This window comes from Pseudomonas sp. RHF3.3-3, assembly GCF_048069595.1.
GTDB classification, from domain to species: Bacteria; Pseudomonadota; Gammaproteobacteria; order Pseudomonadales; family Pseudomonadaceae; genus Aquipseudomonas; species Aquipseudomonas fuscovaginae_B.
In genome coordinates this window covers 5,660,190-5,715,000 of the sequence record NZ_CP182250.1, presented here as the reverse complement: position 1 = coordinate 5,715,000, position 54,811 = coordinate 5,660,190, and the positions used below count along the sequence as shown (strand labels likewise).

General features: G+C 62.6%; 43 protein-coding genes, 2 rRNA genes and 1 pseudogene (2 of these 46 only partly in view). 30 read left to right on the top strand and 16 right to left on the bottom strand.

Translation table 11 applies throughout. The features are described from left to right. The 6 genes from ACMGT0_RS24980 to ACMGT0_RS24955 all read left to right on the top strand — a co-directional run. A 23S ribosomal RNA gene (locus ACMGT0_RS24980) occupies window positions 1-1,474 on the top strand (it extends 1,417 nt beyond the left edge of the window). 149 nt (window positions 1,475-1,623) lie between these two features. Then, window positions 1,624-1,739: ribosomal RNA gene (rrf, locus tag ACMGT0_RS24975) — 5S ribosomal RNA — on the top strand. A gap of 486 nt (window positions 1,740-2,225) precedes the next feature. Beyond that, complete coding sequence (locus tag ACMGT0_RS24970; RefSeq protein ID WP_054057110.1) at window positions 2,226-3,830, top strand: tetratricopeptide repeat-containing response regulator; 1,605 nt, start codon at window positions 2,226-2,228, stop codon at window positions 3,828-3,830. Next, window positions 3,827-4,519: a sensor histidine kinase gene (locus tag ACMGT0_RS24965; RefSeq protein ID WP_054057111.1), complete on the top strand. Its 693-nt coding sequence runs from the start codon at window positions 3,827-3,829 to the stop codon at window positions 4,517-4,519. The genes ACMGT0_RS24970 and ACMGT0_RS24965 overlap by 4 nt, the downstream gene beginning before the upstream one ends. A gap of 201 nt (window positions 4,520-4,720) precedes the next feature. Beyond that, on the top strand, window positions 4,721-5,962 hold the full coding sequence (locus tag ACMGT0_RS24960) for a glutamine synthetase family protein (protein WP_416773548.1): 1,242 nt from the start codon (window positions 4,721-4,723) through the stop codon (window positions 5,960-5,962). A gap of 70 nt (window positions 5,963-6,032) precedes the next feature. Further along, entirely contained in the window at window positions 6,033-7,400 is a 1,368-nt protein-coding gene (locus tag ACMGT0_RS24955) for an MFS transporter (RefSeq protein ID WP_416770233.1), read from the top strand. A gap of 70 nt (window positions 7,401-7,470) precedes the next feature. On the opposite strand, the gene ACMGT0_RS24950 is transcribed toward ACMGT0_RS24955, so the two are convergent. The 4 genes from ACMGT0_RS24950 to flgA all read right to left on the bottom strand — a co-directional run bounded on the left by ACMGT0_RS24950 (window position 7,471) and on the right by flgA (window position 10,078). Further along, entirely contained in the window at window positions 7,471-8,214 is a 744-nt protein-coding gene (locus ACMGT0_RS24950) for a flagellar brake protein (RefSeq protein ID WP_054057114.1), read from the bottom strand. A gap of 96 nt (window positions 8,215-8,310) precedes the next feature. Continuing rightward, entirely contained in the window at window positions 8,311-8,778 is a 468-nt protein-coding gene (locus tag ACMGT0_RS24945) for a flagella synthesis protein FlgN (RefSeq protein WP_054057115.1), read from the bottom strand. Between the two features lie 48 nt (window positions 8,779-8,826). After that, entirely contained in the window at window positions 8,827-9,147 is a 321-nt protein-coding gene (flgM, locus tag ACMGT0_RS24940; RefSeq protein WP_054057116.1) for a flagellar biosynthesis anti-sigma factor FlgM, read from the bottom strand. A 169-nt stretch (window positions 9,148-9,316) separates the two neighbouring features. After that, window positions 9,317-10,078, bottom strand: coding sequence for a flagellar basal body P-ring formation chaperone FlgA (flgA, locus tag ACMGT0_RS24935; protein ID WP_054057117.1), 762 nt, complete (start codon window positions 10,076-10,078; stop codon window positions 9,317-9,319). A gap of 80 nt (window positions 10,079-10,158) precedes the next feature. Here flgA and ACMGT0_RS24930 point away from each other — a divergent pair, with 80 nt between their 5' ends. From ACMGT0_RS24930 to ACMGT0_RS24890, 9 genes and pseudogenes are all read left to right on the top strand, one after another. Further along, window positions 10,159-11,085, top strand: a complete 927-nt coding sequence (locus ACMGT0_RS24930; protein ID WP_054057118.1) for a chemotaxis protein CheV — start codon at window positions 10,159-10,161, stop codon at window positions 11,083-11,085. A gap of 52 nt (window positions 11,086-11,137) precedes the next feature. Further along, the gene (gene cheR, locus ACMGT0_RS24925) at window positions 11,138-11,965 is read left to right on the top strand and encodes a protein-glutamate O-methyltransferase CheR (RefSeq protein ID WP_054057119.1); all 828 of its coding nucleotides are present in this window, start codon (window positions 11,138-11,140) and stop codon (window positions 11,963-11,965) included. Between the two features lie 239 nt (window positions 11,966-12,204). Then, window positions 12,205-12,612 (top strand): flagellar basal body rod protein FlgB, encoded by a 408-nt coding sequence (flgB, locus tag ACMGT0_RS24920; protein ID WP_054057120.1) that lies wholly within the window; start codon window positions 12,205-12,207, stop codon window positions 12,610-12,612. Between the two features lie 3 nt (window positions 12,613-12,615). Next, the gene (gene flgC / locus ACMGT0_RS24915; RefSeq protein ID WP_054057121.1) at window positions 12,616-13,059 is read left to right on the top strand and encodes a flagellar basal body rod protein FlgC; all 444 of its coding nucleotides are present in this window, start codon (window positions 12,616-12,618) and stop codon (window positions 13,057-13,059) included. Between the two features lie 15 nt (window positions 13,060-13,074). Next, on the top strand, window positions 13,075-13,815 hold the full coding sequence (locus ACMGT0_RS24910; RefSeq protein WP_054057122.1) for a flagellar hook assembly protein FlgD: 741 nt from the start codon (window positions 13,075-13,077) through the stop codon (window positions 13,813-13,815). Between the two features lie 32 nt (window positions 13,816-13,847). Further along, window positions 13,848-15,176, top strand: coding sequence for a flagellar hook protein FlgE (gene flgE / locus ACMGT0_RS24905; RefSeq protein ID WP_416770228.1), 1,329 nt, complete (start codon window positions 13,848-13,850; stop codon window positions 15,174-15,176). Between the two features lie 242 nt (window positions 15,177-15,418). Further along, a complete protein-coding gene (locus ACMGT0_RS24900; protein ID WP_273826388.1) occupies window positions 15,419-17,158 on the top strand; it encodes a type I secretion system permease/ATPase in 1,740 nt (579 codons plus the stop codon). After that, window positions 17,155-18,468, top strand: coding sequence for an HlyD family type I secretion periplasmic adaptor subunit (locus ACMGT0_RS24895; RefSeq protein ID WP_416770225.1), 1,314 nt, complete (start codon window positions 17,155-17,157; stop codon window positions 18,466-18,468). Before ACMGT0_RS24900 ends, ACMGT0_RS24895 begins: the two co-directional genes overlap by 4 nt. A 55-nt stretch (window positions 18,469-18,523) precedes the next feature. Then, window positions 18,524-23,971, top strand: a pseudogene (locus tag ACMGT0_RS24890) (beta strand repeat-containing protein); the annotation flags it as partial. Window positions 23,972-24,163: 192 nt separating this feature from the next. Here the strand turns inward: ACMGT0_RS24890 and ACMGT0_RS24885 are convergent. After that, complete coding sequence (locus ACMGT0_RS24885; RefSeq protein ID WP_416770223.1) at window positions 24,164-27,073, bottom strand: ribonucleoside-diphosphate reductase subunit alpha; 2,910 nt, start codon at window positions 27,071-27,073, stop codon at window positions 24,164-24,166. 737 nt (window positions 27,074-27,810) lie between these two features. On the opposite strand from ACMGT0_RS24885, the gene ACMGT0_RS24880 reads away from it, so the two are divergent. Further along, window positions 27,811-28,533, top strand: a complete 723-nt coding sequence (locus tag ACMGT0_RS24880) for a response regulator (RefSeq protein WP_054057127.1) — start codon at window positions 27,811-27,813, stop codon at window positions 28,531-28,533. Beyond that, a complete protein-coding gene (locus ACMGT0_RS24875; protein WP_273825927.1) occupies window positions 28,530-30,140 on the top strand; it encodes an ATP-binding protein in 1,611 nt (536 codons plus the stop codon). The genes ACMGT0_RS24880 and ACMGT0_RS24875 overlap by 4 nt, the downstream gene beginning before the upstream one ends. A gap of 15 nt (window positions 30,141-30,155) precedes the next feature. On the opposite strand, the gene ACMGT0_RS24870 is transcribed toward ACMGT0_RS24875, so the two are convergent. Continuing rightward, a complete protein-coding gene (locus ACMGT0_RS24870; RefSeq protein ID WP_416770221.1) occupies window positions 30,156-30,881 on the bottom strand; it encodes a 4'-phosphopantetheinyl transferase family protein in 726 nt (241 codons plus the stop codon). Between the two features lie 212 nt (window positions 30,882-31,093). Between ACMGT0_RS24870 and ACMGT0_RS24865 the strand changes: the two genes are divergently transcribed. Next, window positions 31,094-31,771: a response regulator gene (locus ACMGT0_RS24865; protein ID WP_054057130.1), complete on the top strand. Its 678-nt coding sequence runs from the start codon at window positions 31,094-31,096 to the stop codon at window positions 31,769-31,771. Next, window positions 31,768-33,117: an ATP-binding protein gene (locus ACMGT0_RS24860; protein ID WP_054057131.1), complete on the top strand. Its 1,350-nt coding sequence runs from the start codon at window positions 31,768-31,770 to the stop codon at window positions 33,115-33,117. The genes ACMGT0_RS24865 and ACMGT0_RS24860 overlap by 4 nt, the downstream gene beginning before the upstream one ends. Before the next feature lie 4 nt (window positions 33,118-33,121). On the opposite strand, the gene ACMGT0_RS24855 is transcribed toward ACMGT0_RS24860, so the two are convergent. Next, window positions 33,122-34,120 carry an AraC family transcriptional regulator gene (locus ACMGT0_RS24855; RefSeq protein WP_054057132.1) on the bottom strand — a complete coding sequence of 333 codons (999 nt, stop codon included), beginning with the start codon at window positions 34,118-34,120 and terminating at the stop codon, window positions 33,122-33,124. A gap of 333 nt (window positions 34,121-34,453) precedes the next feature. On the opposite strand from ACMGT0_RS24855, the gene ACMGT0_RS24850 reads away from it, so the two are divergent. Then, a complete protein-coding gene (locus ACMGT0_RS24850; RefSeq protein ID WP_054057133.1) occupies window positions 34,454-35,785 on the top strand; it encodes a dicarboxylate/amino acid:cation symporter in 1,332 nt (443 codons plus the stop codon). 153 nt (window positions 35,786-35,938) lie between these two features. After that, complete coding sequence (locus tag ACMGT0_RS24845; RefSeq protein ID WP_054057134.1) at window positions 35,939-37,156, top strand: CaiB/BaiF CoA transferase family protein; 1,218 nt, start codon at window positions 35,939-35,941, stop codon at window positions 37,154-37,156. Between the two features lie 73 nt (window positions 37,157-37,229). Here ACMGT0_RS24845 and ACMGT0_RS24840 read toward each other — a convergent pair whose 3' ends face one another. Next, the gene (locus ACMGT0_RS24840; RefSeq protein ID WP_054057148.1) at window positions 37,230-37,724 is read right to left on the bottom strand and encodes a SprT family zinc-dependent metalloprotease; all 495 of its coding nucleotides are present in this window, start codon (window positions 37,722-37,724) and stop codon (window positions 37,230-37,232) included. Between the two features lie 131 nt (window positions 37,725-37,855). Then, entirely contained in the window at window positions 37,856-38,458 is a 603-nt protein-coding gene (locus ACMGT0_RS24835) for a Yip1 family protein (RefSeq protein WP_054057135.1), read from the bottom strand. Between the two features lie 400 nt (window positions 38,459-38,858). Between ACMGT0_RS24835 and ttcA the strand changes: the two genes are divergently transcribed. Then, window positions 38,859-39,683, top strand: a complete 825-nt coding sequence (gene ttcA, locus ACMGT0_RS24830; protein ID WP_017902139.1) for a tRNA 2-thiocytidine(32) synthetase TtcA — start codon at window positions 38,859-38,861, stop codon at window positions 39,681-39,683. Window positions 39,684-39,693: 10 nt separating this feature from the next. Continuing rightward, on the top strand, window positions 39,694-40,365 hold the full coding sequence (locus tag ACMGT0_RS24825) for a DNA-3-methyladenine glycosylase I (RefSeq protein ID WP_054057136.1): 672 nt from the start codon (window positions 39,694-39,696) through the stop codon (window positions 40,363-40,365). Window positions 40,366-40,386: 21 nt separating this feature from the next. Here the strand turns inward: ACMGT0_RS24825 and ACMGT0_RS24820 are convergent, their stop codons facing one another. The 3 genes from ACMGT0_RS24820 to arsC are packed head-to-tail and all read right to left on the bottom strand — an operon-like array spanning window position 40,387 to window position 41,760. Then, window positions 40,387-40,812 (bottom strand): DUF2069 domain-containing protein, encoded by a 426-nt coding sequence (locus ACMGT0_RS24820; protein ID WP_054057137.1) that lies wholly within the window; start codon window positions 40,810-40,812, stop codon window positions 40,387-40,389. Beyond that, a complete protein-coding gene (wrbA, locus tag ACMGT0_RS24815; protein WP_054057138.1) occupies window positions 40,805-41,410 on the bottom strand; it encodes an NAD(P)H:quinone oxidoreductase in 606 nt (201 codons plus the stop codon). Before wrbA ends, ACMGT0_RS24820 begins: the two co-directional genes overlap by 8 nt. Continuing rightward, window positions 41,407-41,760 (bottom strand): arsenate reductase (glutaredoxin), encoded by a 354-nt coding sequence (gene arsC, locus ACMGT0_RS24810; RefSeq protein WP_416770217.1) that lies wholly within the window; start codon window positions 41,758-41,760, stop codon window positions 41,407-41,409. The genes wrbA and arsC overlap by 4 nt, the downstream gene beginning before the upstream one ends. A gap of 115 nt (window positions 41,761-41,875) precedes the next feature. Between arsC and ACMGT0_RS24805 the strand changes: the two genes are divergently transcribed. Beyond that, window positions 41,876-42,337, top strand: coding sequence for a TlpA disulfide reductase family protein (locus ACMGT0_RS24805; protein ID WP_416770215.1), 462 nt, complete (start codon window positions 41,876-41,878; stop codon window positions 42,335-42,337). Between the two features lie 60 nt (window positions 42,338-42,397). Here the strand turns inward: ACMGT0_RS24805 and ACMGT0_RS24800 are convergent, their stop codons facing one another. The 4 genes from ACMGT0_RS24800 to ACMGT0_RS24785 all read right to left on the bottom strand — a co-directional run bounded on the left by ACMGT0_RS24800 (window position 42,398) and on the right by ACMGT0_RS24785 (window position 47,143). Beyond that, complete coding sequence (locus ACMGT0_RS24800) at window positions 42,398-42,802, bottom strand: META domain-containing protein (RefSeq protein WP_054057141.1); 405 nt, start codon at window positions 42,800-42,802, stop codon at window positions 42,398-42,400. After that, window positions 42,802-43,236 carry a hypothetical protein gene (locus tag ACMGT0_RS24795; RefSeq protein WP_054057142.1) on the bottom strand — a complete coding sequence of 145 codons (435 nt, stop codon included), beginning with the start codon at window positions 43,234-43,236 and terminating at the stop codon, window positions 42,802-42,804. Before ACMGT0_RS24795 ends, ACMGT0_RS24800 begins: the two co-directional genes overlap by 1 nt. A 97-nt stretch (window positions 43,237-43,333) precedes the next feature. Continuing rightward, window positions 43,334-44,323 (bottom strand): 2-hydroxyacid dehydrogenase, encoded by a 990-nt coding sequence (locus tag ACMGT0_RS24790; protein WP_054063108.1) that lies wholly within the window; start codon window positions 44,321-44,323, stop codon window positions 43,334-43,336. Between the two features lie 66 nt (window positions 44,324-44,389). After that, on the bottom strand, window positions 44,390-47,143 hold the full coding sequence (locus ACMGT0_RS24785) for a response regulator (RefSeq protein WP_273825935.1): 2,754 nt from the start codon (window positions 47,141-47,143) through the stop codon (window positions 44,390-44,392). A gap of 240 nt (window positions 47,144-47,383) precedes the next feature. Here ACMGT0_RS24785 and ACMGT0_RS24780 point away from each other — a divergent pair, with 240 nt between their 5' ends. From ACMGT0_RS24780 to mazG, 6 genes are all read left to right on the top strand, one after another. After that, window positions 47,384-48,112, top strand: coding sequence for a response regulator transcription factor (locus tag ACMGT0_RS24780; RefSeq protein ID WP_416770212.1), 729 nt, complete (start codon window positions 47,384-47,386; stop codon window positions 48,110-48,112). Then, window positions 48,102-49,514: a sensor histidine kinase gene (locus ACMGT0_RS24775; RefSeq protein WP_054057146.1), complete on the top strand. Its 1,413-nt coding sequence runs from the start codon at window positions 48,102-48,104 to the stop codon at window positions 49,512-49,514. Before ACMGT0_RS24780 ends, ACMGT0_RS24775 begins: the two co-directional genes overlap by 11 nt. 81 nt (window positions 49,515-49,595) lie before the next feature. Beyond that, the gene (gene cysM, locus ACMGT0_RS24770; RefSeq protein ID WP_054057147.1) at window positions 49,596-50,498 is read left to right on the top strand and encodes a cysteine synthase CysM; all 903 of its coding nucleotides are present in this window, start codon (window positions 49,596-49,598) and stop codon (window positions 50,496-50,498) included. Continuing rightward, window positions 50,498-51,868, top strand: a complete 1,371-nt coding sequence (gene rlmD, locus ACMGT0_RS24765; RefSeq protein WP_416770210.1) for a 23S rRNA (uracil(1939)-C(5))-methyltransferase RlmD — start codon at window positions 50,498-50,500, stop codon at window positions 51,866-51,868. The genes cysM and rlmD overlap by 1 nt, the downstream gene beginning before the upstream one ends. A 103-nt stretch (window positions 51,869-51,971) precedes the next feature. After that, window positions 51,972-54,212 carry a GTP diphosphokinase gene (gene relA, locus ACMGT0_RS24760; protein WP_416770208.1) on the top strand — a complete coding sequence of 747 codons (2,241 nt, stop codon included), beginning with the start codon at window positions 51,972-51,974 and terminating at the stop codon, window positions 54,210-54,212. A 139-nt stretch (window positions 54,213-54,351) separates the two neighbouring features. Then, a protein-coding gene (mazG, locus tag ACMGT0_RS24755) for a nucleoside triphosphate pyrophosphohydrolase (RefSeq protein ID WP_054063104.1) crosses the window boundary here: on the top strand, window positions 54,352-54,811 show its 5' portion. The gene runs 374 nt beyond the window's last position; 460 of the gene's 834 nt are visible here — the first part of the coding sequence; it begins with the start codon at window positions 54,352-54,354; the stop codon falls past the right edge of the window.

The window sequence follows — 54,811 nt, the reverse complement described above, 5'->3', positions numbered from 1 at the left end:
GAGAAGGCTAGGCCAGCTTGGCGTTGGTTGTCCAAGTTTAAGGTGGTAGGCTGAGATCTTAGGTAAATCCGGGATCTTAAGGCCGAGAGCTGATGACGAGTGTCCTTTAGGACGCGAAGTGGTTGATGCCATGCTTCCAAGAAAAGCTTCTAAGCTTCAGATAACCAGGAACCGTACCCCAAACCGACACAGGTGGTTAGGTAGAGAATACCAAGGCGCTTGAGAGAACTCGGGTGAAGGAACTAGGCAAAATGGCACCGTAACTTCGGGAGAAGGTGCGCCGGTGAGGGTGAAGGACTTGCTCCGTAAGCCCATGCCGGTCGAAGATACCAGGCCGCTGCGACTGTTTATTAAAAACACAGCACTCTGCAAACACGAAAGTGGACGTATAGGGTGTGACGCCTGCCCGGTGCCGGAAGGTTAATTGATGGGGTTAGCGAAAGCGAAGCTCTTGATCGAAGCCCCGGTAAACGGCGGCCGTAACTATAACGGTCCTAAGGTAGCGAAATTCCTTGTCGGGTAAGTTCCGACCTGCACGAATGGCGTAACGATGGCGGCGCTGTCTCCACCCGAGACTCAGTGAAATTGAAATCGCTGTGAAGATGCAGTGTATCCGCGGCTAGACGGAAAGACCCCGTGAACCTTTACTATAGCTTTGCACTGGACTTTGAATTTGCTTGTGTAGGATAGGTGGGAGGCTTTGAAGCGTGAACGCCAGTTTGCGTGGAGCCATTCTTGAAATACCACCCTGGCAACTTTGAGGTTCTAACTCAGGTCCGTTATCCGGATCGAGGACAGTGTATGGTGGGTAGTTTGACTGGGGCGGTCTCCTCCTAAAGAGTAACGGAGGAGTACGAAGGTGCGCTCAGACCGGTCGGAAATCGGTCGCAGAGTATAAAGGCAAAAGCGCGCTTGACTGCGAGACAGACACGTCGAGCAGGTACGAAAGTAGGTCTTAGTGATCCGGTGGTTCTGTATGGAAGGGCCATCGCTCAACGGATAAAAGGTACTCCGGGGATAACAGGCTGATACCGCCCAAGAGTTCATATCGACGGCGGTGTTTGGCACCTCGATGTCGGCTCATCACATCCTGGGGCTGAAGCCGGTCCCAAGGGTATGGCTGTTCGCCATTTAAAGTGGTACGCGAGCTGGGTTTAGAACGTCGTGAGACAGTTCGGTCCCTATCTGCCGTGGACGTTTGAGATTTGAGAGGGGCTGCTCCTAGTACGAGAGGACCGGAGTGGACGAACCTCTGGTGTTCCGGTTGTCACGCCAGTGGCATTGCCGGGTAGCTATGTTCGGAAAAGATAACCGCTGAAAGCATCTAAGCGGGAAACTTGCCTCAAGATGAGATCTCACTGGAACCTTGAGTTCCCTGAAGGGCCGTCGAAGACTACGACGTTGATAGGTGGGGTGTGTAAGCGCTGTGAGGCGTTGAGCTAACCCATACTAATTGCCCGTGAGGCTTGACCATATAACACCCAAGCAATTTGCGTCGAATGAGCAGATTGCGGTGTATGAAGACGAAGTGAACCGAAAGTTTGCCACGCACAAAGCACCAAAGACTGTCACATACCCGATTCGCTGGAGCGTTGCCCAGGCAACGAGCCGGCTACCGAATTTCTTGACGACCATAGAGCATTGGAACCACCTGATCCCATCCCGAACTCAGAAGTGAAACGATGCATCGCCGATGGTAGTGTGGGGTTTCCCCATGTGAGAGTAGGTCATCGTCAAGATTAAATTCCAAAACCCCTATCTGCGCAGGCAGGTAGGGGTTTTGTCTTTTCAGCGGTTGAGAATCTCCCAAGGCTGCCAGCCAGCCCTGCGTTTGCTCTGGCCACCAGTCGGCATCGGGTCCGCCGCCGCCTGAGAGAGCCGTGTGTCGGATGAAGCTCAGCAGCCCTGCATGCTTTTTTTTTCTTCGATACCGGGCAACCCTCAGGTTTGGCCAACTGCGGGCGATATCCTGACTAGCGATGGCTATGAGTTGCGCAAGGGGCCTTGTGTCTTGCGTCACTTGATGGAAAGCACCACCTGTACATCGGCTACCCTTGGATTGAATATCAGGCCGGGGCCACTCAATGCGATGACAGGTTGGTGTAAAATCGATTAGTGGCAGTTTGCCTTTAGTTATTATCTGCTCGCGAAAGCGACAGTGAAGTTGGGGCCGTGCTTGCAATAGCCTTCGGGCCCCTCTTCTATTTCCCATGACAGGAATCTCGATGCTGGCGTATCACCAAAAAAGCTTTCTGATCGTCGACGATTTCTCCGATTTTCGCAGTTCAGTCAGGTCCATGCTGCGGGAGTTGGGCGTCAAGGAAGTGGACACCGCCGACACCGGAGAACAGGCGTTGCGCATGTGCGCGCAGAAGCGCTACGACTTCATCCTGCACGATTACCACCTTGGCGATGGCCGCAAGAATGGTCAGCAGGTTCTCGAAGACCTGATGGTCGACAAGCTGATCAGCCATGAAAGCATCTTTGTCATGGTCACCGCCGAAAGCAGCCAGGCCATGGTCCTCAGTGCCCTGGAGCACGAGCCTGACGCCTATCTGACCAAACCGTTCAACCGCGCCAGCCTGGCCCAGCGCCTGGAAAAGCTGGTCCAGCGCAAGAACCTGCTCAAGCCGATCATGCAGGCGCTCGACCGTGACAAACCGGCCGAAGTGTTGGCCGCCTGTACCCGGCTCACCCAGCAGGACACCCGTTTCGCCCCGCTGTGTCTGCGTTATCGTGCCGATGCAATGCGTGCCCTCGGCCAGAATGAGCCGCTGGAGCGCTTCCTCAATGGCATCCTCAATGATCGCCCGCTGCCATGGGCTTATGCCATGCTGGGGCAACTGCTCTACAAGCGTGGTCAGATGACTCAGGCCAAGGAATTGTACGAAACCGCACTCAAGGCATTCCCGATGATGCCAGCCCTCTACGACGGGCTCGCCGACGTGCTGGTCCAGCAGGGGGAAACCCGACGTGCCCAGAGCGTGCTGGAAGAGGCCGTGCGCCTGTCTCCATTGGCCGTACGTCGGCAGTCATTGCTGGGCAAGCTGGCCTTGGCCAACGAGGATTTCGAGGGGGCTTCCCGGGCCTATCGCCAGGCTGTCGCCCAGGGCGAGCAATCGCGTTACAAGGATCCGGAAAGCAATCTGGGCCTGGCTCACGCGTTGATCAGCAAGGGCAGCGAACGTGGGCTGGACACACGTACGCGGCTGGAGATCAACCAGACACTCAGCACAGTCGCCAAGGAAAACGCCAACGATCCGGGGTTGCAGGTGCGTGCCCGGCTGATGAAGGCCACCAGCCTGCTACTCAACGATGCCGAAACCGCCGACAAGCTCACCGAGCAGGCGATGGCACGCCTGGAGGGTATGGAGAACTTCCTGAGTGCCGACGCCGCCTTGCTGGTGGCCAAGCAACTGCAGCAACTGGGGCAGGCCGAGGCCGGTGCCTCGATGCTCAAGAACTGCGTGGAGATCTATGGTGACGACCCGGCGGTGATGAAAGGCATCGCCAAGCTGACCGATGACCCGGAGATCCTCGGCAGCGGCAAGGCCGCCATCGACCTCAACGTCCAAGGCGTGCGCAGCTACAAGAGCGGCAACCTGGAGGAAGCGCAGGCACTGTTCCGCAAGGCGCTGGCCCTGCAGCCGAAAAATATCAGTATCGCCCTCAATGCTGCGCAGGCCCTGCTGGTGACCGCCCAGAAGACTTCCGATGCGGCAATCCTCGAAGAGTGCCGGGCCTGCCTGAAAATGGTCGGCAAGATGCCGGACAGCGATCCACGTTATGAGAGGTATCAGAAATTGCGCAGCCGGGCGTTTGGCGAATGAGCGACAAGGACCAGGGGCTGGATTTCTCCACGGTGATCGCCTCGACCGTGCATGACATGAAAAACTCGCTGGCGATGCTGATCCAGGCCCACGGCCAGTGGCAGAGCCACCTGCCCGCGGCGCAGCGGGAGAACCCCGAGCGTGCGGTGATCGAGTATGAGTTCGCGCACCTCAACAGCATGCTGGTGCAGTTGCTGGGGTTGTACAAGCTGGGCGTCAACCAGTTGCCGTTGCGTCCCGATTATCACGACATGGATGACTTCATTGGCGCGCAACTGGCGTGCCGTCAGGAGGTCCTGAACAGTCGTGGCATCGTTGCCAGTTATGAAGTCGACGACTTCAGCCCGCTGGGCTTTTTCGATCGCGAGCTGATCGGTTCGGTGGTGGGCAATATCGTCACCAATGCCATTCGTTTCGCTTGCCATGCCTTGCTGATCAATGTCCGCGAGGAAAACGAGCAACTGGTGCTGAGCATCAATGACGATGGCCCCGGTTTCCCGGCGCAGATGCTCGAACGCCAGATGGACTATGTACAGGGCATCAATCCGACCACGGGCAGCACTGGCCTGGGCCTGTATTTCGCCGCAAGGATCGCTGCGTTGCACGAGCGCAACGGCGTACGCGGGCGTATCGAACTCAGCAACGGCGGTACCCTGGGTGGTGCGCTGTTCAGTCTCTATCTTCCCTGAGTCAGGCTTTTTCCTCGTCCCTGCTTGAAATCCCGAACAGCTGGTGCGTATTTTGTACGGGGCGCCGTTCGCGGCTTCTATAAAAACAAGGATTGAGTCATGACTAGCGAAGGCCAGAACTCGCTCGCGCAGCGATTGACCGGCATTGATGAGATTGAATGTGTCACGCCTGACCTCAATGGCGTGCCGCGGGGCAAGGTGATGACCGCCGAGGGTTTCCTGGAGGGGCGACGTTTGCAACTGGCGCGCGGGGTGCTGCTGCAGTGCATCATGGGCGGCTATCCACCGGCGCGTTTCTACGGCAGCGATGATGGCGACCTGGCCCTGACGGCCGACCCGCGGCAGATCCACCGCCTGCCGTGGAGTCAGCAACCCCGTGCATTGGCGATCTGTGACGCGGACGAATTGACCGGGGAAAGCTCCTGCCTGTCGACCCGTGGCCAGCTCAAGGCGATCATCGCCCGCTATGCGGCACGTGGCCTGGCACCAGTGGTGGCGACCGAACTGGAGTTCTTCGTCTTCGCGCCCAATACCGATCCGACTCAGCCGTTCCAGCCGCCTGTCGGCCTCGACGGGCGGCGCGAGGAGGGGCATTCGGCCTTCAGCGTCAGTTCCAACAATGGTTTGCGGCCGTTCTTCAGCGAGGTCTATGCAAGCATGGCGGCGCTGGGCCTGCCGCGCGATACCTTCATGCACGAGATGGGCGTCAGCCAGTTCGAGATCAACCTGTTGCACGGTGATCCGCTGTTGTTGGCCGACCAGACCTTCCTGTTCAAGCATCTGCTCAAGGAAGTGGCGCTCAAGCATGGCTTGAGCGTGGTGTGCATGGCCAAGCCGTTGGCGAAGACCCCGGGCAGTTCGATGCATATCCACCAGAGCCTGGTGGACATCGGCAGCGGGAAAAATGTCTTCAATGATGCCGCCGGCGAGCCTACCGCGATGTTTCATCATTTCATTGGCGGGCAGCAGGCGTGCATGGCGGATTTCACCGCGCTGTTCGCGCCGAACGTCAACTCCTACCAGCGCCTGTGCCATCCGTATGCGTCGCCCAACAACGCCTGCTGGTCCCATGACAACCGCGCGGCCGGCCTGCGGATTCCGGCCAGTTCGCCCGTGGCACGGCGTGTGGAAAACCGCCTGCCGGGAGCGGATGCCAACCCGTACCTGGCGATTGCGGCCAGCCTGGCCGCGGGGCTTTACGGTATCGAGCATGAGCTGGAGCCGACGCCGGCCATCCAGGGCGAGTTCGAGGTGCCGGACGCCCTGTCGCTGCCATGCACCCTGCACGCGGCACTGGAGCGCCTCAAGCGCAGCCAGCTGGCCAGGGAGCTGTTCGGCAGCGAGTTCATCGAAGGCTATATCGCGTCGAAAACCATGGAGCTGACCAGCTTCCTCGATGAAATCAGCCCCTGGGAACGCCGTGTTCTGGCGGCCCAGGCTTAGACGTAACTCCCGCTTCGGGCTATCTTCCGGGTAGCCCGAAACCTCATTCAAAGAGCCGTCAGGAACGTCAATGCGCCAAATCTGGAAATCCTTTAGAGCGCTTTATTTTGCCTCGCTGATGATGCTGATCGGTTCGGGCCTTCTGAGTACCTACCTTGCCCTGCGTCTGGCGGCCGACCATGTCGACGGCCTGTGGGTGGGGGCCCTGATGGCGGCCAACTACTTCGGCCTGGTGCTGGGCGGCAAGATCGGCCACCGGCTGATCGCCCGTGTCGGGCACATCCGCGCCTATGCCACATGTGCCGGGATCGTCGGTGCGGCGGTGCTGGGCCATGGACTGGTCAACTGGTTGCCGGCCTGGCTGTTGCTGCGGATGATCGTCGGCCTCGGAATGATGTGCCAGTACATGGTCATCGAGAGTTGGCTCAACGAACAGGCCGAGGCCAGGCAGCGTGGCGTGGTCTTCAGTGGCTACATGATCGCGTCCTATCTCGGACTGGTGCTTGGGCAACTGATCCTGGTCATGCATCCTGCCCTCGGTCCCGAGTTGCTGATGCTGGTCGCACTGTGCTTCGCATTGTGCCTGGTGCCGGTGGCCATGACCCGGCGGATTCACCCGGCCCCCTTGCATCCGGCGCCGCTGGAGCCGCGTTTCTTCATGAAGCGTGTGCCGCAGTCGCTGACCACGGTGCTGGGCGCGGGGATCATCGTCGGCTCGTTCTACGGTCTGGCGCCGCTCTACGCTTCCCAGCAGGGGCTTTCTACCGAGCAGGTCGGTCTGTTCATGGGGAGCTGCATCTTTGCCGGCTTTCTCGTGCAGTGGCCCCTGGGCTGGCTTTCCGACCGCTATGACCGGGCGGTGCTGATCCGCAGTGTCGCCATGCTGTTGATGCTGACGTCCCTGCCGCTGGCGATATTCTCCACGGCTCCATTGGAGGTGCTGTTCGTCGTTGGGTTCGTGGTGTCGTTGCTGCAGTTCTGTCTGTATCCGTTGGCGGTGGCGTTCTCCAACGACCATATCGAGGGGGATCGGCGGGTCTCGCTGACCGCCATGCTGCTGGTGACCTATGGCGTCGGCGCGAGCATCGGGCCGCTGGCGGCGGGCGTGCTGATGAAGCTGTTCGGCAGCCAGATGCTCTATGCGTTCTTCAGCTTTTTCGCGCTCATCCTGGTGCTGCGCATCCGACCCAAGGCGGTGACCAATCTGCATCAGGTCGAGGATGCGCCGTTGCAGCACGTGGTCATGCCGGAGGCCATGTCGCCCCTCGGCGCGGCGCTCGACCCGCGGGTCGACGAACAGGTGGTGCTGGACCAGATGTGCGACAACCCGGCGGCAGCGCCATCGGTCGCGGATGTCGCGTCCACCGAGCCGGCGGCAGAGGCTGTTGCCGAAGTGGACGAGTCCGACCCTGAGCCGGCGCATAAGTCGAGCAACTGACAGTGTCGATAAAAAAACGGGCCACCCTCATCAGGTGGCCCGTTTTTTGTGGGTGAAGGCAGCGTCAGACTCAGTAGTCGTCGTCCTTGTCGAAACGCCGTGCTTCACGTTGCAGTTGGTAGACGAAGCGCTCGACCTGGCGTTGTACCAGGCCGCTCATGTTGTGGAAGCGTACGCCGGCGAAGGTGGTGTTGATCCTTTCCTCGAAGTGCAGATGGCGCAGTTCCACCGGAGCGGTCATGGGGCCGAAGGGCAGGGCGGCGATAAAACGCTCGTAGACCTGGCCCAGTTGCAGGCGATCGGAAATATCGCCGTCGAAGCGCAGCTTGCAGCCGCTGGCGGAGATATCCAGCAGTTTGCCGTTGATCGGTGCCTTGAGCTTGTCGCCACCCAGTTCGATGTTGACCAGTGCGGTGAGTTTCAGGGCGGCGCGGAAGGCGTTGCGACGCTGATGGTACACCACCTCGGCCGGCATCGAGCCACGGTAGCAACCGTTGGTCTCGTCGACGGTCATTGGCTGGGGTTGTTCCCAGGTGATGCGTACACCGTCGTGGAAGCCTTCGACGCGGAACGGTTCACCCGCTGCCAGGAAGCGTTCACCGTCGCGTGGCATCATTTCGTCCAGGGCCAGAGTGCCCGCATCCCGGTCGACATCGATCACGAAACTCTGGAAACGCTGGCTGCGTTCATGGAACGTGATGATCAACGGGTCATGGCTATCCTGCAGCATCCGCAGGTTGGCGGAAATTTCCAGAGGCGTGGTTAGCACCTTCGGTGGCTGCGGAGCATCATCCGCGCTTGGGGCATTGGACACGGTTCATCAATCTCCAGACAAAATACGACTACACGCAAAAGCCAGCATTTTGCCAGCATGTTACGCGCCTTGAACAGAGCGCGCAGCAGTTTGGGTTCAAGCCTGACTCAGCGGGCGTTGCTTCGCAAGCCTCGCCGTCGAGCCGCGGGCATCATAAAGTGCGGGAGGCTCGCCGCCGGTCAGGATCTTCAACTGGTTTGCGGTCGTCGCTTGCTGAACCTGGATGTTGCGCCCATTGAGTTCATTGGCGGCCTGGCAATCGGCCAGGATGCGGGTGAGTTCTTCGCTCTGGCTCAGCAGTTCGCCGCCCACGCTCGACTGTGCCGCCAGTTGTTCCAGGCCGGAGCGGTTGGCGGGCAGGTTGAGACTGGCGAGAATCTGGCTGCGCTTGCGGCCATGCTGTTCCAGCAGAATGATCAGCGCCTGCTTGCGCGCCAGAATATCTTCCAGCTCGACCATGTTGCGACCATGGAGCGCCAGGGACTCGGCGCGCAACAGCTCGAGCAGATCTTGAGCTGGAGCAAAATCTTCGGTGATCAGTTGCAGTAGAGTGGTGTCTTGCATGGCTGGCCTTGGGTTTTAAGCGTCCAAAAGCCTCGCGCCGGCAGGTGCCTAGCGCTGGGCTTCGAAGTTGAGCAGTTTGCTGGCGACGCGGTTGCTGTCGACCTTGTAGCTGCCATCCGCGATCGCCTGTTTCAACTCGGCCACACGGGCGCTGTTGACTACGGGCTGCTGCTGCAGCTTGTCAGTGATCTTTTGCAACTGCTGAGCCTCATTGCTGAGGTGTACCGATTCCCCGCTCTGGCCGACCGCTTCGGTCTGGCTGTTCACCGCCGAGGATTTGCCGCTGCTGTCGGCTTCCTTGTTGGCGCTGGTGCGCGTGCTGCCTGTCAATGACGGGGCGTTATTCAAACGACTGAAATCGATGACCATGATAAAAAAACCTCTGGGTATTTGGACGCTTGCCTTGTTTTCGGCCATACCCGGAAAAACTTTAGCCTCATCTGAAAATGAGTCTGCATCTAGGCTGTAGCCCTGTCTGGGCCACAGTTTAGGAAAAGTGGCGGCCTGGCGCCAGTGATTGCGAGGTGGCCTTATCGATCTATAAAGCCACCTCTACCTGGCCAGGGGCGGTGACGCGAGCCTTGATGACCCGCTGCGAATTGAGGTTCTTGATCCGGATCTGCTCGTTCAGGCCGCCGTTGGAGAGGGCTTCGCCCGGCATCTTGACCACCAGGCCGCCGCTCGTTGCGCTGATGACCACCTGATCGCCCTTGCGCACCACTTCCGCCTGTTCCAGGTGGACCAGGGTGACGACCTGGTCCATGACCATTGGTCGGACAAGTTTCTGCCCGATGGCCTGGTCCGGTGACGTCAGGAAGCCCTGGTTGATCAGGCTGATATCCCGCTCGCGCAACGCCACGTCGCCTGGCTCGATGATCCCGGCGCGCTTGAGCGGACGGGTGGTCACCACCACATCGCGATACAACTTGACCTGGGCCGGCACGAACACGGTCCATGGCGAGCTGCCTTCGCAGCGGATTTTCACCGTGACCCGGCCGATCGGTGTCGCCGGGCTTTCCAGGCTGGCTGTCAATTCCTTGTCGCAGGCGGCCATGCGCAGGCGCGGGTCCAGCTGGTTGACCTGGATCTCGTAGCGCCCTTCGGTTTGACTGGTGGCCAGATAGTCTTCTACCGTGAACTCAAGAAAGCCTTGGGTCACGCCGATAAGCTGATCAGGCAGGGTCGCCGATTCCGCAAGAGCAGGGTTGCTCGGGTTCAGGCAGCATAAAACGGACACCACCGCGAGCAATCTGCGGTACTGTGATGTCAGGCGTCGAAAAAATGTCGTTTGTGCTTTCATAACGGTATAAAAAGCAAGGCTCGTGCCGTTTGTTCCTGAGTGGGCGTCGGATGATGAGGCTTTGATCAGAGAGGGCAGTCATGGCTGGTGTGATGGATTCGGTGAACCAGCGTACGCAACTGGTGGGGCAGAATCGCCTTGAGCTGCTGTTGTTCCGTCTCGACGGCCAGCAGCTCTACGGGATCAACGTATTCAAGGTGCGCGAGGTGCTGCAATGCCCCAAGCTGACCTTGATGCCCAAGTCCAATCCGGTGGTGTGCGGTGTGGCGAACATTCGTGGGGCTACCATCCCGATCCTCGATCTGGCGATGGCCACGGGGGCCGGTGCACTCAAGGATCAGAGTAATCCGTTCGTGATCATTACGGAGTACAACACCAAGACCCAGGGGTTTTTGGTGAAGTCGGTGGAGCGCATCGTCAACATGAACTGGGAAGAGATCCATCCGCCACCCAAGGGGACCGGGCGCGATCACTACCTGACGGCGGTGACGCGCATCGACAACCAGTTGGTGGAAATCATCGATGTGGAGAAGATCCTCGCCGAGGTTTCGCCCATGTCCGAATCGGTTTCCCTGGGCGTGGTGGATGTCGAGACACAGACCAAGGCGGTGTCCTTGCGGGTGCTCACGGTCGACGACTCGTCGGTGGCGCGCAAGCAGGTCACGCGTTGCCTGCAGACGGTCGGCGTCGAGGTGGTGGCGCTGAACGACGGCCGGCAGGCGCTGGACTATCTGCGCAAGCTGGTCGAGGAGGGTAAGAAGCCGGAGGAGGAATTCCTGATGATGATCTCCGACATTGAAATGCCGGAAATGGACGGCTATACCCTCACTGCTGAGATTCGCAGCGATCCGCGGATGCAAAAGCTGCACATCACTCTGCATACTTCCCTGTCAGGGGTATTCAACCAGGCGATGGTGAAGAAGGTCGGTGCCGATGACTTCCTTGCCAAGTTCCGACCTGATGACCTGGCGGCCCGGGTGGTTGACCGGATCAAGGCTGCAGGATAACAGCCGGGGACCCGTGTCCCCGGCGGTACAGACGATTTAAGAGGCGGCATCATTGTCTACGGGTAATTTGGATTTCGAACAGTTCCGGGTCTTCCTGGAAAAGGCCTGTGGCATTCTGCTCGGTGAAAACAAGCAATATCTGGTTTCCAGCCGTCTCAACAAGCTGATGGAGCAGAATGGCATCAAATCCCTGGGCGAACTGGTCCAGAGGATTCAGAGCCAGCCACGCAGCGGCTTGCGTGAGCAGGTGGTGGATGCCATGACGACCAACGAAACCCTGTGGTTTCGTGACACCTATCCGTTTGAGGTGCTCAAGAACAAGGTCTTGCCGGAAGCGATCAAGGCCAGCCCTGGCCAGCGCCTGCGGATCTGGTCGGCTGCTTGTTCATCGGGGCAGGAGCCCTACTCGATCTCGATGTCGATCGACGAGTTCGAACGGACCAACATGGGCCAGTTGAAGGCCGGGGCGCAGATTGTCGCCACCGACCTGTCGAGCCTGATGCTGACCAACTGCAAGACCGGCGAGTACGACAGCCTGGCGATTGGCCGCGGCCTGTCGCCCGAGCGCCTGCAGCGCTACTTCGATGCCAAGGGGCCGGGTCGCTGGGCGGTCAAGGCACCGATCCGCAACCGGGTCGAGTTCCGCTCGTTCAACCTGCTGGACAGCTATGCCAGCCTGGGCAAGTTCGACATCGTGTTTTGCCGCAACGTGCTGATCTACTTCTCCGCCGAGGTGAAGAAGGACATCCTGATGCGCATCCACGGCAGCCTCAAGCCGGGCGGTTACCTGTTCCTGGGGGCGTCCGAAGCCCTCAACGGCCTGCCGGACCACTACCAGATGGTGCAATGCAGTCCGGGCATCATCTACAAGGCCAAGTAGCCAATCGTTCAATACCCCCGGCGGGAGCTCAAAAGGCTCCCGCTTTTTTTTGCCGCCAGTCTTGCCGCTTTGCTGGCGCTCGGCGGAAATGCCTTGCCGCTTTTCTGGCATTGCCGGCGGCAGTTATCCGGCAAGGCCTTGATTTACGGGCTTTGAGAAAATTGGCATGGGGCTTGCTACAGCTCTGTCAACGAAAAACCTGTTCCGACGATCAGGTCAACTCTCGAAGGTTTCCCGACATGAGCATCAGTTTCGACAAAGCGCTCGGCATCCACGAACAGGCCCTGAGCTTCCGTGCCCAGCGTGCCGAAGTCCTGGCCAACAACATCGCCAACGCCGATACCCCGAACTACAAGGCCCGGGACATGGACTTTTCCTCCGTGCTCGCCGAGCAGAGCGAAAAGGCCAGGAATGGCACCTTCGCGCTCAACACCACCAACAGCCGCCATATCGAAGCCCAGGGGCTGAGCAATGGCGACGCGGCATTGCAGTACCGCACCCCGATGCAGCCGTCGATCGACCAGAACACCGTGGATGCGCAGATCGAGCAATCGAACTACGCCCAGAACGCAGTCGACTTCCAGGCCAGCTTCACCCTGCTCAACAGTAAATTCAAAGGGCTGGTATCGGCCCTGCGTGGAGAGTAAGCCATGTCCCTTGCCAGCGTTTTCAATATTGCCGGTAGCGGCATGAGTGCCCAGACCACTCGGCTGAACACCGTCGCCAGTAACATCGCCAACGCCGAGACCGTCTCGTCGAGCATCGACAAGACCTACCGGGCGCGCCACCCGGTGTTCGCCACCATGTTCCAGAACAGCCAGGCCGGCGGCAGCAATTCGCTGTTCGAGGACCAGAACGCCGCGGGCCAGGGCGTGCAGGTGCTGGGTGTGGTCGAGGACCAGAGCAACCTGGAAGCGCGCTACGAGCCGAACCATCCGGCGGCCGACGCCAAGGGGTATGTCTACTACCCGAACGTCAACGTCGTCGAGGAAATGGCCGACATGATCTCCGCCAGCCGTTCGTTCCAGACCAACGCGGAAATGATGAACACCGCCAAGACCATGATGCAGAAGGTCCTGACCCTCGGTCAGTGATAAGGGGCGACAGACATGAGCGTTACCGACTCCACCAGCACCTCTTCGACTCTGAACGACATTCTTGCGGCGTCCAACGCCAAACTGACGAACAAGACCAGTACCGACTCGCTGGGCAATGCCATCAGCAGCGCATCCGGGGGCCAGACCCTGGGCAAGGACGCGTTCCTGAAGCTGCTGGTGACCCAGCTGAAGAACCAGAACCCGCTGGACCCGCAGGACAACAGCGCCTTCGTTGCGCAGTTGGCCCAGTTCAGCAGCCTGGAAGGCATCACCACGCTCAACAGCAGCGTCAACAACATCGCCAGCGCGTTCCAGTCGTCCCAGGCGCTGCAGGCGTCGTCGCTGGTCGGTCGTTCGGTCATCGTGCCGACCGGCAAGGCGGTGGTCGATACCAGCAAGAGCTTTACCGGCACCGCGGTCGTTACCGGTGCCACCGACAAAACCACGCTCAAGATCAGCGACTCCACCGGGAAAGTGGTCCGTACCATCGACCTGGGGGCCCAGACCGCGGCCGGTAACGTGCCCTTCGTCTGGGATGGCAAGGATGACTCCGGGACCCTGTTGTCCAGTGGCACCTACAGCTTCAGTGCGACCGCCAACCTCAAGGGCTCTGCGGACTCGACGGCGCTGGTCACCAACCTGCCGGCCACTGTCAGCAGCGTGAGCCTGTCGCAGAACGGCGGTGAAATGATGCTCAACCTGGCGGGCGTGGGCAGTATCGCTCTGTCCAAAGTCCAGACCATTGGCCTGTAAGAGCCGACCAACGCGAAACAAAGGAGAGAAGCATGTCTTTTAATATCGGTTTGAGCGGTCTCAACGCGGCCCAGAAACAGCTCGACGTCACCGGCAACAACATCGCCAACGTCAACACCACCGGCTTCAAGTCGTCCCGTGCGGAATTCGAAGACGTCTATTCGGCGACCAAGCTCGGTGTATCGTCCAAGACCATCGGCAACGGTGTGCGCCTGGCCAACGTTTCGCAGAACTTCGGCAACGGTGGCATGAACGTCACCGGCAACGCGTTGGACCTCGGTATCCAGGGCAACGGCTTTTTCACCCTGAGCGACAACGGCTCGCTGATGTACACCCGCGCCGGTACCTTCAAGACCGACAAGGACGGCTACGTCACCAACTCCGATGGTACTGCGCGCCTGCAGGGCTTCGCTGCCGACTCCAATGGCAACATCATTCCGGGCGTGCTGACCGACCTGCGTATCGACGTGTCGAACCTGCCGCCACAGACCACCACCAAGATTGGTGCAACGATCAACCTGGACTCCAAGTCGGCGGTGATCGATCAGTCCGTCACGCCGTTCGATCCATCGAATACGGCCAGCTATACCAAGCCGTTCAGCTCCGACATCTACGACTCCCAAGGCAACAAGCACTCGCTGGACCAGTATGTGGTCAAGACTGGTGCCAACACCTGGAACGTCTATACGCTGATTGACGGTCGCAATCCGAACGGTACGCTGCCCACTGTGGGGACCGTACCTCCGACCGTTCCGCCTGCGGCAACCGACCCTGTTCCCGTGGCAATGGTCTTTGACTCCTCCGGCAAGCTGACTTCCATCGGTGGCACCGCCGGCAAGACCAATATCACCATTACCGGTTGGGTTCCAGGTACGGTGACCAATGGTGTGTGGGCGGCCAACGGCGCAGGTGCCAACCCTACCGGTATCCTTACCGACTGGACAAAAACCACCCAGTTCAACGCCGACACCTCCCGTGCAGCCATCATTGGTGACGGTTATGCCACTGGCCAGATCACCGACATCAGCATTGATGGTACCGGCATCATTTTCGCCAACTTCAGCAACAACCAGCACAAGGCCATCGGCCAGGTGGCGATCGCCAGCTTCACCAACGAGCAGGGCCTGCAGCCTTCGGGCGGGACCAACTGGAAGCAGACCTTCGCTTCCGGCCAGCCAGCCTATGACGGCGGTGAAGTCGGCACCAACGGCTCGATCGTTTCCGGCTCCCTGGAGGGTTCCAACGTCGAACTGACCAATGAACTGGTGGACCTGATCAAGGGCCAGAGCTACTACCAGGCCAACGCCAAGACCATCTCCACCCAGAGCACCATCATGCAGACCATCATCCAGATGACCTGACGGCTTTTTCGGTGTCTCGCAAATCCGGCGCTCTTGGGCGCCGGATTTTTTTTGCCTGATTGTTGCGTTGACTCAGTTTGCAACTCTTTTCCTGCGCGCACCCCGACAAGCTGGTGCAGAACTTGCTCGCACTGCCTGCGCTAACGAACGACGTCAAGTTTTCGTTATATCAGCATCATCAGGGCAGAGCTTTCGTTCTGACTGCATGGACGCTATGCAAGCTCACAGGGACGGAAGAAGAATTGAAGAGAAGTCACGCCCTCAATACGCCTGTCGTTTCGGCGTCGTTGAAAACCCTCCTGCGTAAAAGCCTGATCGGCGCCGCGCTGTTTTCCGGTGTCATCAATATCCTGGCCTTGGCCGGCCCGTTGTTCATGTTGGAAGTGTACGACCGGGTCATTCCCAGCCGGAGCATTCCGACGTTGGTGGCGCTGGCGTTGTTGGTGTTGGGGGTGTACGGATTTTCAGGCCTGCTGGATATTGTCCGCTCCCGCCTGATGGTGCGGATTGCCTCCGCCTTCGATCTGGCCCTGTCTCCCCGGGTGTTCAAGGTGATTGCGGGGGTATCGCTGAAAACGGCGATTACCGGCGACGCCCTCAAGCCCGCTCAGGAAATGGATCAGATTCGCGGGTTCATTGGCGGCCCGGGGCTGGTGACATTTTTTGATTTGCCCTGGATGCCGGTGTACCTGGCCGTCTGCTTCTACATTCACCCACTGTTCGGCCTGCTGACCAGCGGGCTGGTCATCGTGCTGGTGGCGCTGACCTTCATCACCGATCGGCAGTCCCGACAATTGGCGCAAGCCTGCGCCGAGGCGCAGAACAAACGCAATTACCTGGGGCAGCAGGCGCACCAGAATGCCGAGGCGCTGGCGGCCATGGGCATGGCGCAACGTACCTCGGCGCTCTGGCAGGCACATCACTCGACCTACAGTACGCTGCAACGCCAGACTGTCGACATCGGCTCTTTTTTCGGTGGAATCTCCAAGTCTCTGCGTCATCTGGTCCAGTCCGGCTCCCTGGCGCTGGGCGCCTACCTGGTGATCCAGGGTGACCTAAGCGGCGGCACCATCGTGGCGGCCTCGATCATCGTGTCGCGCACCCTGGCACCGGCCGAGCAGGTGATTGCCACCTGGCGCAGCCTGCTGGCCGCCCATCTGGCCTGGAAGCGGCTGCTCGAAGTGTTTGCCCTGTTTCCCGAGGAGCCGAGCAAGACCGAATTGCCGGCGGCACATCGCACACTTCAGGTCGACAGCCTCTTTACCGCACCACCGGGCAGCCAGCGCCTGACTTTGCAGAACGTCAGTTTCGCGATCGCGGCGGGGAGCGCGATGGGGGTCGTGGGGCCGAGTGCTTCCGGTAAGTCGTCGCTGGCCCGCGCCCTGGTTGGCGCCTGGCCAGCGGCTCGTGGCCAGGTCAAGTTGGACGGTGCACCCCTGGAGCTGCTGAGCGAGCAGTCCAGGGGCAAGCTCATCGGCTACCTGCCGCAAAGCGTCGGGCTGTTCAGCGGCACCGTCGCCGAGAACATCGCGCGGCTGGATCCGCAGGCCGATGACCGGTCCATTGTCTCGGCAGCGCAACTGGCGGGCGTGCATGAGCTGATCCTGCAATTACCCGAAGGCTATCAAACCCAGGTCGGCGAGGGCGGGCTCAACCTGTCGGCGGGGCAGCGCCAGCGGATCGCGCTGGCCCGGGCGTTGTTCGGCGATCCGTTTCTGGTGGTGCTCGACGAGCCTAACTCCAATCTCGATGCCGAGGGGGAGCAGGCCCTGTCGCGGGCCATCCTGTCGATCAAGGCTCGCGGCGGTATTGTCGTGGTGATTGCCCATCGCACCAGCATTCTGTCGGTCATCGACCAGGTCCTGATTCTGGAGCATGGCGTTCAGGTGGCATTTGGCGCCAGAGACGCGGTTCTCAGAAAACCGTCGGCACCGGTACCTCGGCCGACGGCCAGCGTCGTGGAAATGGGAGTTGCCCAATGACCGTTCATGATCAGGAAAACAGCCTGGCCGGTTCGTTGAACCGACATCTTCGTCTCGGCGCTGTCAGCCTGCTGGTCCTCCTGGGCGGCGGGTTGGGGTGGGCAATCAGTACCGACCTGTCCGGTGCGGTGATCGCTGCCGGCAGCGTGGCGGTGGAAAGCAACGTCAAGAAAATCCAGCACCCCACGGGCGGTATCGTCGCTGAACTGCTGGTCAGCGAAGGCCAGCAGGTCCGCGCGGGGGACGTGCTGATCAGGCTCGATGCGACGCTGCCGAAAGTTGGCGAGGCCATCGTCTCCAAGTCGCTGAGCCAGGCCCAGGCGCGCCAGGCGCGCCTGGAGGCCGAGCGTGATGGCGCGGCTGATCTGGTGACGCCGGCGTCACTGATCAACCGTCTGGGGGCCGACGCCGCGCAGGCATTGATGAGCAGTGAGCAGCGTCTGTTCGAGGACCGGCGTTCGTCCCGCGAAGGGCAGAAAAAGCAGTTGCGTGAGCGAATCCGGCAACTCAACGAGACGATTGCCGGCCATGACCTTCAGCAGAAAACCAAGACCGAAGAAATCGAGTTGATCGACAAGGAGTACCAGGCTGTCCGCAAACTCTTCGAGAAAGGGATGATGACCATCGACCGCGTCAACGCCCTGGCCCGTGGCATCGCCCGTTTGCGCGGAGAGCGTGGGCAACTGATTGCGTCCATTGCCGAAGCCCGCGGCAAGATTGCCGAGACCGAGCTGCAGCGCCTGCAGATCGACCAGAGTTTCCGTAGCGAGGTGTCCCTGGAACTGCGCGAGCTCGAAGCCCGACAGGGTGAATTGGTCGAGCGCGATATCGCCGCCAATGACCAGCTCAAGCGCATCGATATCACCGCCCCGGTTTCCGGGCGGGTCCAGCAATTGGCCGTGCATACCCTGGGTGGGGTGATTTCGCCGGCGGAAAACCTGATGCAGATCGTGCCGGCCGACGATGAGCTGCTGGTCGAGGCGCGCATCAGTGCCCAAGACATCGACCAGGTATCGCTGGGGCAGGATGCGGTGCTGCGGCTCAGCGCCTTCAATCGCAGCACGACGCCGGAGTTGAAGGGGCAGGTGGTCCGGCTATCGGCGGATCTGGTCCAGGACGAACGCACTGGCATGGGCTTCTATCGAGCCGGGATCAAAATACCGCACAGCGAACTGACGCAACTGCAAGGGCTGACCCTCGTACCCGGAATGCCGGTGGAATCGATGATCCAGACCGGCACACGCAGCGTCATTTCCTATCTGCTCAAACCTATCAGTGATCATGCCCAGCGCGCCTTCCGCGAAGGATGAAGAACAAACGAGTTCACCGTGGTACCCATGACTCAACAAGGAGCAAGGAAGAAATATGGCAGTGATCAACGGAACATCAGGAGCGGATACGCTGGTAGGAACGACAGGAGCCGATGAGTTGTATGGCTTCGCCGGGAACGACTCGCTGGATGGCGGGGCGGGCAATGATCTGCTTGATGGAGGGGCTGGGGCGGATGTTCTGAATGGTGGGGCGGGAACCGATACTGCTTCGTATGCCAATTCGACTGCTGGGGTGACGGTCAACCTGGTTACAGGGACGGGGGTTGGTGGTGATGCGCAGGGCGATACCTTGATGGGTATCGAGAGCGTTGTTGGATCCGTGTTCAATGACACACTGACTGCACAAACCTCCGGGCACAGCCTGGTGGGGGGCAAGGGCAACGACACCTACTTCGTCAACGGCACGGGCGTGTCGGTGGTCGAAGCGGCTGGCGAAGGTGACGATGAAATCAGAACCACAGTCAACAGCCTGAGCCTGGCAGCCAACGTCGAGCGCCTGACCTACGTTGGCAGCGGCAGCTTCACCGGGTACGGCAATGGCTTGGACAACATCATTACTGGCGGTGCGGGCAACGACCTGCTGTACGGTGGCGCCGGCGCCGACCAGTTCATTGGTGGTGCGGGCACGGATACCGCCAGCTACGGCGACAGCAACACTGCCGTGGTGATCAACACCAAGACCGGGATCAACACCGGTATCGCCGAAGGCGATACTTATGTGGGGATCGAGACGATCCAGGGTTCCAGCTACAACGATACCTTTATCAGTGGTTCGGCGGCGGACCAGTTCGATGGGGCTGGCGGTACCGACACCATCGACTATTCGGCTTCTTCGGCAGCGGTGAGTGTCAGCCTGGTCAACGGTTCGGTCGGTGCGGGCGGTGACGCCCAGGGCGACCGCCTGAGCAACTTCGAACGGGTGATCGGCTCGGCCTTCGATGACTCCCTCACGGCCCAGACCTCCGGGCACAGCCTGGTAGGCGGGCAGGGCAACGACACCTACTTCGTCAACGGCACGGGCGTGTCGGTGGTCGAAGCGGCTGGCGAAGGTGACGATGAAATCAGAACCACAGTCAACAGCCTGAGCCTGGCGGCCAACGTCGAGCGCCTGACCTATGTCGGCAGCGGCAGCTTCACCGGGTACGGCAATGGCTTGGACAACATCATTACCGGCGGTGCGGGCAACGACCTGCTGTACGGCGGTGCCGGCGCCGACCAGTTCATTGGTGGTGCGGGCACGGATACCGCCAGCTACGGCGACAGCAACACTGCCGTGGTGATCAACACCAAGACCGGGATCAACACCGGTATCGCCGAAGGCGATACTTATGTGGGGATCGAGACGATCCAGGGTTCCAGCTACAACGATACCTTTATCAGTGGTTCGGCGGCGGACCAGTTCGATGGGGCTGGCGGTACCGACACCATCGACTATTCGGCTTCTTCGGCAGCGGTGAGTGTCAGCCTGGTCAACGGTTCGGTCGGTGCGGGCGGTGACGCCCAGGGCGACCGCCTGAGCAACTTCGAACGGGTGATCGGCTCGGCCTTCGATGACTCCCTCACGGCCCAGACCTCCGGGCACAGCCTGGTAGGCGGGCAGGGCAACGACACCTACTTCGTCAACGGCACGGGCGTGTCGGTGGTCGAAGCGGCTGGCGAAGGTGACGATGAAATCAGAACCACAGTCAACAGCCTGAGCCTGGCGGCCAACGTCGAGCGCCTGACCTATGTCGGCAGCGGCAGCTTCACCGGGTACGGCAATGGCTTGGACAACATCATTACCGGCGGTGCGGGCAACGACCTGCTGTACGGCGGTGCCGGCGCCGACCAGTTCATTGGTGGTGCGGGCACGGATACCGCCAGCTACGGCGACAGCAACACTGCCGTGGTGATCAACACCAAGACCGGGATCAACACCGGTATCGCCGAAGGCGATACCTATGTGGGGATCGAGACGATCCAGGGTTCCAGCTACAACGATACCTTTATCAGTGGTTCGGCGGCAGACCAGTTCGATGGGGCTGGCGGTACCGACACCATCGACTATTCGGCTTCTTCGGCAGCGGTGAGTGTCAGCCTGGTCAACGGCTCGGTCGGTGCGGGCGGTGACGCGCAGGGCGACCGCCTGAGCAACTTCGAGCGGGTGATCGGTTCGGCGTTTGACGATGCGCTGACCGCGCAGACTTCCGGGCACAGCCTGGTGGGTGGCGTGGGGAACGACACCTACTTCGTCAACGGCACGGGCGTGTCGGTGGTCGAAGCGGCTGGCGAAGGTGACGATGAAATCAGAACCACAGTCAACAGCCTGAGCCTGGCGGCCAACGTCGAGCGCCTGACCTATGTCGGCAGCGGCAGCTTCACCGGGTACGGCAATGGCTTGGACAACATCATTACCGGCGGTGCGGGCAACGACCTGCTGTACGGTGGCGCCGGCGCCGACCAGTTCATTGGTGGTGCGGGCACGGATACCGCCAGCTACGGCGACAGCAACACTGCCGTGGTGATCAACACCAAGACCGGGATCAACACCGGTATCGCCGAAGGCGATACTTATGTGGGGATCGAGACGATCCAGGGTTCCAGCTACAACGATACCTTTATCAGTGGTTCTGCGGCAGACCAGTTCGATGGGGCTGGCGGTACCGACACCATCGACTATTCGGCTTCTTCGGCAGCGGTGAGCGTCAGCCTGGTCAACGGCTCGGTCGGTGCGGGCGGTGACGCCCAGGGCGACCGCCTGAGCAACTTCGAACGGGTGATCGGTTCGGCGTTTGACGATGCGCTGACCGCGCAGACTTCCGGGCACAGCCTGGTGGGTGGCGTGGGGCACGACACCTACTTCGTCAACGGCACGGGCGTGTCGGTGGTCGAAGCGGCTGGCGAAGGTGACGATGAAATCAGAACCACAGTCAACAGCCTGAGCCTGGCGGCCAACGTCGAGCGCCTGACCTATGTCGGCAGCGGCAGCTTCACCGGGTACGGCAATGGCTTGGACAACATCATTACCGGCGGTGCGGGCAACGACCTGCTGTACGGCGGTGCCGGCGCCGACCAGTTCATTGGTGGTGCGGGCACGGATACCGCCAGCTACGGCGACAGCAACACTGCCGTGGTGATCAACACCAAGACCGGGATCAACACGGGTATCGCCGAAGGCGATACCTATGTGGGGATCGAGACGATCCAGGGCTCCAGCTATGGCGACACCTTCATCAGTGGCGCAGCGGCGGATCAGTTCGACGGTGCCGGTGGCGTCGATATCATCGACTACTCGGGCTCCTCGGAGGCGGTGACGGTCAGCCTGGTCAACGGTTCGGTCGGTGCGGGCGGTGATGCCCAGGGCGACCGCCTGAGCAACTTCGAGCGGGTGATCGGCTCGGCCTTCGATGACTCCCTCACGGCCCAGACCTCCGGGCACAGCCTGGTGGGCGGGCAGGGCAACGACACCTACTTCGTCAACGGCACGGGTGTGTCGGTGGTCGAAGCGGCTGGTGAAGGTGACGATGAAGTCAAGACTACCCTGAGCAGCCTGAGCCTGGCGGCCAACGTTGAACGGCTGACCTATGTGGGCGGTGGTAGCTTCACCGGTTATGGTAACGCGTCGGACAACATCATCACCGGTGGCACCGGCAACGACCTGCTGTACGGCGGTGCCGGCGCCGACCAGTTCATCGGTGGTGCGGGCGCGGATACCGCCAGTTACGGCGACAGCAACACTGCCGTGGTGATCAACACCAAGACCGGGATCAACACGGGTATCGCCGAAGGCGATACCTATGTGGGGATCGAGACGATCCAGGGCTCCAGCTATGGCGACACCTTCATCAGTGGCGCAGCGGCGGACCAGTTCGACGGTGCCGGTGGCGTCGATACCATCGACTACTCAGGTTCCTCGGAGGCGGTGACGGTCAGCCTGGTCAACGGCTCGGTCAGTGCTGGCGGTGATGCCCAGGGCGACCGCCTGAGCAACTTCGAGCGGGTGATCGGCTCGGCCTTCGATGACTCCCTCACGGCCCAGACCTCCGGGCACAGCCTGGTGGGCGGGCAGGGCAACGACACCTACTTCGTCAACGGCACGGGCGTGTCGGTGGTCGAGTTGGCAGATGGTGGCGACGACGAGGTCAAGACTGCGCTGAGCAGCCTGAGCCTGGCAGCCAACGTCGAGCGCCTGACCTACATCGGTACAGGCAACTTCACTGGCCGCGGCAATGCTTCGGACAACATCATCACTGGCGGCACCGGTAACGATGTACTGTACGGCGGTGCCGGTGCCGACCATTTCATCGGTGGTATCGGTACCGACACGGTCAGCTACGGTGACAGCAGCCAGGGTGTGACGATCAATACCAAGACGGGGATCCATACCGGGATTGCGGCTGGCGACACCTATGAGAGCATCGAGGTGATCCAGGGTTCCAGTTATGGCGACGTCTTCATCGGCGGCGCTGGTGCTGATCGTTTCGATGGAGGCGCCGGCATGGACATGCTTAGCTTCGCCAGCGAGACTTCCGGCATTGTGCTCGACCTGAGCACACCCGTGCTGACTGGAATCGCCGCAGGCGACACCTACACTTCCATCGAGATTTTCCAGGGTACTGACCAGGCCGATACCTTCACTGGCAGCCTGGCCAATGCCGAAAACTTCATTGGCGGAGTGGGTGCCGATACCTTCAACGGTATGGGACGTGGGGACGGAGCCTGGTACCTGACCAGCAGCGATGCAGTCCAGATCGACCTGCAAAACGGCACCGCTTCCGGTGGCGATGCCCAGGGCGATGTGCTCAACAACATCGACAACCTGATGGGCTCGGACTTCGATGACACGCTGACTGGCAACGCCTATTCCAACAGGCTGGAAGGCGGCGCGGGTAACGACACCATCTACGGCGGGGACGGCAACGACTTCATCTATGGTGGCACCAGTACCGATACCTCGGCTGTGAAACCGGCATCGGGCCTGAATACTGCCCAAGCCGACATGCTCTACGGCGGCAATGGCAACGACACCATGGTCAGCAGCACCAACGATGCCGGAAGCATCCTGTATGGCGAGGCCGGCAGCGACAACATCACTGTGTATTCCGGTGTCGCTATCGGAGGTGATGGCAACGATACCCTGAGTGGTCTCGGTTATGGCTATGAGCTTCACGGGGGAGAAGGCTTCGACACGCTCAACCTGCACAACTCCGGAGACGCTTACGGTGGTGAAGGCGGCGATGCCTATATCGTCTACTCGAAAACCATGGTGGCCATCCTCGACACCGGTACCTCGGGTGTCGATACGGTGACACTGAAGAACATCCAGAGTGTCAGTGATGTCCAGGTCGTCAGGACGGACCTGGGGGCCTATATCTTCTCGGCGACCGACGTGAAGAATGGCAACCTGGACTCGGGGGTTTTCCTGAAGGACTGGTACAGCGGCAGTAACACGATCGAGCTGTTCTACACCAATAATGGAGAGTCGTTCACCCTTCCGGTTTGACAGGCAATAAGCGAAGTCCGCAGTCAGGGGCTTTTCTGAGGTAAAAAACGGCACTCCCGGCTTATCACCGGGGGGGCCGTTTTTCATGGCTTGTGAAAATTCCCAATGGGCAAAAGAAAACCCCCGCCAGATCCAGGACCTGGCGGGGGTTTCTCAGGCTCGCGCCGTTAGGCGCTCACCGGCTTTGCTTACTTATTGGCAAGCTTCGCAATCCGGCTCGTCGATGGCGCAAGCCTTCGGTACTGGAGCCGGGCCGGCTGGCGCAGCCGCCGCAGCGGGAGCTGCCAGGACCGAGTCGTCGCCGTGGTTGCCGCCGCTGGAAACAGCGTTCAGCTTGCCGGTGTTGATGGTCGACTTCTCGGTGCTGGTCGCGGCCAGGGCACGGAGGTAGTAGGTGGTCTTCAGGCCACGGTACCAGGCCATGCGGTAGGTCACGTCCAGCTTCTTGCCCGAGGCGCCGGCGATGTACAGGTTCAGCGACTGAGCCTGGTCGATCCACTTCTGGCGACGGCTGGCGGCGTCGACGATCCACTTGGTTTCCACTTCGAACGCGGTCGCATAGAGCGCCTTGAGCTCCTGTGGAATACGCTCGATCTGTTGTACCGAACCGTCGTAGTACTTCAGGTCGTTGATCATCACCGAGTCCCACAGGCCGCGGGCCTTCAGGTCGCGAACCAGGTACGGGTTGATCACGGTGAATTCGCCCGACAGGTTCGATTTAACGTACAGGTTCTGGTAGGTCGGTTCGATCGACTGCGATACGCCGGTGATGTTGGCGATAGTCGCGGTCGGTGCGATGGCCATGATGTTCGAGTTGCGGATACCTTTCTGCACGCGGGCACGTACCGGCGCCCAGTCCAGGGTTTCGTTCAGGTCGACATCGATGTACTTCTGGCCACGGGCCTCGATCAGGATCTGTTGCGAATCCAGCGGCAGGATGCCCTTGGACCACAGCGAGCCCTGGAAGGTCTCGTAGGCGCCACGCTCGTCGGCCAGGTCGCAGGAAGCCTGGATCGCGTAGTAGCTCACCGCTTCCATCGACTGGTCGGCGAACTGCACGGCCGCATCGGAACCGTAAGGGATGTGCTGCAGGTACAGCGCGTCCTGGAAGCCCATGATGCCCAGGCCGACCGGACGGTGCTTGAGGTTGGAGTTCTTCGCCTGTGGCACCGAGTAGTAGTTGATGTCGATGACGTTATCGAGCATGCGTACGGCGGTGTTCACGGTGCGCTGCAGCTTGGCGGTGTCCAACTTGCCGTTGACGATGTGGTTCGGCAGGTTGATCGAGCCCAGGTTGCAGACGGCGATTTCGTCCTTGTTGGTGTTCAGGGTGATCTCGGTGCACAGGTTCGAGCTGTGGACCACGCCTACGTGCTGCTGCGGGCTGCGCAGGTTGCACGGGTCCTTGAAGGTCAGCCATGGGTGGCCGGTCTCGAACAGCATCGAGAGCATCTTGCGCCACAGATCCTTGGCCTGGACCACCTTGAACAGCTTGATCTTGTTGTACTCGGTCAGGGCTTCATAGTACTCGTAGCGCTCTTCGAAGGCCTTGCCGGTCAGGTCGTGCAGGTCCGGCACTTCCGATGGCGAGAACAGGGTCCACTTGCCGTCGTCGAAGACACGCTTCATGAACAGGTCGGGGATCCAGTTGGCGGTGTTCATGTCGTGGGTACGACGACGATCGTCACCGGTGTTCTTGCGCAGCTCGATGAACTCTTCGATGTCCATGTGCCAGGTTTCCAGGTAGGCACAGACCGCGCCCTTGCGCTTGCCGCCCTGGTTGACCGCCACGGCGGTGTCGTTGACCACTTTCAGGAACGGCACGACGCCCTGGGACTTGCCGTTGGTGCCCTTGATGTACGAACCCAGCGCGCGGACCGGTGTCCAGTCGTTGCCCAGGCCGCCGGCGAATTTCGACAGCATGGCGTTGTCGTGGATCGCGCCGTAGATGCCCGACAAGTCGTCCGGCACGGTGGTCAGGTAGCAGCTCGACAGCTGTGGACGCAGGGTACCGGCGTTGAACAGGGTCGGGGTGGAAGCCATGTAGTCGAAGGACGACAGCAGGTTGTAGAACTCGATGGCGCGCTCTTCACGCTGCTTCTCTTCGATCGCCAGGCCCATGGCCACGCGCATGAAGAAGATCTGCGGCAGTTCGAAGCGGATACCGTCCTTGTGGATGAAGTAACGGTCGTACAGGGTCTGCAGGCCCAGGTAGGTGAACTGCTGGTCGCGCTCGTGGTTGATCGCCTTGCCCAGCTTCTCCAGGTCGAACTCGGCCAGTACCGGGTTCAGCAGTTCGAACTCGATGCCCTTGGCGACGTAAGCCGGCAGGGCCTTGGCGTACAGGTCGGCCATCTCGTGGTGGGTGGCGCTTTCGGCCACGCCGAGGAAGCCCAGGGCTTCGGCGCGCAGGGTGTCCATCAGCAGGCGGGCGGTCACGAACGAGTAGTTCGGCTCGCGCTCCACCAGGGTGCGGGCGGTCATCACCAGGGCGGTGTTGACGTCTTTGAGGGCCACGCCGTCGTAGAGGTTCTTCAGGGTTTCGCGCTGGATCAGGTCGCCGTCGACCTCTTCCAGGCTTTCGCAGGCTTCGCTGACGATGGTGCTCAGGCGGCCCATGTCCAGTGGGGCGAGGCTGCCGTCGGCGCGGGTGATGCGAATCGACGGGTGAGCGTTGACCGGCTCTTCGGCCGGCGCGCGGGTGGCGCGTTCCTTGGCACGCGAGTCACGGTAGATCACGTAGTCGCGGGCGACTTTCTGCTCGCCGGCACGCATCAGGGCCAGTTCGACCTGGTCCTGGATTTCCTCGATGTGGATGGTGCCGCCCGAAGGCATGCGGCGCTTGAAGGTGGCGGTGACCTGTTCGGTCAGGCGCGCCACGGTGTCGTGAATGCGCGACGAGGCAGCGGCGGTGCCGCCTTCAACTGCAAGGAACGCTTTGGTGATGGCGACGGTGATCTTGTCATCGGTGTAAGGAACGACAGTGCCGTTACGCTTGATCACGCGCAGTTGGCCTGGCGCGGTGGCGGACAGATCCAGATTCGAATCGGAAGCCTGCGGCACAGTGCCCTGCGGGTTCTCGCGAGTTGTGTCGGTTTGCATGGGTGTCTCCACGTTCTTTATGTTTGTTTGGGCACCATGACGGTGCCCACCGTTCCGTCCTGAAGCACTACAACCGACGAGTGTCGTCGGGCATAACCACTTCGGGACAGTAGGAAGGGGGCTTTTGGCTCCGCTTCCTTGCCGAAGTTTCGCTGGCGGCGGGTCAGCGACCCGCTGCCGAATTCCTGGTGGTTGACAGCTTGCTACTGCAACACCCGTACCGTTTTCCCGCGCAACAGGGGGAAAAGGCTGCCATCCGCAGGCGCGGTTTGGTCTTCGAAAAATCTGTTTAGTTCAACCCCTCGGGAGCAAGAAAAAAGCTTGAGTTTTTCGTCCGAAATATGTTGGGGCTTGAGGTGGAGAAACCCTAGATGTAGGGTTTTTTTTCCACGGGGGTACAAGATAATGCGTTTTTGGGGGGGATTGCAACGGACTACCTGTGGATAAGACTGTGCGTAATTTGTGTATGAAAGGCTGAAGTCGCGCGTAGGCCGCAGCAGCACTGCATCGGACCGTTTGTCACTGTTTTTTACCGCCTGCAAACGTCCGTGACGGATTTTTGCGGGCGCGAACCCTATCACAGAAAAAGCCTGTTACCGAGTGCTGATTCAAGCCTGTGTGCTATTGCCGCACCGTTGCTACAATCGGCCGGTCACATGCTTTGATCATCCGCCCGAATCATTACAAAAAGACGGGCGGAGCCTTTCCCAACCGATATGCGTACGTAGAGGTAGCCCGTGGAGCAAGAGGCCTGGCAGGTATTGATAGTCGAGGATGACGAGCGTCTGGCCGAACTGACCCGCGAGTACCTCGAGGGCAATGGCTTGCGGGTTTCCATCGAGGGCAACGGCGCCCTGGCGGTCGAGCGGATCGTGCGCGAGCAGCCGGACCTGGTGATCCTCGACCTGATGCTGCCCGGCGAGGACGGCCTGAGCATCTGCCGCAGGGTCCGTGATACGTATGACGGGGTGATCCTCATGCTCACCGCGCGTACCGACGACCTCGACCAGATCCAGGGCCTGGACCTGGGCGCCGACGACTACGTCTGCAAGCCCGTACGCCCGCGCCTGCTGCTGGCGCGGATCCAGGCGTTGCTGCGGCGCAGCGAGCCGTCCGAGAGCGCCACGCCGCCGGTCCGCCGCCTCCAGTTCGGCCCGCTGGTGATCGATGAGGCCCTGCGCGAGGCCTGGTTGGACCAGGCCGGCATCGAACTGACCAGTGCCGAATTCGACCTGCTGTGGCTGCTGGTGGCCAACGCCGGGCGGATTCTGTCCCGGGAAGAGATCTTCACCGCGCTGAGGGGGATCGGCTACGACGGCCAGGACCGCTCCATCGATGTGCGCATTTCGCGCATCCGCCCGAAGATCGGTGATGACCCCGAACACCCGCGGCTGATCAAGACCATTCGCAGCAAGGGCTATCTGTTCGTGCCGGAAGCGGCGGCAGAACGGGTCCTGTGAACTCGATCTTCCTGCGCATCTATGGCGGCATGTGTGCCGCCCTGGTGCTGGTGGCGCTGCTTGGCGTGCTGGCCTTTCACCTGCTCAACGAGGTACGTGGCGAGCAGTACCGCGAGCGGCTGGCCCACGGGACCTTTTCACTGATGGCCGACAACCTGCAGCCGATGGCCGACATCGAGCGTCGTCGGGCCCTGGTGGTGTGGGAGCGCCTGCTGGGTATCCCGCTGTCGCTGCAGTCGATCAGTGCCGCCGGCCTCGATCTCGGGCAGCGCACCCGTGTGCTGCGCGGCCAGGCCCTGGTGGTACAGAGCGGCCCGCATGCCGCGCGGGTCTACCGCCTGATCAGTGAGCAGGAGCAGTTGCTGCTGGCCGGGGACGTCCAGCAGATCAGCGAGCAACTGGCGCGGGCCACCATTTATCTGCTGGCCGATGAGCTGGTGCGCTACCCGGTCGCCGAGCAGCCGGCCCGCCTGGCCGCCTTGCAGACGGACAAGGGCTTCGGCTTCGACATGCGCCTGGTGGGGCTCGACCGGGCGGACATGGATGAGGACCAGCGCCGGCGCATCACCGAGGGTGATACGGTCATGGCCCTGGGCAAGGGCGGTGATTCGATCCGGGTATTTGCCGGGGTGGCGGGAACGCCCTGGGTCCTGGAGATCGGCCCGCTGTACCAGATGAACCCTTATCCGCCGCAGTGGCTGGTGCTGATCGCGGTGCTGGGGCTGAGCCTGATCGGCCTGATCGTCTACCTGCTGGTCCGCCAGTTGGAGCGGCGCTTGCGTGGCCTGGCCTCGGCCGCCACGCGAATCGCCCAGGGCAGCCTGGAAACCCGCGTCCCGGCCGGCGGTGCGGATTCCATCGGGCGCCTGGCCGGGGCCTTCAATGACATGGCCGAACACCTGCAACGTTCGCTGATGATCCAGCGCGAGCTGGTGCGGGCGGTCTCCCATGAGCTGCGTACGCCGGTGGCGCGCCTGCGTTTCGGCCTGGAAATGGTCGGGGACGCGGCCACCGAGCAGGCCCGCGTCAAATACCTGGAAGGGATGGACAACGATATCCAGGACCTGGATCGCCTGGTGGATGAGATGCTCACCTATGCGCGGCTGGAGCAGGGCTCGCCGGCGCTGAACTTTCAGCGTATCGATCTCGATGCCATGGTCAACCAGGTGATCGGCGAACTGGCGCCGTTGCGCGCCGAGGTCCGGGTTTCACGGGGCATCTGCCTGTCGGCGGCAGACTGTGACGACGCCTGGGTCGAGGCCGAGCCGCGCTACCTGCACCGGGCGCTGCAGAACCTGGTCACGAATGCCATGCGCCATGCGCAGTCCCAGGTCAGCATCAGTTACCAGGTGGGGCAACTGCGTTGCCGGATCGATGTCGAGGATGACGGTCCCGGCGTACCGGAGAGTGCCTGGGAACGGATCTTCACCCCGTTCATGCGCCTGGACAACAGCCGTACGCGGGCTTCGGGCGGGCATGGGCTGGGGTTGTCGATCGTCCGGCGGATCATTCACTGGCACGATGGGCGGGCGCTGATCGGCAAGAGCAAGAACCTGGGCGGGGCCTGTTTCAGCCTGAGCTGGCCGCGGCATCAGGAGAAAGTCTGAGGAGCACCGCCGGATTCAGGCCGCAATGCTGACCAGGCTCAGCAGATGTTCCCCTTGCACCACGTACTGGGCATCCAGCTCGGTACCCTGGCGCCATTCGCCGGAGAGGTCGGTCAGCAGGCGCATCCGCACCTGCCCCCGTGTGTCCCACTCCAGCACTTCGGCATGCTCGAAATAGAAACGCTGCAGTACCAGCGGGTACAGCGCCTTGAACAGGCTTTCCTTGACCGAGAAGGTCAGGGTCACCGCCAGGGAGACCCGTTCGGCGGGGCCGGCCGCCAGGCGTTGCAACTCGTCCGGCGTGAGGATTTCGCCGGCCAGGCGTTCGGCCCGTTCGTGGGGCAACAGGTTTTCCAGGTCCATCCCCAGGCCGCGCCAGTGCTGTTTGTCGGCGACGATGGCGGCGGCCCGCCCGGTGCCATGGGTGATCGAGCCACAGGTATGGCCTGGCCAGACGGGCGCGCGGTCTTCCCCGATGGCCGGTACGCAGTCGGTGCCGTCCAGCTTCAACAGCGCGGCGCGGGCGCAGATGCGACCGGCGAGGAATTCGGCCTGGCGCTTGGCAACTGAGCGCTGGATACTCGCCGGCGCCGCGATCCGGCTGCGCTGGAAGTCGTCCGGCGCCAGTCGTGTCGGGTCGAAGTGGGTGCCCAGCAGCACGCTGTGGGGCACGGCCACGGGCAGCGGCCAATGGTCGTCGAGTGGTGTGCAGCAGGCGGGGAGGATATGGGGTGGATTCATGCCGGACATTCTGCCGGCTCGGGCCGGGGCTGGATAGTGGCGAATTCGATTCGGGCTGTGTTCAGGGGGAGTTCAGGGCCACTTGGGTACCCTGTAACGGTGATGATGCGCCGGGTTTGCAAGTGCTGGTTGGCCGTATCTTTTACGAAACACTTTGGCAGAACTGAGTTACCGTTAGTGGTGATGCAATGCCCGTATCGTTGGAGAGCGTTATGAAGTTGCTGGTGGTAGAAGATGAGGCGTTGCTGCGCCATCACTTGCAGACCCGGCTGACCGACAGCGGCCATGTGGTCGAGGCGGTGGGCAATGCCGATGAGGCGCTGTACCAGACCGAACAGTTCAATCATGACCTGGCGGTGATCGATCTTGGCCTGCCCGGCATGGGCGGGCTGGACCTGATCCGCCAGTTGCGCACCCGTGGCAAGGCCTTCCCGATCCTGATCCTGACCGCTCGCGGCAATTGGCAGGACAAGGTCGAGGGGCTGGCCGCCGGGGCCGATGACTATGTGGTCAAGCCTTTCCAGTTCGAGGAGCTGGAGGCGCGGATGAACGCCTTGCTGCGGCGCTCCAGCGGCTTTACCCAGTCGACCATTACCGCCGGTCCCCTGTTGCTCGACCTCAACCGCAAGCAGGCCTCGCTCGATGAGCAGCCGCTGGCCCTGACGGCCTATGAGTACCGGATCCTCGAGTACCTGATGCGCCACCATCAGCAGGTGGTCGCCAAGGACCGTCTGATGGAACAGTTGTACCCGGATGACGATGAGCGTGATCCGAACGTGATCGAGGTGCTGGTCGGTCGCCTGCGGCGCAAGCTGGAGGGGCCGGTCGGCTTCAAGCCGATCGATACCGTGCGTGGCCTGGGCTACATGTTCAACGAGCGCTGCCGATGATTCGTTCGCTACGGGTGCGGCTGATGCTGGCCGCCACGACCCTGGCGATTCTGTTCATGCTGGCGCTGCTGCCCGCGATGCAGGGGGCCTTCAGTCTGGCCTTGCAGGACGCTATCGAGCAGCGGCTGGCCTCGGATGTCACCACGCTGATTTCCGCGGCGCGGGTGGACAACAAGAAGCAACTGCAGATGCCCACCCTGCTGCCCGACGAGCAGTTCAACCTGCCGGACAGTCGCCTGCTCGGTTATATCTACGACCGCGACGGTCGCCTGGTCTGGCGCTCGCGGGCGACCCAGGAAGAGAACATCAACTACAAACCGCGTTATGACGGCCGGGGCAACGAATTCGCGAAGATCCGCGAAGACAACGGCAACGAGTTCTTCGTCTATGACGTCGAGGTCAAGCTGCTGGGCGGCAAGAGCGCGGCCTACAGCTTCGTCGCCCTGCAGCCGATGCGTGAATACAAGATGACCCTCGCCGGCCTGCGCGAGAAGCTCTACCTGGGCTTCGGCGCGGCGCTGTCGGTGCTGTTGGCGTTGCTGTGGATCGGTCTGACCTGGGGCCTGCGGGCGTTGCGGCGGCTGAGCCAGGAACTGGACGAGATCGAAAGCGGTGAACTGCAGAGCCTCAGCGAGGAGCATCCGCGCGAGCTGTTGCGCCTGACCGGCTCCCTCAACCGCCTGCTGCGTAGCGAGCGCGAGCAGCGCAGCCGCTATCGCGATTCCCTGGACGACCTGGCCCACAGCCTGAAAACGCCGCTGGCGGTGCTGCAAGGTGTCAGTGAGGGGATGGCGCAGCGTCCGCAGGACCGCGACCAGGCGTGGATCCTGCAAAGCCAGATCGAGCGCATGAACCAGCAGATCAGCTACCAGTTGCAGCGCGCCAGCCTGCGCAAGAGCGGCCTGGTGCGACATCAGGTCGAGCTGCGGCCGGTGCTCGACAGCCTCTGCAGCACCCTGGACAAGGTCTACCGTGACAAGCGGGTGCGGGTCGACATCGATGTGCCCGAGTTCAGCCATGTGCCGATCGAGCAGGGCGCCCTGCTGGAACTGCTCGGCAACCTGCTGGAAAACGCCTACCGGCTATGCCTGAGCCAGGTGCGCATCAGCCTGCGCCGTGGTTTGCAGGGGATCGAGGTGTATGTCGAGGACGATGGCCCCGGGGTGCCGCCGGACCAGCGGGCGCGGATTCTCCAGCGCGGCGAACGTCTGGATCGCCAGCATCCGGGGCAGGGGATCGGCCTGGCAGTGGTCAAGGACATCATCGAAAGCTACGACGCCGAGCTGACCCTGGGTGACTCACCCCTGGGCGGGGCATCTTTCCGCATCCACTTCCCGACGCCCTGATGGCCTACAACTCCTGGGCGCGGTAGGCGCCCGGGGTCAGGCCGGTCCACTTCTTGAATGCCCGGTGAAACGCCGAGGGCTCGGAGAACCCCAGTTGCTCGGCAATCTGTTGCAACGACAGGTCGTTACGGCCCAGATGGTAGATGGCGATATCCCGCCGCAGTTGATCCTTGAGCTCCTGGAAGCGGGTGCCTTCCTCGCGCAGATGCCGTCGCAGGGTCTGGGCACTGATGTGCAGATGCTGGGCGACGGCCTCCAGGTCCGGCCAGCGGCTGGCGTCGCGGCTGAGCAGGCGGCGCAATTGACTGCTCAGGCTGTCGCCGTCATCGGGGCGGGCCAGCAGGTCGGCCGGGGCCCGCCGCAGAAACTGCTTGAGGGTCCGTTCGTCCTGCAACAACGGCATGCCCAGGTAACGGCTGCTGAAGAGCAGGCTGCTGGTGGGGGCGCAGAATTCCAGCGGGCAGGGGAACAGCAGGTCGTACTCGCTGGCATGGGCGGGACGCGGGTAGTGGAAAGTGGCCTGTTCCAGGCGGATGCGCTGGCCGACCAGCCAACTGCCGAGGCGATGCCAGATCACCAGCAGGCATTCGCAGAGGAAATGTTCCGGGTCCCAGAGATTCGAGGCATCCAGGCTCAGCCGGACCTTGTCGCCCTCGCGCGCAAGACTCAGCAGCGGCCCTTCGGGAAACAGCCGGTAGAACAGCAACCCGCGGTTGAGGGCCTTTTCCAGGTTGCTGCAATGGATCAGCGCGTGGCACATCATGGCGAAGGTGCCGCGCTGGCTGCGACTCTGGCCGAACCCCAGGTATTCGTCATCCAGTTCCAGCCACAGGCCTTGCAGCAACTGGGTGAACTGCTCCGGGGCCAGGCGTGCCTTGGGTTCGCTCAACAGCTCCGGGGCGATGCCCAGTCGTTGCAGCAAGCCCGAGTAGGCGTAGCCCCGGCGACGTGCGCCATCCAGGGCGGCATTGGCAAAGTGGCTGGCGATGCTGCGTTCACGCATGGGGCGGTCCATGTCCGTTGAATGGCGGATCTTAGTCAGGGATGTTGACGCGGAACAAGGCGGATATCCGCCAAAATCCATGGCTGCTGACAGTGGAAGGGCGGAAATCCGCCATCTATTCTGTAAGGGCTGGCTGACAGAAAACGACTGAAAGCCTGATGGCTAAAGGCTTTGACGGAATTTTCCGAAAGTGGCACGCGCTTTGCGATAGGGGAATGGTCTGCCCACGCAGTTCGACAAACAACAAATCCCTCCGGTGCAGGAGGGTTCGTGCTTCAGGTTGCGCATCTGTCAGATGGATGACAGCTGGGTGATCTCTTGAGGAACTTTGCAATGACGACTCGTCAGCCACTGTACAAATCGCTGTATTTCCAGGTCATCGTAGCGATCGCTATCGGTATCCTGCTCGGCCATTTCTACCCACAGACCGGCGTGGCCCTCAAGCCACTGGGTGACGGCTTTATCAAGCTGATCAAAATGGTCATCGCCCCCATCATCTTCTGCACCGTGGTCAGCGGTATCGCTGGCATGCAAAGCATGAAATCGGTCGGCAAGACCGGTGGTTATGCACTGCTCTACTTTGAAATCGTCTCGACCCTCGCTTTGCTGATCGGCCTGATCGTGGTCAACGTTGTCCAGCCGGGCAACGGCATGCACATCGACGTCGCCACCCTGGACGCCAAGAAAGTCGCTGCCTACGTCACTGCCGGTGCGGACCAGAGCGTGGTCGGCTTCATCCTGAACGTGATCCCGAACACCATCGTCGGTGCCTTCGCCAACGGCGACATCCTGCAGGTGCTGATGTTCTCGGTGATCTTCGGCTTCGCCCTGCATCGCCTGGGCGACTACGGCCGTCCGCTGCTGGACCTGATCGATCGCTTCGCCCACGCGATGTTCAACATCATCAACATGATCATGAAACTGGCGCCACTGGGCGCGCTGGGTGCCATGGCCTTCACCATCGGCGCCTACGGCGTGGGCTCGCTGGTGCAACTCGGCCAGCTGATGATCTGCTTCTACATCACCTGCGTGCTGTTCGTGCTGCTGGTACTGGGCGCCATCTGCCGTGCCCACGGTTTCAGCGTGCTGAAGCTGGTTCGCTACATCCGTGAGGAACTGCTGATCGTACTGGGGACTTCCTCCTCGGAATCGGCTCTGCCACGCATGCTGGTGAAGATGGAGCGCCTGGGCGCGAAGAAATCGGTCGTGGGCCTGGTGATTCCAACCGGCTACTCGTTCAACCTCGACGGTACCTCGATCTACCTGACCATGGCGGCCGTGTTCATCGCCCAGGCGACCGACACCCACATGGATATCACTCACCAGATCACCCTGCTGCTGGTGCTGCTGCTGTCCTCCAAGGGCGCTGCTGGCGTGACCGGCAGTGGTTTCATCGTACTGGCCGCCACCCTGTCCGCCGTCGGCCACCTGCCGGTTGCCGGCCTGGCGCTGATCCTGGGTATCGACCGCTTCATGTCCGAAGCCCGTGCCCTGACCAACCTGGTGGGCAACGCGGTGGCGACCGTGGTCGTGGCCAAGTGGGTCAAGGAACTGGACGAAGACAAGCTGCACGCGGAACTGGCTTCCGGTGGTCGCGCGATCGAAGACGAGCGCACCCTGGACGACCTGGGCGTGGCCGAAGGCCAGGCGCCAAACGTCAAGTAAGCCTCTGCGCAAGTTGAAAGAACCCATCCTCGGATGGGTTTTTTCATGCCTGTCGATGAGCGTTTGCGTCAGTCTTCCCGAGCGTTGTGGTAATTGCCGTCGAGCCATCGGCTGCCTAGTCTTTGAGGCATCGCGCTGATCAGGTAGGTGGCTATGCGGGAATCCGTGCAAGAGACCGTGCAAGTGCCGGCAGCGGGCCCGCTGGCCTCGCTGAAGATTCTCGATTTCTCGACGCTGCTGCCGGGGCCGTTCGCCTCGTTGTTGCTGGCGGACATGGGCGCCGAGGTCCTGCGCATCGAATCGCCCACGCGCCAGGATCTGTTGCGGGTGCTGCCCCCTCACGACCAGGGTGTTGCCGCCAGCCATGCCTATCTCAATCGCAACAAACGCAGCCTGGCCCTGGATCTCAAGCAGGCCCAAGCGCGGGCGATCGTTCATCGACTGGTGCTCGAGTACGACATCCTGCTGGAGCAATTCCGTCCCGGTGTGATGGATCGCCTGGGCCTGGGCTATGAAGCGCTCAAGCGCCTCAATCCGCGGCTGATCTACGTGGCGATCACCGGCTACGGTCAGACCGGGCCCTATCGTGATCGCGCCGGGCATGACATCAACTACCTGGCATTGTCGGGGCTGGCCAGCTACACCGGGCGGGCGCAGGGCGGGCCCTTGCCGTTGGCAATGCAGGTGGCGGATGTGGCGGGGGGCTCCCTGCACGGGGTGGTCGGCTTGCTGGCGGCGGTGATCGCCCGGCAGCAGACGGGGCAGGGGCAGTACGTCGACGTGAGCATGACCGATTGCGCGTTCAGTCTGAATGCCTTGGCTGGCGCCGGTTTTCTGGCCTGTGGCGTCGAGCCGGGACGGGAGACGCAAGTGCTCAATGGTGGCAGTTTCTATGACTATTACCGCAGTCGTGACGGGCGCTGGTTTTCTGTCGGCAGTCTGGAACCGAACTTCATGAATGCGTTCTGTGGCGTGCTGGGGCGTCCGGAACTGGCCCGCCATGGGCTGTCGCCCGACCCTGCGCGACAACAGTGGCTCAAGCAGCAGTTGCAAGAGGAGTTCGAGAAGCATGACTACCAGGCGTTGTGCGGGTTGTTTGCCGGCATCGATGCCTGCGTCGAACCGGTGCTGGATCTGGCCGAGGCGGTCGAGCACCCGCAACTGAAGGCCCGGGGCGCCGTGGTGCAGGTGCCACGTGGAGAGGGCGGCAGCCAGGCGCAGATGGCGTGTCCGCTGAAGTTTTCCCAGGGGTTGCCGCAGCCCAGGCATATCGGGGCCGGCGTGGGCGAACATGGGGATGAAGTATTGCGTGGGCTGGGCTACAGCGACGAGGGGATCGTGGCGTTGCGCAGGGCGGGTGTGCTGGGCTGAGCCAGGGGAGGGGCCGTGCCGGCTTTTTCGCGGGCAAGCCCGCTTCCACAAGGGCCGGTGTTGGTCCTGCCGATTACTCGACGCGGACCTCGCCACTGAACACCAGCGTCTGCCGGCAGCGCCGACACAGATAACGGCGCCCCTGGCCTACCAGCCGATGGCGTTGGGCCGAGAAGGGGAAATCACTGTCGGCACAGGGGCAGCGATAGATGTAGCGGGTCACGCTGCGCCGTTGCACTTCATAGGTGTGGCAGCGGTTGGGCGGCAGTTCATAGACGCCGCGCATGATCAGTTGCCATTCCTCGCCATGGGGCTGGATACGGTCGCCGAACAGTTGGTGGGCAATCAGGTGGGCGACCTCGTGGGGTACGGTCTGGCGCAGGAAGTCCTCGCTGTTCTCCCGGTACAACTGTGGGTTGAAGCGCAGCAGGTTCTCGTGCAGGTGGGCGACACCGGCTTTCTGGCCCCGCAGCTTGAGACTGATGGTGGGGCGTTTGAAGGATCGTTTGAAAAAGGATTCGGCTTGCAGGAAACAGTCTTCGACGCGGGTATTGAGTTGCTCGGGCATGCTGTACATCTCTCCAGAGACGTGGAGTATGCCGCAAACCCCGGCGATTCCGAATCCGTCAGGCGCCGAATGGTCGTGCCGACATGAAGAGGCCGCCTTGCGGCGGCCCGTGTCGGCAGTTTTCTGGTTATTCAGTTGGTATAGACCGGGCCCACTCCCAGGCCCCAGACGACCACGGTGAAGGCCATGATCGCCACCAGCACGACCAGCCCGACGGCCAGTACCGAGCTGGAGAACAGGAAACCTTCGTCCGAAGGTATGTTCATGAACGTCGGCAGGCCGACGTACAGCAGATAGACGGTGTAGCAGATCGCCGCCGTGCCGACGATCATGCCCAGCCACATGTGCGGGTAGAGCGCTGCCAGGCCGCCGATGAACAGCGGGGTGGCGGTGTAAGTGGCAAAGGCGACGCAACGCGACAGAGTGGGGTTGGCGTCGTAGGTGCGGGCCATCCAGTGGATGAACGCGCCCATCACCGCCACCCCGGCAAGCATGGCCAGGTAGGACATGATGGTCATCCAGATCGCGCTTTCCTGGGTCAGCATGACCGGCGCCCGGTTGCCGATGACCCAGCCGACCCGGGTGGTGCCGATAAAGGCGGAGACCGCAGGGATCGCGGCAAGAATCAGGGTGTGGGTGAGGTACATGTGGCCGATGCTTTCCTCGGCGTCGCCACGAATCTCCCGCCATTCCTGATCAGGATGGGTGAACAGTCCCACAACGTGATGGATCATCTCAGTCACTCCTTTCGTTATTACCATCGCCCCCCAAACGGAGCGCCGGGACAGACGGCCAGAGTAATCGGAGGTCTGGATATGTCTGCGACCTTATGTCGCAGTATAGAAAGGGCTGGGGCCAATAAAACCGGGGTTTTAGAGCAAATCGCACTGTCGGTCGTGGCTGTAATCGCGTTGTAGCATTTGGTGAAGTACCCCAGAGGGCTTCGCGGGCAAGCCCGTACCCACGGGATCAGCGTTTCAGGGACTGCCAAGGCCTTGTGGGAGCGGGCTTGCCCGCTTGAGTGCAGCAAAAGCCCCGCCGGCAAGCCCGCATCCGTCCGCTCCACTCCCACCCCGCTCGGTTTGTGCGTAAAATAGCCGCCTTTTTCGACACACCGCGCGGATTTCAAGGGCTATGGGCACTCTTTCGGTCAATCAGAACAAACTGCAGAAACGCCTTCGCCGGCAGGCGGGCGAGGCAGTCGCCGACTTCAACATGATCGAGGACGGTGACAAGGTGATGGTCTGCCTGTCGGGTGGCAAGGACAGCTACACCATGCTCGACGTTCTGATGCACCTGCAGAAAGTGGCGCCGATCAAGTTCGACATCGTGGCCGTGAACATGGACCAGAAGCAGCCCGGCTTCCCCGAGCACGTATTGCCCGCCTACCTGAAAGAGCTGGGTGTGGAGTATCACATCGTCGAGAAGGATACCTACTCGGTGGTCAAGGAGCTGGTACCGGAAGGCAAGACCACCTGCTCGCTGTGCTCGCGCCTGCGCCGTGGCACGCTGTATACCTTCGCCGACGAGATCGGTGCGACCAAGATGGCCCTGGGGCACCACCGCGACGATATCGTCGAGACCTTCTTCCTCAACATGTTCTACAACGGTTCGCTCAAGGCCATGCCGCCCAAGCTGCTGGCCGACGATGGCCGCAACGTGGTGATCCGGCCGCTGGCGTACTGCAGCGAGAAGGACATCCAGGCCTACTCGGACTTCAAGCAATTCCCGATCATTCCATGCAACCTCTGCGGTTCCCAGGAAAACCTGCAGCGCCAGGTGGTCAAGGAAATGCTGCAGGAGTGGGAGCGCAAGAACCCCGGCCGTACCGAGAACATCTTCCGCGGCCTGCAGAATGTCAGCCCGTCGCAACTGGCCGACCGCAACCTGTTCGATTTCGCCAGCCTGCGTATCGACGAGACCGCCGCCTCGCGTTTCGTCAATGTCGTGAACCTGTAAGGGAAGCGGCATGCGCGACTACAAGTGGCTGCACGAGTACTGCCTGAACCGTTTCGGTTCGGCAGCGGCGCTGGAGGCGCAACTGCCGGTGCCCCGGACCCCGGAGCAACTGCGTGCGCTAGGCGATGATCGCTACCTGTCGCTGATCGCCCTGCGGGTGTTCCGTGCCGGGCTCAAGCACAGCCTGGTGGACGCCAAGTGGCCGGCCTTCGAGCAGGTGTTCTTCGGCTTCGATCCGGAAAAGGTGGTGCTGATGGGCGCCGAGCACCTGGAACGGCTGATGCAGGACACGCGGATCATCCGTCACCTGGGCAAGCTCAAGAGCGTGCCGCGCAATGCGCAGATGGTGTTGGACGTGGCGAAGGAGAAGGGCAGCTTCGGCAACCTGATCGCCGACTGGCCGGTGACCGAGATCACCGGTCTGTGGAAGTACCTGGCCAGGCACGGGCATCAGCTCGGCGGCCTGTCGGCACCGCGGCTGCTGCGGATGGTCGGCAAGGACACCTTCGTGCCGAGCAATGACGTGGTGGCGGCGCTCAACGCCCAGGACATCATCGACAAGGTGCCGACCAGCCTGCGCGACCTGGCGATCGTCCAGGACGCCTTCAACCAGTGGCATGCCGAGAGTGGCCGACCGATGTGCCAGTTGTCGATGATGCTGGCGTTCACCGTCAACCACTGATCCTGCTCCCACAGCGTTTCACTAAGCCGTTTGTGGCAGGCCTTCCCCGGCCAGGCGCCGGTTCAACTGGTGGCGCCAGCGCACATACAGCATCGCGCTGCAGAACACTGCCAGGCTCGCGGCCATTTCCAGTACACCGAACACCTGCCGGTTCGGGTCGAAGGCCGCCAGCGCACCCTTGATGAAGTACAGGTTCACCACATAGCAGGTGAACGAGTGACCGCGGGCACTGCCGGTCAGCATCCCCGGTACCAGGGGCAGCAGCGGGACCAGTTCGATCAGCAGGATCACCCAGGGGCGGGCGCCGTGCAGGTCGGCGAATACCAGGTAATACAGGCACAGCAGACCGATCAAACCGAAGAAGCACGCCAGGGCCAGCCAGCGGCCGAACCTGACGCGCGGTTCCAGCCACTCCTGGCTGGGCAGTACCTTGGGCTTCCTAGCCACGACCTTTCTCCAGTTGCAACGCCGTCTTCGCCAGGCGCTGGCCGAGAGCGCGGCACAGGGCGATTTCATGTTCGTCCAGCGGGCGCTTGCCATCGCTGCCGGTGTGGTGGCTGGCACCGTAGGGCGTACCGCCGCCACGGGTATCGAGCAGTGCCGATTCGCTGTAGGGCAGGCCGGTGATCAGCATGCCGTGGTGCAGCAAGGGCAGCAGCATCGACAGCAGGGTGCTTTCCTGGCCGCCGTGCAGGCTGGAGGTCGAGGTGAACACCGCACCCGGCTTGCCCACCAGGGCGCCGGTCAGCCACAGGTTGCTGGTGCCGTCGATGAAGTACTTCAGCGGCGCCGCCATGTTGCCAAAGCGGGTCGGGCTGCCCAGCGCCAGGGCCGAACAGTGCTTCAGGTCGTCGAGGCTGGCATACAGCGCGCCTTCCTCGGGGATGGCCGGCGCCACCGCCTCGCATTCGCTGGAGATCGCCGGAACGGTGCGCAGGCGTGCCTCCAGGCCGGCCTGCTCGACGCCACGGGCAATCTGCCGGGCCATTTCGCGGGTGGAGCCGTTGCGGCTGTAGAACAGCACCAGAACGTACGGCTCGCTCACGGCAGGATCTCCAGTACCTTCTCCGGCGGCCGGCCAATGATGGCCTTGTCGCCAGCGACCAGGATCGGCCGTTCCATCAGCTTCGGATGGGCGGCAATGGCGGCGATCAATTGCTCCTCGCCGAGCTGGCTGTCGGCCAGGTTCAGGCTCTGGTACTCGTCTTCGCCGCTGCGCAGCAGTTGTCGGGCGCTGATGCCGAGCTTGCCCAGCAGGCTGCGCAACTGGGGCGCGTCGAGCGGGGTTTCCAGGTAGCGCACCACGGTCGGGGCCAGGCCACGGGCTTCGAGCAGTTCCAGCGCACCACGGGATTTCGAGCAGCGCGGGTTGTGATAGAGCGTCAGATCGGTCATGTGCGGGTCGCATCTTGCCTAAGGTGGCGGGTATTCTACCTGCCTGGCGAGCGCTCCTGAACCGTACGAGGTAAATGGTCGCAGTCGATGACTCATTTGACGGGGGATTGCACACATGGCAAGGCGATTGGCAGCCGTACTGGCGATGATGGGCGCGCTGCTGCTCAGCGGTTGCGGTAATGACTACGGGGTTGACCAGCACGGCCAGAAGGTGGCGGCCGAGCGCCTGGACAAGCACTGGAAGGTGGTCAACTACTGGGCGGAATGGTGCGGCCCGTGCCGCACCGAGATTCCCGAGCTCAACGCCCTCTCCGAACAGCTCAAGGAGCAATCGGTGGGTGTGTTCGGGGTCAACTTCGACGGTTTGCAGGGCGATGACCTGGCCAAGGCGGCCGAAGCGTTGGGGATCAGGTTCACGGTGCTGGCGCAGGACCCGGCGGATTTTTTCGAGCTGCCTCGCAGCGAGGCGTTGCCGGTGACCTACATCATCGACGACAAGGGCAAGGTGCGCGAGCAACTGATGGGCGAGCAGACCGCGGCCGGTGTGCTGGCGAAACTCAAGGCGCTCAAGGGCTGAGCGCTAACCCGGCAGACGTCACGGCGCCTTGGGTGAAGGCGCCGCGCAACGGCCGGGCCGTCAGCCTTCTTCAGACCACAGGCGCAGTGGTTGGCCCTGGGCTGGCCAGAAGCGTACCTGTTCGACGGGGGAGATGTCCCAGCGCTGAACGTTTTCCAGCGCCTGCAGGAAGCGTTTCTCCTGCTCCATCAGGGCAGGGGCGCAGAGTTTGCGGGTGCTGCCGACCTTGCCGAAGCTCAGGTTGTCGCCGTCCAGGGTGTAGGGGGCGAACCAGTGGTTGCAACCGCCGCTGCCATAGGCCCGGCCGTCATCGCCAAGGGTGACGGTCAGGTGGCTGTTGTCGATCAGTGGACGTTCCCCGATCCACTCCAGCACATAGCTGTGATCCTGTTGCAGGTGCACACGGTCGCCGGCACAGCCCAACAGGCTGGTGGCCAGCATCCCCAGAATCACCGCTTGTTTCATCATATTGCCTCCTGGCATTTCGGGCAGAGGTGCTTCTCGCCCTGGGTGGTCCAGCCCAGCTCGGCGATACGGGCCGTGGCTGCGGGTTTCTGTGCCGGGGTGCCGAGCTTGGCGTCCACGGCGAATTCGAAGTCCAACTGTTTGGCGCAGCTGTCGCAATTGACCTGCCACTGGTGGATGGCCAACTCGCCGAACACCGGCCCACGGGCCATGGCGGTCCACTGCCCGGGCGGGTTGATCAGGTGCCTTACGGTTTCGACGGTCAGGCGCATGGACAGGTCACGGCTGCCCTTGAGGGTGACCAGCAGCACGTCGTCGATGCGGATCGAGCCACCGTTGCCGGTGACCTGGTAGCGACCCGGCACCAGGGCGCGGCATTCGGTCAGGGTGTGTTGCGGGTTCATCAGGCTGTAGCGGAAATCGTGTTCGACCATGGGTCCTCCAAATATGGCCGATATGCTAGCACGCAGAGGCCCGACCGATGGCAGCCGCTTGCGACCTTCGATCCGGTTGGCCGGGCTTTCCCGCCGATCAGCCCTCCACCAGGTTCTGCGGCCGGCCGGCTTGCCAGGCGGCGATGTTGTCCAGGGTGGTGGCGGCGATCGCCGCCAGGGCTTCCTGGGTCAGGAAGGCCTGGTGCGCGGTGACGATCACATTGGGAAAGGTCAGCAGCCGCGCCAGCACGTCGTCCTGCAGCGGCAGGTCGGAGCGGTCCTCGAAGAACAGTTGGGCCTCCTCCTCGTAGACGTCCAGCCCGAGGTAGCCGAGCTGGCCATCCTTGAGCGCGTCGATCAGGGCCGGCGTGTCCACCAGGCCGCCGCGCCCGGTATTGATCAGCATGGCCCCGGGCTGCAGGTGGGCGAGGCTGTCGCGGTTGATCAGGTAGCGGGTGTCGGCGGTCAGCGGGCAATGCAGGCTGATGATCCGCGACTGGGCGAGCAGTTCCGGCAGTTCCAGGTAGCGGGCGCCGAGGGCCAGGACCTCCGGGTTCGGGTAGGGGTCGTAGGCCAGCAACTGGCAGCCGAAGCCGGCCATGATCCGTGCGAAGGTCGCGCCGATCTGGCCGGTACCGACGATGCCGACGGTCTTGCCGGCGAGGTCGAAGCCGGTCAGTCCGTGCAGGCTGAAGTCGCCCTCGCGGGTACGGTTGTAGGCCCGGTGCAGGCGACGGTTGAGCGCGAGGATCAGCGCCACCGCATGTTCGGCCACGGCGTGGGGCGAGTAGGCGGGTACGCGGACCACGCTCAGGCCCAGGCGCCGGGCGGCGGTCAGGTCGACGTGGTTGTAGCCGGCCGAACGCAGCGCGATCAGGCGGGTGCCGCCGGCGGCCAGTTGTTCCAGTACCGGGGCGCTCAGGTCATCGTTGATGAAGGCGCAGACCACCTCGTGCCGCTCGGCCAGAGGCGCGGTATCCACGCTCAGGCGCGCGGCCTGGAAGTGCAGTTCGAGGCCGGCGGGCGGGGCGCTGGCCTGGAAACTGTCGCGGTCGTAGGTCTGGCTGCTGAAGAGTATTCCACGCATGACGATTTTCCTTTCGAAAGTGACCGGCAGCCTAGCGCCGCTCACCTGGGCGTGTATTGCCGTGGATCAGGCGCTGACCCGGGCCTCGATGGCCAGGCGGGCGATCGCCATGTCCAGCTCGTCCAGGGCCTGGTGGGCGTTGGCATCGTCCTGCTTGAGCAGGGTCTCGCTGCGCTGGCAGGCCGCGCGCAACTGCGGTACGCCGCAGTAGCGGGTGGCGCCATGCAGGCGATGGACGCGCTCGATCAGGCCATTGTTGTCCTGGGCCTCGCGGGCTGAACGGATCGCCTCGCGGTCGGCATCCAGCGAGGCCAGCAGCATCGCCAGCATGTCGGCGGCCAGGTCGGCCTTGCCGGCAGCCAGGCGCAGGCCTTCTTCCGGGTCGAGCACCAGCAGCTCGGCAGCGTTGCTGCCGGCGTCGCCGCCACGTTCCTGGCTCTGGTTGCGCAGGGCCAGACCGGTCCATTTCAGCACCACCTGGGCCAGTTGGCGTTCGCTGATGGGCTTGGTCAGGTAGTCGTCCATGCCGCTTTGCAACAACGCCCGCTTTTCGTTGGCCATGGCGTGGGCGGTCAGGGCGACGATGGGCAGCGCGGCGCTTTGCCGTTCGTTTTCCCACTGGCGAATCGCCTCGGTCGCTTGCCGACCGTCCATGCCGGGCATCTGCACGTCCATCAGGATCAGGTCGAAACTGGCCTGCTGTACCGCATCGATCGCCGCGTAGCCGCTATCGACCGCCAGCACCTCGGCGCCCATGTCTTCGAGCAGGGTCTGCACCAGCAGCAGGTTGGCCGGGTTGTCGTCCACGCACAGCACCCGTGGCGCCCGGCTGCCAAGCGGTTCGCTGGGCTCCAGGCGTGCCGGGCGCGGGGCGATCAGGTCCGACAGAGCCCGACGCAGCTTGCGGGTGCAGGCCGGTTTGGCCTGGAGCTGGTTGTGCGGGTTGGGCACCGAGAGATGGAACAGGGTCTGTTCGGTGGTCGGGCACAACACCAGCACCCGGCAGCCGAGGTGTTCCAGGTCCCAGATGTGCTGGTTCAGCCGCTCTGGCGGCATGTCCTGGGCCGTGACGCCGAGGACTGCGAGGTCGATGGCCTGTTCGGTCTGGTGGGTGCCGGTGACGCCGTTGGCCAGGCCCGGCAGGCTGTTGAACGGAATCACTTCCAGGCCGCAGTCCTCCAGTTGGTGCTGCAAGGCCTGGCGCGCCAGTTCGTGGTGTTCCAGCACGGCGACGCGTCGACCGAGCAGCGGCGCGGCGGGCAGGTCCTCGATATCGTCGCGGGTCTTGGGCAGGCTCAGGCTGATCCAGAACTCGGAGCCTTCGCCCGGCGTGCTGTCGACGCCGATCTCGCCGCCCATCTGCTCGATCAGGCGCTTGGAGATCACCAGGCCAAGGCCGGTGCCGCCGGGTTGCCGGGACAGCGAGTTGTCGGCCTGGCTGAAGGCCTGGAACAGCGCCCGCACATCCTGGCTCGACAGGCCGATGCCGGTGTCCTGCACGCTGATGCGCAGTTGCACGCTGTCCTCGTGTTCCTCTTCGAGCATGGCCCGGGCGACGATGGTGCCTTCGCGGGTGAACTTGATGGCGTTGCTCACCAGGTTGGTGAGGATCTGCTTGAGTCGCAGCGGGTCGCCGATCAATGACAACGGGGTGTCGCGATAGACCAGGCTGACCAGTTCCAGCTGTTTGGCATGGGCCGCCGGGGCGAGGATGGTCAGGGTATCCTGCAGCAGGTCGCGCAGGTTGAACGGAATGCTGTCGAGCACCAGCTTGCCGGCTTCGATTTTCGAGAAGTCGAGGATCTCGTTGATGATGCCCAGCAGGCTGTCGGCGGACTTTTCGATGGTGCTCAGGTAATCCAGCTGGCGCGGCGTCAGCTCGCTTTTCTGCAGCAGGTGGGTGAAGCCGAGGATGCCGTTGAGCGGGGTGCGGATCTCGTGGCTCATGTTGGCGAGGAATTCGGACTTTATCCGGCTGGCTTCCAGGGCTTCCTTGCGTGCCAGGTCGAGTTCGATGTTCTGGATCTCGATGGTTTCCAGGTTCTGGCGCACGTCCTCGGTGGCCTGGTCGATGCTGTGCTGCAACTCTTCCTGGGCGTTCTGCAGGGTCTCGGCCATGCGGTTGATACCCGAGGCCAACTGGTCCAGTTCCTGGCTGCCGAGCGCCGGCAGGCGGGTTTCCAGGTTGCCATCCTTGAGTTGCGCGACGGCCTGCCGGATTTTGCTGATCGGGGCATTGATGGTGCGGCTCATGCGCAGGGCCAGCAGCGCGGTACCGAGCAGGCCGGTGGCGATCAGCAGCAGGCTGGCGAACAGGCTGCGGTAGCCGCGCAGCAGCATGCCGTTGTGCGACAGCTCCAGCTCGACCCAGCCCAGCAGCCGGTCGGCCTCGTCGGGGACCGGTTCGCCGGCCATGCTGCGATGCCGTCCGAACACCGGCAGCAGGTAGCGGGTGGCATCGTTGCCGCTGCGTTGCAGCATGTGGCTGCTGTTGCCGGTGGGCGGCTGGTTGAGCATGCTCGGGCCGGCATGGGCCAGTTGCTCGCGATTGGCGCCGAGGAATGACACCGCGCGTACATCGGTCTGCTCCAGGGCCTGGGCGGCGACCCGCTCCAACTGTTCGCTGTCGTTGCGGCTCAGAGCCGGGGCCACCAGCGGGGCCAACTGTTCGGCGATCATTTCGCCACGCTGCAGCAGCTGGCTTTGCAGTTCCGATTGCTGCAACCAGGTGAAATACCCGCCCAGCACCAGCGCCATCAGCGTGGTCGGCAGCAGGGTGAGCAGGAGGACTCGGCCTTTGATGCCCAGGTTCTTAAGCACGCAATACTCTCCATCAGATACGGCGTTTGGCAGACACGGCGATCTTCTATTTCCGGCGAGCGCTTCCTGCGCCCGCTCCACCTGCGCAGTGTAGCCATATGAGGTGGCGGAAATCTCGCAAAGTTCGCCGGGCCGTCCATGCCTGCGGGAGCGGCATCTGACGGCCGGGCGCCGTCGCCGGCTTGTCGCGGCGGCGGCAATCTTGAATAATTGGTTATTGAGAATTGTTTGCAGACACTAATGAATCCCGTACCTGTTGGCCAGCCGAGTATTCTGGCGATCGAAGATGACACCGTGCTCGGGGCCTACGTGCACGAGCAACTGGGCCGCTGCGGCTTCGAGGTGACCTGGTGCCGCAACGGCCAGGACGGCCTGGAGCTGGCGCGCAATCAGGTCTTCGACGTGGTGTTGATGGACATCCTGCTGCCAGGCATGGATGGCCTCGAAGTACTGACGCATCTGCGTCGCAGTCATTCGCTGCCGGTGATCCTGATGTCCGCCCTCGGTGCCGAGGCGGACCGCATCAGCGGTTTTCGCCTGGGCGCCGACGACTACCTGCCCAAGCCGTTCAGCATGGCGGAGTTGCGGGTGCGGATCGAGGCCATCCTGCGCCGGGTCGCCCTGGAGCGGCGCCCCATGCCCCTGCCGGTGGCGCTACCGCGTGAGGCCGGGCATGCCCTGCGTTTCGACGATGAACTCTGCGATGTGCACTTCGGCGCGCAATGGGCGGGCCTCACCCGCAGCGAGTACCGTCTGCTGGAGACCCTGCACCGTCATGGCGACGAGGTACTGAGCAAGGCCTTCCTTTATCAACATGTCCTGCAGCGTGGCTATGCGACCCACGACCGCAGCCTGGACATGCATGTCAGCCAGATTCGCCGCAAGCTCAAGGCGGTCGGCTACACCGAGCGCGAGCTGCGCACGGTCTGGGGCAAGGGCTACGTGTTGAGCGCCGGCGATGAGGTGTAGGCTGCCCGGGCGACATTCGCTGTTCTGGAAGCTGGCCCTGCTGCTGGTCGCGTTCTGTCTGCTGATGATCTGGCTGAGCTGGTACTGGGGCCGCTACATGGAGCAGCAGAACGCCTACCTGTCCGAGGAGGCACGCACCACGCTCAAGGGTTATGCCTTCGCCGCCGGGCAGGCCTGGGAGGCCGACGGGCAGGCGGGGGTCGACCGCTGGCTGCAGGAACTGCGCGAGCATGAGTCGACCTGGAGCGGGGTCATCGGCGGCGACCTGCAGTCGTTGTCCTCGCAGCCCCTGCTCTGGAGCGAAAGCCAGCGCCTGACCTTCCTGCGTGGGCTGGACTGGCCGGTGAGCCGTCATGTGGTCGGGTTGCCCTGGCTGAAGGTTCCCTTCCCGCAGAATCCGGAGGCCGGCAGCCTGGTGATGGAGTTGCCACAGCGCTTCATGCCCGGGCGCTACCAGTGGTTCTGGCGCCTGGTCACCAATGGGCTGATTCCGGGGCTGTTCACGCTGTTGTTGTGTGTCGGCCTGTACCGCCTGCTGATCCAGCCGTTGAACCACCTGCGGGCCCAGGCCAATGCCTGGCGTGCCGATCAGTTGGGCACCCGCTTGTCGTCGCGTACCACCAGCCGCCAGGACGAGCTGGGCGAACTGGGGCGGGCATTCGACCAGATGTCCGAGCGCCTGCAAACCACCGTGGGCCTGCAGCAGCAACTGTTGCGCGACCTCTCCCATGAAATGCGCACCCCCCTCAGTCGCCTGCGTGTCTGCTGTGATGGCGAGGAGAGCCTGGATGAGCTGCGCAGGCGCCTGGCCCGTGAAGTCGACGGCATGCAGCGGCTGGTGGAGGACACCCTGCAACTGGCCTGGCTCGATACCGAGCGGGCGCCCCTGCACAAGGAGGACATCCAGCTCCAGGCCCTCTGGGAAATGCTCGTGGAGGATGCCTGTTATGAAAGCGGTTGGCCCTCGACGCGTCTGCACTGCGCGCTGGATGCCTCGTGCTGGGTGCGTGGCCACCTCAACAGCCTGGCCCAGGCCCTGGAGAACATTCTGCGCAATGCGATCCGCCATTCGCCGCCGGGCGGTATCATCCGTCTCGACGGGCGCCGCGAAGGTCCGTACTGGGTCGTGTGGCTGGAGGACCAGGGCGGTGGCGTGGCCGAGCAGGACCTGGAGCGGATCTTCGCACCGTTCACCCGCCTTGACGGTTCGCGCCCCGGAGACGGCGGCTTCGGCCTCGGCCTGAGTATCGCGCGCAATGCCGTGCAGCGTCAGGGCGGCTCGGTCTGGGCACAGAACACTGCGCAGGGGCTGCGCCTGAATGTACGGCTGCTGGCCTGCATGCCTGCGGATGCGGGCAGCGCCCTCGGCATTCTCGAAGCGGCTTATAGCCAGAAGCCATAAGCATCGCACTTTGCGTGATATGGGCCGCAGGCGTTTGCCGGTATGATAGGCGCCCCCCGCAGTCTGGATTGCGAATACGCCATGACCTTGCAGTATCCAACTATCGCCGATTGCATCGGCAACACGCCCCTGGTTCGTCTGCAACGCCTGCCTGGAAATACCAGCAATACCCTCCTGCTCAAGCTTGAAGGGAACAATCCAGCAGGCTCCGTGAAGGACCGTCCGGCCCTGTCGATGATCACCCGCGCCGAATTGCGTGGGCAGATCCAGCCCGGCGACACACTGATCGAGGCGACCTCGGGCAACACCGGGATCGCCCTGGCCATGGCCGCGGCGATCAAGGGCTACAGGATGATCCTGATCATGCCCGACAACTCCACGGCCGAGCGCAAGGCGGCGATGACCGCCTATGGCGCCGAGCTGATCCTGGTCAGCCGAGAGGAGGGCATGGAAGGTGCCCGCGACCTCGCCGAGCGGATGCAGGCCGAAGGCCGCGGCAAGGTGCTCGACCAGTTCGCCAACGGCGACAACCCCGAGGCTCACTACACCGGCACCGGTCCGGAAATCTGGCGGCAGACCCAGGGCACCATCACCCACTTCGTCAGTTCCATGGGCACCACCGGCACCATCATGGGCGTATCGCGCTACCTGAAGGAGCAGAATCCCGGCGTGCAGATCGTCGGCCTGCAGCCGATGGAAGGTGCCACGATCCCGGGCATCCGTCGTTGGCCCCATGAGTACCTGCCCCGGATTTTCCAATCCGAGCGGGTCGACCGCATCGTCGACATGGGCCAGGAGGAAGCGGAAGACGTCATGCGTCGTCTGGCCCGTGAGGAAGGCGTATTCTGTGGCGTGTCCTCGGGCGGTGCGGTGGCGGCCATGCTGCGCCTGTCGCGCGAGGTCGAGAACGCGGTGATGGTCGCGATCATCTGTGACCGCGGCGACCGCTACCTGTCGACCGGCATCTACGATTCTCCCAACTGATGGCCAGACAGCACAAAGGCCTGCGCTTCCAGCCGACTGGCGGCAGCCGGGCCCCGCAAGTGCCCGTGGGCAAGAAACAGCGGCTGACGATCGAGCGGCTGGCCAATGACGGCCGCGGCATCGCCTTTATCGAGGGGCGTACCTGGTTCGTCGCCGGCGCCCTGGCCGGCGAGGAAGTCGAGGCGCGGGTATTGGGCGCCCATGGCAGGGTCGTCGAGGCGCGCAGCGAGCGCCTGCTGCTCGCCAGCGACCAGCGCCGCACGGCGCCCTGCGCCCATGCCGGGCGCTGCGGTGGTTGCAGTATTCAGCACATGCCCCATGCAGACCAGTTGGCGCTCAAGCAGCGCCTGCTCGCCGAGCAGCTGTCGCGGGTAGCTGGTGTCGAGCCGGAGGAATGGGCGGCGCCGCTGAGCGGTCCCGAGTTCGGCTATCGCCGGCGGGCCCGGGTGGCGGTGCGCTGGGATGCCCGGGCCAGGCAACTGGAGGTCGGCTTTCGTGCGGCGTCCAGCCAGGACATCGTCGCCATCGACGACTGCCCGGTGCTGGTCGCGGCCCTGCAGCCGCTCATGAACGGTCTGCCGGCGATGCTCCGGCGCCTGGGCAAACCCCAGTCGCTGGGGCATGTCGAACTGTTCAGCGGTTCGGCGGTGGCGCTGTTGCTGCGGCACATGTCGCCGCTGTCGGCCGATGACCTGCAGATCCTGCGCGACTTCTGCGAACGGCATGGCGCACAGCTCTGGCTGCAGGGCGAAGACGCTCCGCAGCCGGTGGACGCCTCGCTGCCGCTGGGCTATCGCCTGGAACGGTGGAACCTGGAACTGGCCTATCGGCCGGGGGATTTCGTCCAGGTCAACGCCGGGGTCAACGAGGCGATGGTGGCCCAGGCGCTCGACTGGCTGCAGCCGGCGCCCGATGAGCGGGTGCTGGACCTGTTTTGCGGCCTGGGCAACTTCGCCCTGCCACTGGCCCGCCAGGTGCGCGAGGTGGTGGCGGTGGAGGGCGTGCAGACCATGGTCGAGCGGGCTGCCGCCAATGCCGCTGCGAACAATCTGCATAACGCGAGCTTTTTTCAGGCCGATTTATCCCAGCCTCTGAATGATGCCGGTTGGGCCAAAGCAGGCTTTTCTGCGGTACTCTTGGACCCACCACGCGACGGTGCCTTCGAGATGGTCGGCAAGCTTGCCGGATTGGGTGCCAGGCGTCTGGTGTATGTGTCGTGCAACCCCGCGACTCTGGCGCGCGACACGGTCGAATTGATCAAGCAGGGCTACCGGTTAAAACGTGCCGGGATCCTCGATATGTTTCCGCAGACAGCGCATGTCGAGGCCATGGCGTTATTTGAAACGAGCCAGGATGCTCGTCTAGTCTGACTGGCCGTCCCCGCACTCCGACCAGCCCTGCCGGAGTGCAGGGGACAATGTACGGCCAGCGATTCTGACGCATTGAATCTGCGTCGTAGGGAAGGTAAGCAAGATGGTACAGGTGAGAGCACACCAGCCGATCAACACCGACGGCAGTATCAATCTCGAGGCATGGCTCGACCATACGGTGAGCGTCGATCCGGCGCTGGACCGCGAAGCATTGAAGGAGGCCTGCGAGTACGCACGGCTTGCCGAACAGCAGACCCTGCCGACCCAGGATGCATGGGCCGAAGGGGGCAGTTTCAGTACCGGGCTCGAGATCGCCGATATCCTCGCCGACCTCAAGCTCGACCAGGATTCGCTGGTCGCCGCCGTTCTGTACCGTGGCGTGCGCCAGGGGCAGATCCTGTTGCCGGCGGTCAGCCAGAAATTCGGCCCGGTGGTGGCCAAGCTGATCGATGGCGTGCTGCGCATGGCGGCCATCAGTGCCAGCCTCAGCCCGCGCCAGTCCCAGGTCATGGGTACCCAGGTGCAGGTGGAGAACCTGCGCAAGATGCTCGTGGCGATGGTCGACGACGTGCGTGTCGCGCTGATCAAGCTGGCCGAGCGGACCTGCGCCATCCGGGCGGTGAAGACCGCCGACGAGGAGAAGCGCAACCGCGTGGCCCGCGAGGTGTTCGACATCTACGCGCCGCTGGCCCATCGTCTGGGTATCGGGCATATCAAGTGGGAGCTGGAGGACCTGTCCTTCCGTTACCTGGAGCCCGACCAGTACAAGCAGATCGCCAAGCTGCTGCACGAGCGGCGGCTCGATCGCGAGCGTTTCATCAGCGAGGTGATGTGCCAGCTGGAAAACGAACTGCTGGCGACCGGCGTCAAGGCCGACATCAGCGGCCGGGCCAAGCACATCTATTCGATCTGGCGCAAAATGCAGCGCAAGGGTCTGGAGTTCAGCCAGATCTACGACGTGCGCGCGGTTCGTGTGCTGGTGCCGGAAATGCGCGACTGCTACACCGCGCTGGGGATCGTCCACACCCTGTGGCGGCATATCCCCAAGGAATTCGACGACTACATCGCCAACCCCAAGGAAAACGGCTATCGCTCGCTGCACACCGCGGTGATCGGGCCGGAAGGCAAGGTGCTGGAAGTGCAGATCCGCACCCACGCCATGCACGAGGAGGCGGAACTCGGCGTCTGCGCCCACTGGAAATACAAGGGCACCGACGTCAAGTCCGGCTCCAACCACTATGAAGAGAAGATCTCCTGGTTGCGCCAGGTGCTGGAATGGCACGAGGAACTGGGGGACATCGGTGGCCTGGCGGAGCAGTTGCGGGTCGATATCGAGCCGGACCGGGTCTATGTCTTCACCCCGGACGGGCATGCGATCGACCTGCCCAAGGGCGCCACGCCGCTGGACTTCGCCTACCGCGTGCACACCGAGATCGGCCACAACTGCCGGGGCGCGAAGATCAACGGGCGCATCGTGCCGCTCAACTACAGCCTGCAGACCGGCGAGCAGGTGGAGATCATCACCAGCAAGCACGGCACGCCGAGCCGCGACTGGCTGAACTCGAACCTGGGCTACGTGACCACCTCGCGGGCGCGGGCGAAGATCGTCCACTGGTTCAAGCTGCAGGCGCGTGACCAGAACGTCGCGGCCGGCAAGACCTTGCTCGAACGCGAGCTGACGCGCCTGGACCTGCCCCAGGTGGACTTCGACAAGCTGGCCGACAAGGCCAACATGAAGACCGCCGAGGACATGTTCGCCGCCCTCGGCGCCGGCGACCTGCGCCTGGCGCAACTGGTCAACACCGCGCAGCAACTGGTCGAGCCCGAGCGTGGCAACGAGCAGTTGGAACTGATCCCGCGCAAGTCCGCCGGGTACAAGCCGGGCAAGCGCGGCGACATTCAGATCCAGGGCGTCGGCAACCTGATGACCCAGATGGCCGGCTGCTGCCAGCCGCTGCCGGGCGATGCCATCGTCGGCTACATCACCCAGGGCCGCGGGGTGAGCATTCACCGCCAGGACTGCGCCTCGGTGCTGCAACTGAGCTCGCGCGAGCCGGAGCGGATCATCCAGGTCAGCTGGGGGCCGGTGCCGGTATCGACCTATCCGGTGGATATCATGATCCGCGCCTACGACCGTTCCGGTCTGCTGCGTGACGTGTCCCAGGTGTTGCTCAACGAGCGGATCAACGTGCTGGCGGTCAACACCCGCTCGAACAAGGAGGACAACACCGCGTTGATGTCCCTGACCATCGAGATCCCGGGGCTGGACGCGTTGGGGCGGTTGCTGGGGCGGATTTCCCAACTACCCAACATCATCGAAACCCGGCGCAACCGCACGACTTGAGCTGCTGCGCTCGGTCCGGCTTCGTTGGAACCTGGACGAAAATGCTTATTGACTACAGTCAACTCCGCTTTTTCGTCCAGGCTCCGCCTCGCCATACCCTCGCTCGCGACGCTCAATTCAATCGTACAGAGAACGACTGATGTACAGCCTCCAAGACCTGCTGCACCTGATGGCCCGGCTGCGCGACCCGCAATACGGTTGCCCCTGGGACATCCAGCAAAGCTATGCCACCATCGTTCCCCACACGCTTGAGGAAGCCTACGAGGTGGCCGACGCCATCGAGCGCGGGGATTTCGAGCATCTGCTGGGGGAACTGGGCGACCTGCTGTTCCAGGTGGTCTACTACAGCCAACTGGCCCGTGAAGAAGGGCGTTTCGAGTTCGACGGCGTGGTCGATGGCATCGTCCGCAAGTTGATCCGTCGCCACCCCCATGTATTCCCCACCGGCGACCTGTATGCCCCGGTGGACTTGCCGCGTCTGAGCGAAGAGCAGGTCAAGCGGCGCTGGGAAGAGATCAAGGCCGAGGAGCGCGCCGAGAACCACCGCGCTCCCGAGCAGTTGTCGCTGCTTGATGACGTGCCTGCCGCCTTGCCGGCAC

What these genes read in the sequence shown, in the direction of transcription:
- ACMGT0_RS24970 (WP_054057110.1), top strand. Translation starts at nt 2,226, where the DNA reads ATGCTGGCGTATCACCAAAAAAGCTTTCTGATCGTCGACGATTTCTCC.
- ACMGT0_RS24965 (WP_054057111.1), top strand. Translation starts at nt 3,827, where the DNA reads ATGAGCGACAAGGACCAGGGGCTGGATTTCTCCACGGTGATCGCCTCG.
- ACMGT0_RS24960 (WP_416773548.1), top strand. Translation starts at nt 4,721, where the DNA reads ATGACCGCCGAGGGTTTCCTGGAGGGGCGACGTTTGCAACTGGCGCGC.
- ACMGT0_RS24955 (WP_416770233.1), top strand. Translation starts at nt 6,033, where the DNA reads ATGCGCCAAATCTGGAAATCCTTTAGAGCGCTTTATTTTGCCTCGCTG.
- ACMGT0_RS24945 (WP_054057115.1), bottom strand. Translation starts at nt 8,778, where the DNA reads ATGCAAGACACCACTCTACTGCAACTGATCACCGAAGATTTTGCTCCA.
- flgM (WP_054057116.1), bottom strand. Translation starts at nt 9,147, where the DNA reads ATGGTCATCGATTTCAGTCGTTTGAATAACGCCCCGTCATTGACAGGC.
- flgA (WP_054057117.1), bottom strand. Translation starts at nt 10,078, where the DNA reads ATGAAAGCACAAACGACATTTTTTCGACGCCTGACATCACAGTACCGC.
- ACMGT0_RS24930 (WP_054057118.1), top strand. Translation starts at nt 10,159, where the DNA reads ATGGCTGGTGTGATGGATTCGGTGAACCAGCGTACGCAACTGGTGGGG.
- flgB (WP_054057120.1), top strand. Translation starts at nt 12,205, where the DNA reads ATGAGCATCAGTTTCGACAAAGCGCTCGGCATCCACGAACAGGCCCTG.
- flgC (WP_054057121.1), top strand. Translation starts at nt 12,616, where the DNA reads ATGTCCCTTGCCAGCGTTTTCAATATTGCCGGTAGCGGCATGAGTGCC.
- ACMGT0_RS24910 (WP_054057122.1), top strand. Translation starts at nt 13,075, where the DNA reads ATGAGCGTTACCGACTCCACCAGCACCTCTTCGACTCTGAACGACATT.
- flgE (WP_416770228.1), top strand. Translation starts at nt 13,848, where the DNA reads ATGTCTTTTAATATCGGTTTGAGCGGTCTCAACGCGGCCCAGAAACAG.
- ACMGT0_RS24895 (WP_416770225.1), top strand. Translation starts at nt 17,155, where the DNA reads ATGACCGTTCATGATCAGGAAAACAGCCTGGCCGGTTCGTTGAACCGA.
- ACMGT0_RS24885 (WP_416770223.1), bottom strand. Translation starts at nt 27,073, where the DNA reads ATGCAAACCGACACAACTCGCGAGAACCCGCAGGGCACTGTGCCGCAG.
- ACMGT0_RS24870 (WP_416770221.1), bottom strand. Translation starts at nt 30,881, where the DNA reads ATGAATCCACCCCATATCCTCCCCGCCTGCTGCACACCACTCGACGAC.
- ACMGT0_RS24865 (WP_054057130.1), top strand. Translation starts at nt 31,094, where the DNA reads ATGAAGTTGCTGGTGGTAGAAGATGAGGCGTTGCTGCGCCATCACTTG.
- ACMGT0_RS24860 (WP_054057131.1), top strand. Translation starts at nt 31,768, where the DNA reads ATGATTCGTTCGCTACGGGTGCGGCTGATGCTGGCCGCCACGACCCTG.
- ACMGT0_RS24855 (WP_054057132.1), bottom strand. Translation starts at nt 34,120, where the DNA reads ATGCGTGAACGCAGCATCGCCAGCCACTTTGCCAATGCCGCCCTGGAT.
- ACMGT0_RS24850 (WP_054057133.1), top strand. Translation starts at nt 34,454, where the DNA reads ATGACGACTCGTCAGCCACTGTACAAATCGCTGTATTTCCAGGTCATC.
- ACMGT0_RS24845 (WP_054057134.1), top strand. Translation starts at nt 35,939, where the DNA reads ATGCGGGAATCCGTGCAAGAGACCGTGCAAGTGCCGGCAGCGGGCCCG.
- ACMGT0_RS24840 (WP_054057148.1), bottom strand. Translation starts at nt 37,724, where the DNA reads ATGCCCGAGCAACTCAATACCCGCGTCGAAGACTGTTTCCTGCAAGCC.
- ACMGT0_RS24835 (WP_054057135.1), bottom strand. Translation starts at nt 38,458, where the DNA reads ATGATCCATCACGTTGTGGGACTGTTCACCCATCCTGATCAGGAATGG.
- ttcA (WP_017902139.1), top strand. Translation starts at nt 38,859, where the DNA reads ATGGGCACTCTTTCGGTCAATCAGAACAAACTGCAGAAACGCCTTCGC.
- ACMGT0_RS24825 (WP_054057136.1), top strand. Translation starts at nt 39,694, where the DNA reads ATGCGCGACTACAAGTGGCTGCACGAGTACTGCCTGAACCGTTTCGGT.
- arsC (WP_416770217.1), bottom strand. Translation starts at nt 41,760, where the DNA reads ATGACCGATCTGACGCTCTATCACAACCCGCGCTGCTCGAAATCCCGT.
- ACMGT0_RS24805 (WP_416770215.1), top strand. Translation starts at nt 41,876, where the DNA reads ATGGCAAGGCGATTGGCAGCCGTACTGGCGATGATGGGCGCGCTGCTG.
- ACMGT0_RS24800 (WP_054057141.1), bottom strand. Translation starts at nt 42,802, where the DNA reads ATGAAACAAGCGGTGATTCTGGGGATGCTGGCCACCAGCCTGTTGGGC.
- ACMGT0_RS24795 (WP_054057142.1), bottom strand. Translation starts at nt 43,236, where the DNA reads ATGGTCGAACACGATTTCCGCTACAGCCTGATGAACCCGCAACACACC.
- ACMGT0_RS24790 (WP_054063108.1), bottom strand. Translation starts at nt 44,323, where the DNA reads ATGCGTGGAATACTCTTCAGCAGCCAGACCTACGACCGCGACAGTTTC.
- ACMGT0_RS24780 (WP_416770212.1), top strand. Translation starts at nt 47,384, where the DNA reads ATGAATCCCGTACCTGTTGGCCAGCCGAGTATTCTGGCGATCGAAGAT.
- ACMGT0_RS24775 (WP_054057146.1), top strand. Translation starts at nt 48,102, where the DNA reads ATGAGGTGTAGGCTGCCCGGGCGACATTCGCTGTTCTGGAAGCTGGCC.
- cysM (WP_054057147.1), top strand. Translation starts at nt 49,596, where the DNA reads ATGACCTTGCAGTATCCAACTATCGCCGATTGCATCGGCAACACGCCC.
- rlmD (WP_416770210.1), top strand. Translation starts at nt 50,498, where the DNA reads ATGGCCAGACAGCACAAAGGCCTGCGCTTCCAGCCGACTGGCGGCAGC.
- relA (WP_416770208.1), top strand. Translation starts at nt 51,972, where the DNA reads ATGGTACAGGTGAGAGCACACCAGCCGATCAACACCGACGGCAGTATC.